The sequence below is a fragment of the Thalassobacterium sedimentorum genome, assembly GCF_031127905.1.
GTDB classification, from domain to species: Bacteria; Verrucomicrobiota; Verrucomicrobiia; order Opitutales; family Coraliomargaritaceae; genus Thalassobacterium; species Thalassobacterium sedimentorum.
The window spans coordinates 1-57,671 of sequence record NZ_JARXIC010000022.1; the positions used below are offsets into that span (position 1 = coordinate 1).

Consider the following 57,671-nt stretch of genomic DNA (forward strand, 5'->3'; position numbering starts at 1 on the left):
ATTATCACATCAATGTCTCGGGGCAGGGGCACTTCCTGGAGGTCGGCAGCGGTAATACCGACATTCGGGTGTCGAACAGGTCCGGAATGGATGAGGTTCGTTCAGGATTGGAATAAATGGGCGTCGTTTCTGAGGAGAAACGAGTTTTAGGGCCCGTCACGAAATAACTGTAACAACTGACTGGTTCTTTTGCCCGCCGGCAGCGTTGCTCCTCTGCCACAGATCTCGATCTGCTCTATCGTCGCGCCTTGCCTGCAAACAAAATTCCGGCGTCATCTTGCCATATTTATTTCTTTCCGAGCCCTTAGATTTAATTTTCATGCCGGGGCCGAGTCTTGGAATCGCTTCAGGATGAACTTCTCTCTTTGCAGCAGCCGCAGTTGGAGGCGGCACTGAAAGCAATGCGATGCTGTAACTACAGGCGCAGGGCTATTTAGGGTGAAAAAACATGGGTCAAAACTTGGGCTTGAGTCCGACAAATTTCACCTTGTTTCAGAATGTTTCACAGTTGTGGGATGGCGGAATGAAATTTCCCCAAAGGCCGTCAACCCGCATAAAAAAGCCCCTCAGAGTGAACTGAGAGGCTTTTAAATTGGGTGCAGGGCTAGGATTTGAACCTAGGACCTTCAGGTTATGAGCCTGACGAGCTACCGGGCTGCTCCACCCTGCAATAAAATGTTAAATTCGTGTTTCGGAGCAGTTGAACCACGAAGGAAAGGCGGGACTAAATGTCGAAGCTCGGTGCTTGTAAAGAGTTTTCTTATCTTTTATTGAAGTATTTTTTTTAATCCTCTGAGTTACGGTTTGCCATCGCTTCGCTGGGCTTTTACTGAATGCGTTCTATGGTGGATAGAAAGCAGTTGAGCACTTACGAAAAAGCATTGGCAATTAATCTGGATTTGCAGCGATATGGGGTTTTCGCCGAAATCGGTGCGGGGCAGGAAACGGCAAATTGGTTTTTTCGTGTCTCCGGTAGCGCGGGCACGGTGGCTAAAACAATATCGGCGTATGATATGACGATGAGCGATGCCCTTTACGGGAAGGCTTCTCGTTACGTTTCTCAGTCGCGTCTACACTCTATGCTTACTTATGAGTATGATCTGCTGGAAAAACGGCTGGGGCCTGAGCGTGGGAAAGATACTACCTTTTTCTCTTTCTGTAATACTGTGCGAGCGCGTGGCTATCAGGATAAGGGAGAGTGTCATGGTTGGTTGGGAGTGCGCTTTCAACTGAAGCCGGAGACGGAGCCTTGTGAGATTGTGATTCACGTCCGATTGCTGGATGAAACGAATTCGGATCAAATGGACGCGTTGGGGAAGGTGGGCGTGAATCTGGTGCACGCGGCGTTTTATCATCGGGATAGCTTGAGCGAGTTTGTGGAGTCGCTGGCGGATGGTGTGTCGAAGGATAGTGTCGAGGTCGACATGTTGCGCTTCTCGGGAGAGGGCTTTCGCTATGTGGATAATCGTCTGTGTGCCCTGCAGTTGGTGCAGAGTGGTTTGACCGATGCGGCGATGTTTAATGAGAAGGGCGAAATTTTGCAGGCTGCGGACGCGCTTTATAAGCGACCGATTTTATTGCTGCGTGGTAGTTTCAGTCCGGTACTTAAGTTGCACTTAGACATGATTACGCAGTCGCGTAAGGCGTTTTCGACGGTGATGAGCGAGGAGGAGAAATCGCGTGCTTTGGAGATTTGCGAAATCAGTATGAATAATCTGTTGCGCGATGGTGGTTCGGTGGACCATGAGGATTTTATTGATCGTGCGGATGCATTACAGGCACTGGGGAAGACTGTATTGATCAGTCGTAGTGCAGAGTTTCACAGGATCGCAACGTATTTGAGTCGCTACACTGCGGAGCCGATTGCGATTATTTTGAGCATTGGTCTATTGAATGAGCTCTTTAAGGAAAAATGGTCGGCAAATCTCGCAGGTGGAGTGCTGGAGTCTTTTGGCCGCCTGTTTAAAAATCGAGTGCAACTTTTTGTGTACCCCTGGCACAATACACATAGTATGGAGTTGGTCACGGCGGAGAATTTTAAAGCGCCTAAGAACTGGCAGTATTTTTACCGGCATCTGATGCAAAACGATCGTATCGTTCCAATCGGAGTCGGTGATCCTAGTCTATTGGCGAACACTGGTCGCAAAATAATGAAAAAGATTGAATTGAATGATGCGACTTGGCGTGACTGGGTGCCAGAGGAGGCGCATGCGATGGTGGAACGTAAGTTGAAGCGTTAATCGTCTTAGAATTCGTTAACTGAAGTTTCGCTAGGATTAATATGGCAGTTATTTGGCAACAAACGATTGATTCGAATCACTATGAAGTACGTACTGCGGGAGCCTCGATTCGTCTCTATCGTAATGGAGTGAATCATTCGCAGTGGAATCCGAAGCGTCCGCTTTCCGGCTCTATTTGGGATTTGATTGCGTTGCCGACGCTGCATCGTCCGGTGGGGAGTCTTCAGGATGTATTGGTGCTTGGTTTTGGGGCAGGTGCAGTGGGGCGGCAAATTCGTGAGTTAGTGGCTCCGCGGCGTATTGTGGGTGTTGAACTCGACCCGATTCACCTCTCGATCGCGGATGGTTTTTTTGAATGTTCTGAGGGCTGTGAGTTGATTGCCGGTGATGCAGTGGAATGGGTGCATGACGGGGGCGGCGAAGCCAGCTTCGATGTGATCATTGACGATCTTTATGCGGAGGAAGATGGGATTCCAGTTCGCTGTGTGCCGATGGATGTCGAGTGGTGTGAAGCTCTTTGCGATTTATTGCAACCGGGAGGGATGTTGATTTTTAACATGATTGAGCCTGAGAAGGTTCAGCATTTGCCAATGTTTAAATCGCTGACATTGAAGCAACGCTACTCAGAGACAATTATGTATCGTATTGATGGATACGAGAATCGGATTGTAGCGTTTAGTGATCAGGCTTTTGATTTACCATGTCTGGAAGCACAATTGAAGCGAGTGTATTCGAAGTTTCCAGCCTGCCGTCAGGGGCGTAGTCGCTATATTCGAGAATCGGTGTCGCAGTGATTAATTTGCGGGGGTGTATTCCGGTACGTGCTTTTTTATGGTTAGTTTGATTTGCTTGGCATCATAGCTTTGCATGACGGCCTCTAGTTCTTGTACTAGCTGATTAATATCAAATGTAGTATTTTGGGGGGCCACGAAGCGCATGACGCGTGGATGTGAGGTGGCTAGCAGCTCTTCGCTGAGGTGCTGTACTTCTTCGAATAGTTTCTCTCCGGGTTGTAGGCCGATGAACTCAATATCGATGTCAATTTTCTCACGTAATCCACTGAGTGCGATCATTTGACGCGCGACATCTAGAATTTTTACTGATTGTCCCATGTCTAGCACAAAGATTTCGCCACCGACTCCTAGGGTGGCAGATTGTAGCACTAAACCGACGGCTTCTTTAACTGTCATGAAGAAGCGGGTCACTTCCGGATGCGTGACAGTGATGGGGCCGCCTGCTGCGATTTGCTTGCGAAAGATGGGGATGACACTGCCGGAGGAGCCAAGTACGTTGCCAAATCGCACGGCCATGAATTTTGTTTGATTATCTGCTGCGCGTTGTTGTGAGGCCAGTGCGAGTTCTGCCAGACGTTTGGTTGCGCCCATTACGCTGGTGGGATTGATTGCTTTGTCGGTAGATATTAGTATAAAGCGTTCTGCGGAGTGGGTGCTGGCAATTTTGGCTAATTGTTTGGTGGCTATGAAGTTGTTACGTAATGCTTCGACGGGTTGGTCTTCCATTAAATTGACATGCTTGTGCGCGGCTGCGTGGAAAATGACCTGGGGGCGATGTTGAATAAAAAGATTCTGAAGTTGCGGTTCGTTTAAAATGTCGAGCACCCGTGTCGTTACTTTGATTGTGTTATTTGGCAGGGGCTTGAGAACATTCTGCTGTAGATTGAAGATCGCGATTTCGGTTTGATCGATACAGAGTAGTTCAGCAGGTACATAGTCTAAAATTTGTGCAACCAGTTCGCTACCAATACTACCACCCGCTCCGGTGATCAACACGCGTTTGTTTGTGAGCATGTTACGGATGTCTTCAGAGTTGAGGTCGACTGTTTCGCGGCCGAGAAGATCCTCGAGTTGTATTGGGCGTAGTTGTGATAGCTCGGCTCGTCCACTCACTAGGTCGGTGAGGGCGGGGACTGTATCTACGGCAAGGCCTGCATGGCGGGCTAGATCCGCAACTTGGCGCATGCGTTTGACAGAGGCCGAGGGGAATGCGATGACGGCTTTGCTGGCACTATAGCGCTTTGCGACGGCACTGAGTTCTTCGACTTCGTTGGCTACTAGAATACCGTGTACATAGCGGCCGATTTTCTTTGGATCATCATCAAGAAAGGCTACGGGGCGCATGCCGAGACGTGTTTTGTTCATTAGGTCTGAGCAGAGTCCGGCACCGACCTCACCGGCACCAATGATGATGACATTTTCAGCCGTATCCATGCTGAGCCAATCTTCTAGTCCGCGACTGGATTTGATTCGCATCAGCACTCGGAAGGAGGCAATCAGTAGGAAACTGATTAAGACATAGACAAGTATGACAGAGCGTGGTGGGACGTTGTTGCCCTGATATAGATACCACATCGAGAGTAGAATCAGGGCATTGAAGAAGAGGCCGCCGAAGAGCCGGAATACATCGGGTAAGCGGAAGTAAGACAGTATCGAGTCAAATTGCCCGGTCGCCAGCAGCAGCATCAATTGTAGACATAGCACCCAGCTAACGGTGTTGATGCGATCCAGGGCGTGGTGATCCGAAACATGAAAATCGAAGCGAAGTTCGTAGGCGGTCCAGTAACTTGCAAATGAAATGGCGGCGTATAACAAGAACAGTGCGAGCGTTCTTAGGTTCAAGTATCGAACTATTAAATTGCTACTCATTATTTGTGAGCGCTTTTAGCCCATGCGGAGTGGATCGTGTCGATGATAAACTGTCGTTCGCTGAGACTCATGCTGGACCCGCTGGGCAGGCAGAGTCCACGTTCAAAAAGTCGGGTGGCGAATGCGCCGCCATAACAGGTCGTATCTTTGAAGATGGGCTGTTGGTGCAGTGGTTTCCATAGGGGCCGTGCTTCGATGTCGGCTGCGCTTAAAGCGGATAGTAGTTGATCACGGGAACAGCCGCTGGTTTCAGGGTCAATGGTCAGGCAGGTGAGCCAATAATTTGGTGCCTCAGGTTCTACAATCGGCATAAACTCTAGTCCTGGTAAAGAGGCCAGGGCCTGCTGATAGGCATTGAAATGAGCGCGGCGAGTCTGAATACGACGATCCAGATCGGCAAGTTGGCTGTTGCCGAGGCCAGCGAGCACATTACTCATCCGGTAGTTAAAGCCGATAGACTTGTGTTCGTAATGTGCGACTGGTTCGCGGGCTTGAGTGGCTAGGTAACGCGCGTGTTGGATTGCAGCATTGTCGTCGGCTAGGAGCATGCCGCCACCAGAGGTTGTAATGATTTTGTTACCGTTGAATGAGAAGAATGAGAATGCGCCCATGGAACCCGCAGGGCGTCCGCGGTAGTGTGCTCCCAGGGCTTCGGCGGCATCTTCGATTAGCGGCACTTCAAATCGGCTGCAGATTTCGAGAATACGATGCATTTCGGCACATTGGCCATATAAGTGAACGACAATGACTGCTTTGATGTCTTGACGGCACTGCAGTGCTTCCTCGAGTAAGTCCGGATCCATGTTCCAAGTGTGTGCTTCACTATCGACGAAGACTGGCTCCGCGCCTAGGTAGCAGATCGGATTGGCACTGGCAGCAAAGGTTAGGGTGGGGCAAACGACGGCATCTCCAGCGGAGATGCCAAGGATCTGGAGCGCCAAGTGCAGGGCTGCTGTACCGGAATTAAGTGCGACGGCGTGGGTACGGTTGACGCGTTTAGCGACGGCGGTTTCAAAAGCATCCAGGGCTGGTCCAACTGGAGCGACCCAGTTGGACGTCAACACCGCATCTACACTTGCGTGGTCGTTTGGGCTTATATCAGGTGGAGATAGATAGATGCGAGGCATGGAGAGGCGTAGACTCAACGAATAGGCAGAGTTTTTCCAACTTTAATTAATGTCCTGACGAGTTATAAGCGTGAAATGAGCATTTCGCGTTGAAAGATCATTTCCTTGGGTAAGTGCTCATGTAATTTTAGAAAGAGTTCTTCATGAGTCAGAGTTTGCATACGTAAGCGCTCGCGGTCGATATGCATGAGTTGTTCAAACTCTTCTTCGCTCATGTCGAGTCCACGCCAGTCGATGTCGCTATAGCGCGGCATCCAACCGATGGGGGTTTCTTTGGCGCCGGCACGGCCTGTGGCGCGTTCAACGATCCAGCGCAGTGGGCGCATGTTGTCGCTAAAGCCAGGCCAGAGGAATTTACCTTCGTTGTCTTTTCGAAACCAGTTGACGTTAAAGATGCGTGGAGTCTCAGCTAGGTTGCGCTGCATCTTGATCCAGTGGCGGAAGTAATCGCCCATGTGGTAACCGCAGAAAGGGAGCATCGCCATTGGGTCGCGTCGAACCTTGCCCAAGGTGCCTTCGGCGGCAGCAGTCATTTCTGAGCCAGTGGTGGCTCCGAGATAGACGCCATGTCCCCAGTTAAAAGCCTGAGTGACGAGCGGCACATCGCTCATGCGGCGCCCTCCAAATACCATGGCATGCACGCGAACGCCTTCGGGCTTTTCCCAATCGGGATCGATGACTGGGCAGTTCGCGGCAGGCGCAGTAAAGCGGCTGTTGGGGTGCGCCGCGGGTGTTTCACTTTCTGGGGTCCAATCGTTGCCTTTCCAATCAATTAAATGTACAGGCGTTTCCTTGGTCATCCCCTCCCACCAGACATCGCCGTCGTCGGTGAGGGCGACATTGGTAAAGATTGTATCTTTTGCACAGGAAGACATCGCGCTCGGATTTGTGTCGAAAGAAGTGCCGGGGGCGACGCCAAAGAAACCAGCCTCGGGGTTGATTGCATAGAGGCAACCGTCGGGCCCGGGCTTAATCCAAGCGATGTCGTCGCCGACACAGGTGACTTTATAGCCCTCCATTTCCTTGGGCGGGATGACCATGGCAAAATTCGTTTTACCACAGGCGCTGGGGAAGGCGGCGGTGACATAGGTTTTAGTGCCATCGGGCTCTTCGACGCCTAGGATGAGCATGTGCTCAGCCATCCAACCTTCGTCTCGTGCCAGAGTCGATGCGATACGCAGTGCCAGGCATTTTTTACCGAGTAAGGCATTGCCACCATAGCCAGATCCATAGGAGACGATGGTTCGCTCTTCTGGAAAGTGGACAATGTGGGTGTCTTCTGGATTACAGGGCCATGGGATGTCCTGCTGTCCTTCTTCAAGGGGGCAGCCCACCGAGTGCAGGCAAGGCACAAAGAAGCCGTCTGTGCCAAGCACATCGAGTACGGGGGTGCCGATGCGTGTCATAATACGCATATTGACAACAACATAGGGGGAGTCGGTAATTTCGACGCCGATTTTAGAGATCGGGCCGCCGACAGGGCCCATGCTAAATGGGATTACATAAAGAGTGCGTCCATGCATGCAGCCTTTAAATAGACGCTTGAGTTTACGTCGCATTTCACGCGGATCTTCCCAGTTATTGGTGGGGCCAGCCCCGTCTTTGTTTTGGGAACAAATATATGTTTTGGATTCGACACGTGCCACATCTCTGGGATCGGAGCGGAATAGATAGCTATTGGGACGTGTCGCTTGGTTGAGTTTGATGCACAAATTATTTTTGACCATCATCGAAAAGAGGGCGTCTGCTTCCTCTTGTGAGCCGTCGCACCAATGGACAGACTCGGGCTCGCACAGGTCGACCATCTTTTCGACCCATTTTAGGAGTGCTTTGTGCGAGGTATAGCTAGCTGTTGTGTTGGACATGCATAGTAAGCTAGCAGTCAACGAACTAATGGTAAGGAAAAAAAACAGCGTAGAAGAAAAAATACTATGTCTTTAAAGTCTGGTTTTCGGCTTGTTTAGCCTTGTGCCAGCGAATTGTGAACGCAGTGAGCGGGGAAATTCACCTTCATATTGTGCCACTGCAAGAAATCTACTTGAACCCTGCTTCTGAAAACATCTCACTCTGCTAATATGCCTCGTAAAAAGACGCCACAGAACGACGACTTCGAACTCGAATTCGACCAGCCATCCGCAGAAATAGAAGCTGCGCCGATGACTGACGAAGAGCTGTATGCAATCAAGGCGAATTCCGGACACGTTGATGACATGTTTAGCGACTGGTTTCTCGACTATGCCAGCTATGTCATCTTAGAGCGTGCGGTGCCGCATGCAAACGATGGGTTGAAGCCTGTTCAGCGTCGTATCTTACACTCTATGCGTGAGCTGGAAGATGGGCGCTATAATAAAGTGGCCAATGTCATCGGTAATACAATGAAGTACCACCCACATGGCGATGCATCCATTGGTGATGCCATGGTGCAATTGGGGCAGAAAGAGCTTTTAATTGATATGCAGGGCAATTGGGGCAATACGCTGACGGGCGATTCTGCCGCGGCCGCTCGCTATATTGAAGCGCGCTTGTCGAAATTTGCACTTGATGTGGTGTTTAATCCGAAGACTACGAAATGGTTGTCCTCCTATGACGGACGCAATAAAGAGCCTGATACGTTGCCCGTGAAATTCCCACTGCTGCTAGCGCAAGGTGCTGAAGGTATTGCGGTGGGACTTTCCTGTAAAATTCTCCCGCATAATTTCAACGAATTACTCGATGGCTGTATTGCTTTGTTGCGCAAGGAGACGCCTGAGCTGGCACCTGACTTTCCGACTGGTGGTATTGCGGATGTGTCGGAGTATAATAATGGTAAGCGCGGCGGACGAGTGAAAGTGCGGGCACGCATTGAGGCGCGTAAAAAGAATCTGCTCGCGATTACCGAACTGCCCTTTGGTAAGACCACCACTAGCCTCATTGATTCGATCATCTCGGCTAACGAGAAAGGCAAAATTAAGATTCAGCGAGTGGAGGACAACACTGCCGATGTTGTTGAAATCTTAGTCTATTTGCCAGCTGGTTCAGATCCTTTTGTTGTGGAGCAAGCGCTTTATGCCTTTACCGATTGTGAGCTCTCGGTTTCGACTAATATCTGTGTGATCGAAAATGAGAAACCGCATTTCTTTTCTGCGGCTGATCTATTGTACCTGGCTACAGAAAAGACTCGTAATCTACTTCAACTCGAATTGGAGATTCAATTGGGAGAGCTTGAAGAGAAGTGGCATTTCAGCTCGTTGGAGAAGATTTTTATAGAGAAGCGTATTTACCGCCGCATCGAAGAAGAGGAAACTTGGGAGGCTGTGATCGCTACTGTGGATGTCGGTCTGGAACCCTATAAAAAACTGTTTAAGCGTGAGATTACACAAGATGATATCTTACGTTTGCTTGAGATTAAGATTAAGCGTATTTCTAAATTCGATTCCTTCCGTGCGAATGAGTTGATCAAGGGGTTGGAGGAAGATATTGAGACCACGCAAAAGAATCTTAAGTATTTGACGAAATACGCGATCAAATGGTTTACTGATTTGAAGAAAAAATACGGTGCCGGTCGTGAGCGTAAGACTGAGCTCGCATCTTTTCAAAAGGTGGTGGCACAGGATGTCGTAATCGCTAACGAGACGCTTTATGTGGATAAAAAGGAGGGGTTCGCAGGCATCAGTATGAAGAAAGACGAGGCTGTCTGCAAATGCTCTAATTTGGATGATGTTATTGCGATTAATCAAGAAGGGAAGTTGATCGTGAGTAAGGTCAGCGATAAGGCTTTCTTCGGGAAAAATATTCTACACATCGATATTTTTAATCGTAGCGAACCCAATGCCTTAACTTATTGTATGGTGTACCGTGACGGGAAGTCGGGGCCTGTACTGGCGAAGCATTTCACCACTGGAGGGGTTACACGTGATAAGGAGTATGATTTGACTAAGGGGAAGCCGGGCTCACGTGTGCTTTATATTTCCTGCTATCCGACAGAGGGGGGCGAGGCAGACGCGGTGAAGATCAACTTGAAGCCAGCACCAAGATTGCGTAAGACCGAAGAAGAAGTTTTCTTCAAGGATCTTGCCGTGCGCGGTCGCAGTGCTGGGGGGAATATTATAACTAAGAACCCCGTACGTAATGTCGTTCGTATGACCAAGGCAGCTCGCGAGGAGGCTGCTCAGGCTGAATCAACGTGAGTGTTGTTTTTTTGAGGGGGAGAAATCTGAAGGATGAGCTCTAAGCTGAAAATTTTCACCGGTGTTGCGATTGCAGCCCTCTTCATCGCGATTTATTTCTACACCCAAGTGGATTGGGAGGTGCGTACGATCCGAAAAAACTTCAGCGAACTTGTCGAGTTAGTTGAAAAAGACGGACCTGTTTCCAGTTTTGAGGCGATTGCCCGCAGTCGCCAGTTGACTGCTGTGTTCACTAAAGATGCCAGGGTTGAGTATCTGGCCGGGCGTTCTTTGCCCCGGGGGAGGGATGAGATGGGGCGTGCCTTTTTGGCAGTATGGGCTAAGGTGGATACTGTAAAGATATCAGTGTTGCGCCATGATGTTGAGTTGAGTGATAGCGCCCTTGAAGCAAGCTCGCGGGTAAGTGTGAATTGCACGGTTGTTATCGAGGGCAATGATCGTATGCGCGATGCTGTCGAATATCGAATCTATTGGCAAAAAGTCGGGGGGGATTGGTTGATCGGTGAGATTGTTGCAGTCAATCGCATGTAATATGCTCCTAGAGCCCTGATTCAGATTCGTCAGTGTTGAGTCCCATCGTTTTTGCGCGATTTTTCCAGCGCTTGCGCGCGAGTGCACGCATGTCGATCACATCATCGGTTTCGTCAATAATTTCCATACCGATCAGTGTTTCAACCAAGTCTTCCAGGGTGACTAATCCTTTACTGCCCCCGTATTCGTCGAGTACGATTGCAATGTGGGCGCGTTCGTTTAGGAAAATATCAAAGAGTTCTGTTAGTAGAATAGAATCCTGGACCTTTAAGACATCGCGCCGAATTTCGGCGAGAGTCGTCTCGCCTTGACCGCGTGCGTTAGCCATCAATACATCGTCTCGAAGTACGAAACCACTAATGTGGTCTTTATCTTCTTGATAGATTGGGATACGCGAGAAGGGACGTTCACTTACGGTGCTAAGAGCCTTGGCGAGCGTTTCTGTTTCCGGCATTGATGCGATTACCATGCGTGGTGTCATGATGTCTTGAGCGGTCAGCGTGTTGAGGCGGAAGAGGTTTTTTAAGATACGGGATTCATTTTTGGGCATGTTGCCAGAGGCTTCGCCAATACGTGTCATGGAAATTAATTCATCGCGGCTGAACACATGAGCTTTTTTGCCTCCCGAGACCCATTGAGTCAGATGTTCAGAAAGCCAAACCATTGGGTAGAGCAGCCAGATTAGCGTTTCTACAAACAGTGCAGTGGGCCTGACGAGTTGTTTCCAGTAAACGGCTCCCAGGGTTTTGGGGACAATCTCTGACAAGAAGAGGATCATTAAAGTCATGATCGCCGAGAACAAGCCAAACCAAGCACTGCCGAAGACGATCGTAGCCTTGGCTCCAGACAGAATGGCGCCGACTGTGTGTGCGATGGTGTTGAGTGTTAGTATCGCAGCCAAGGAGCGGTCGACGTTCTCGAGTTTTAGTTTTCGCAGACGCTGGGCACGCCGCGGTTGTTGATTGCGTAAGCTTTCGATGTATGATGGCGTTACGCTCAGCAGGACGGCCTCGGCGATCGAACATAGAAAAGAAAATCCTAAAGCGAGTAGAATTGATCCGATCAATATGATTACATCCCACTTGGTCGCTACATTAGATGTATCGGAGGGAGTGATTGTGATGCCTAAGTGGATGAACTCAGTGAGGGGCATTTTAGAATGCGAGGCGATATTGACTCAATTGGCAAGTGTTGAAGTCAATTAATCGAGTATTTTAATTTACAGACTCAGTGTGCAACATCTCAGGCGGGTGGCTCCACCCATTTTCCATGCTCCTTGATCAAATCAATTAAGCGATCCAAGGCATCGGCAGCGGGGACATTATACTGTACACATTCCTTACTGACGTAGAGGTTGATTTTACCAGGAGCGCCGCCGACGTAGCCAAAGTCTGCATCGGCCATTTCTCCGGGGCCGTTGACGATACAACCCATGATGGCAATCGTTACGCCTTTTAAGTGATCTGTTCGAGAGCGGATTTTTTGAGTCACACTCTGTAAATCGAAAAGAGTACGGCCACAGCTCGGGCAGGCTACAAATTCAGTTTTGCTGATGCGAGCGCGGGCACCTTGTAATATGTTATAAGCCAGTGTTGTGCCTTTTTCGAGTAGGGGTTCCGTCTCGATGCTGATGAGGTCGCCGATGCCGTCGCAGAGTAGAGCTCCACTGAGAATACTGCTCTCTAACAAGCGATCTGAGAAGTAGTCATTTGCTGCAAGTGTGTTAAAGAGCGTGTTGCGAATCCAAATGGGAGCATCAGGCACACATCCTTCCGCTGCCTCGACAAGTGCGCGGTAGTTGCCGAGTGGATGCAGACCTGTGGTGGGAGCGCTGCTGGTGAGTATCAGAGCTTCACTGCCCATTGGTTTGAGTTGGGCGGCAATTTCTTCACGCAGTGCTTCGGCCGACGTATCGAGTGCGCATATCAAACCTTGCTCACGGCAGAACTGGAGCAGGTTGGCAGCATAGAAGGCATCTTCACGACTTATCTTTTGCAGTAGGATGGTTGCTGACAGCCCTTGGGGCCATTGAAAGTCCTGTAAGTGCTCGATATCGATTGTGTCTGAAAGCTCAAGCACGAAAGCTTGCACGACGCTGTGGACTGCTTCGTGTAAGGCTGCGAAATGTCGGAGATCCTCGGGCGCCTCTATCCCCACTTGCAGGCATTCGAGTTTGCTGTCCTTGAGAGTGGTCTGCGTGTGGCAAACGTCTTGCACGATTTTGCTAACTTCGCGGATCGCATGCTGTGTTTTGACTATTACGGCAGGCACTGACTCGCCACCCAAGCTGCATTTTTCACTGAGTGTCAGCGGGCGTGTGCTGCGTTTATGAAAGTCGAAAGGATCGATACGATCTTTAGTTAATTCAGGCAGTGCGTAGTTACTTTGCTGTTCCCACAGAGCCATCGCTTTGTTCGCCAAATCCCGTGCCACTGGCACTTCATAGATTGGGTCTTCAGTGAGTGATACCCGTATGGTGTCGCCAAGGCCGTCATTTAGCAGTGTGCCGATGCCGATTGCGCTTTTGACTCGTGCATCTTCGCCATCCCCCGCCTCTGTCACACCTAAGTGAAGTGGGTAGTTCATTCCTTCCTGATTCATGCGGGCCACCGCGAGGCGATAAGCTTCGATCATCACCTTAGGATTGCTTGCCTTCATCGATAGGCAGATGTCGTAGTAGTTATGGCTTTCGGCGATACGAATAAACTCGAGGGCGCTTTCCACCATACCAAGAGGCGAGTCGCCGTAGCGATTCATTAGACGATCCGACAGAGAGCCATGATTGGTGCCGATGCGCATGGCGCGGCCGAGTTCTTTGCATCGCAGCACGATGGGGCTAAAAGAGTCGTGTAGACGTTCCAGTTCTTCCTGGTAATCGGCGTCCGTGTATTCGAGCACGGCGAATTTCTTTTTATCGGCATAGTTGCCTGGGTTGATGCGCACTTTTTCAACATGCTTGGCAGCTTCCATCGCAGCTGCTGGTAAAAAGTGAATGTCGGCAACCAAGGGTACGTTGCATTTGGCAGCCCGCAGTTTCTTGGATATTTCTCCTAATGCTGCGGCTGCCTGCTTGTTGGGGGCGGTGATGCGGACGATCTCGCAACCAGCCTCTGCCAATGCCAGTGTCTGCGCAACGGTGGCATCCACATCTTGGGTGTGGGTCGTTGTCATCGATTGCACTCGAATTGGCTGGTTACCGCCGATTTGAATGCCGCCAACATTGATTACACGTGAGACGCGACGCTTGGCCTGATAGCGGGAGTCGCAATAAAGAAGTTTGGATGTGTCGAGTGTGCTCATTGGCGAAAATGGGAGAGGAGGACTGTGAGTATATTAGCGTATCGGGCTATCGAATCATTCTATACTTTAGAGTCACAAGCTAGGCTCTATTATGCGAGTGATCCTGTGGCCCAGAAGAGTGTGACTTGTAGGCAGCCGATGATAAATCCCAGCACCGCGCCTAGGCGCTCAATCGTCTTGAACTCTCTTTTTGCGACTTGGTTGACTATACTTTCCAGGCGATCGAGATCAAAGGCTGCGATATTGTCTTCAATCATTTGCTTGAGATTTACCGAAGCTTCAAATTGTGTGGCGACTTTTTCCATGAGAGGGCCTGCTTCTTCTTTCATCGAGGCTGCGGCAATGACTTCAAATTTGGCTAGTGTGCTATCATTGATAAAGCTACCTAGCAGTGGAATTGCTCTAAGTTGAGGGCCGATGCGGTCCCAGACTACTTTATGGGCAGCTTCTTCCAGGTAAGGCCCTAACTCAATTTTTCGGATTTCGTGCAAAATCATGTGCTGCTGTAGGATTTCACGCTCAATGATTTCAGCGGATTCTATTGCTAATTGCTGCTGGCGACGTGGAATTAAGCCCTGCCACTTCCAAAAAAAGACACGCATGGGCACCCGCGGGTGAAAGAGCATCTGGATCGCGACCCAGTTGGTTAGCCAGCCGATGCCAGCCGTAATGAATGGTGTGAGTATGAGTAAAATCGTTGTATTCATGATAAATCAGGCACTTGCCGCCTAGTTTTAAGTGGTGGATAGATTCTGGCTTTGTATTTAATAGGTCAACATCAAGTCCCATTTTTAGCCCTCAGAAACTGCTTTAAAAAAAATGAATAGAGGGCTTGACGAGTGCAGGATGATTTCTACTCTCCCGGTCTTCATTAGGCTCATGGTGTAATGGTAGCACAACGGTTTTTGGTACCGTTTGTCGGGGTTCAAATCCCTGTGAGCCTGCCACTTTATTACGCTCCGTTTCGCGGAGCGCTTTTTTTTGATTTGCGCTACTTGTTCACAGGTATTGTTCTTCACTTAGTATATTTTTCATTAGGCTCATGGTGTAATGGTAGCACAACGGTTTTTGGTACCGTTTGTCGGGGTTCAAATCCCTGTGAGCCTGCCATTTTTTAAGCGCTCCGAATTTCGGAGCGCTTTTTTTGATTCCGGGTTCAGTGTTGAGATCGTGGTTCTTTTTTTCTAAAACGCTTGGCGAATCTCACATAGGCCCTTTAATCCGCTGCTTCACTTTCTATTTTCTAATCAACTCGTCATATTATGCAAAAAAACGCACTCCTCTCCGTCAGCGATAAATCAGGCCTTGTGCCCTTCGCTAAAGCTCTGGTTGAGCAACACGGCTACCGCCTGCTTTCCACTGGTGGCACCGCAAAGTTGCTTGAGCAAGAGGGCATCCCTGTCACCGAGGTCAGTGACTACACTGGCTTCCCGGAAATGATGGAAGGGCGTGTCAAGACACTGCACCCTAAGATCCACGGTGGACTATTGGCGCGCCGCGACAAAGAGGACCACATGGCCGCAGCTGCAGAGCACGGCATTGAAATGATCGATCTCGTAGTGGTGAATCTTTACCCCTTCGAAGAGACTGTTGCCAAGCCCGACGTCACTTTCGAGCTCGCAATCGAGAACATCGATATCGGTGGTCCCTCCATGCTGCGTTCCGCGGCTAAGAACCACGCCTCCGTCTCTGTGGTGGTCGATGCCGCTGATTACGATCGCGTGCTCGCAGCTATGGGCGACGAAGCCGCGCTGCTCAAACTACGCCGCGAGCTAGCGCTCAAGGTCTTCCAACGCACATCGTCTTACGATGGTGCCATTGCCGCCTATCTCGAAGCGCAGGTCGCGGAAGCCCCCGATCTCGGTGAAATTTCCGGCATCCCTGCCAAGTTGGATTTGCAACTACCACAGGTGCAAAGCCTACGCTACGGTGAAAACCCACACCAAAAGGCTGCACTTTACGGCAACTTCTTTGATTGCTTTGAGCAGCTACAAGGCAAGGAGCTCAGCTTTAACAATATCATCGATATCACCGCCGCCACATACCTGATCGGCGAATTCCAAAAGCCTACCGTTGCCATCCTCAAGCACACGAATCCATGTGGTGTCGCTTCGGCCGAAACACTTGTGGAAGCCTGGGAGCAAGCCTTTGTGACCGACCAACAAGCTCCTTTCGGTGGCATCATCGTAGTTAATCAGACCATGGATGCCGACCTCGCTGCGATCATTAGTAAGATCTTCTGTGAAGTCATCATCGCGCCTGACTTTACGCCAGCCGCACGCGAAATCTTTGCTAAGAAGAAGAATCTGCGCCTGATGACTGTAAAGGGCAGCCTGCCGGCAGATTCCCTGCAAGAGATGCGCTCGGTGGTCGGTGGTGTTCTGATGCAAGACCGCGACACCATGCCCGATCGTCCCAGCGACTGGAAGATCGTTTCCAAACGTCAGCCTAGCGACGAAGAGATGCGAGCCATGATCTTCGGTTGGAACGTCGTCAAGCACGTCAAGTCCAACGCCATCGTTTACGCAGGTTGCGAACGCACCCTAGGCGTCGGCGCGGGGCAAATGTCGCGTGTCGATAGCTCTAAGATCGCCGTTTGGAAAGCGGGCGAAGCCGGGCTACCACTTGAAGGTTCCATCGTGGCCTCCGACGCCTTCTTCCCCTTTGCCGACGGCCTAATCGCCGCAGCCGAAGCCGGTGCCGTGGCTGCGATTCAGCCCGGTGGCTCCGTGCGCGACGACGAAGTGATTGCTGCCGCTGACGAGCGTAATATGGTGATGGTCTTCACCGGCAAGCGTCACTTTAAGCATTAATCATATTGCAGCCGCGTTTTGGCAGGCTTCGACTAGAAGTTTTCGAACGACCGAGTGGTGACGCTCGGTCGTTTTGCGTACAATGTGGAGGACGCGTGATGAGAGTCAGCTCAACTTTTTTACGAATTGATAATAGTTCATGATGTTACTGTACGCATGTTGATGGCTATCGTATTTAATGTGATCAAATATCTTGCAGTTCGGATTGTTTTGCTTATTCTGTTACGTTTTTAATTAAGTAATTCTAATGCTTTATTTTTACAATCACATAGGTAGATCGCTCACATGATTACACAGCGAAAAGTGGCTCACGGCTAGTCCGTGTTGTTTGCAACCACAATTGCTGATTCGCATGTGTTTATACATTAGCATTCTACCTACCAACGTGATAATCTGAAGTAATCGCGAAGTAGCCATGGACCCCAAAACAATTGAAGCCTACGATACACATGCCGCCGTATTTGCAGCGCGTTATCGATCAGGAGAACGCGTGCCCGTCGAGCGCCTTAAATTAGCCTTCGGTCATCGATGGCAGATTCTGGACATTGGAGTCGGCAGTGGAGTCGACATGTCGCGGTTTTTGGATGCAGGGTATGACGTACGCGGTGTGGAGCCTTCGCTGATGTTAATGCAGACGGCGCTTAAGCACTTTCCTCGTTTGCAGGGGCGGATTTGGCAGGGATCCTTACCTATGGCTGATACAGAACTGTTTGAGAGTTGGCAGTCACATTATATGGGCATCTTTTGTAGTGCCGTTTTGATGCATATTGCCTATGATCAGCAGCCCTTGGCCTTAGAGCAAATGTATGCAATGTTGAAACCTGAGGGACGACTTCTGCTGACGGTTTCTTCTGGTCGTACCGGTTTGAATGCGCAAGGGCGCGACGAATATAATCGTTTTTACGCGGAACTCTCAGAAGACCGCGTGTTAGAACTCGCTCAGCATGCAGGTTTTATTCAGCAACAAACGTGGCATGACGCCGATAAGTGGCATCGTGAAGGATTGGTTTGGGCCAGTTATCTATTTGAGAAACCAAAAGCCTAGGGGGAGCATAGGGGAGCGAAGGGGAGACTTATGCTCACTATCACTAGGAAAACAGGTGGATCGTTTTTGTAATATTCTAGCTAAACGTTAGTTTTGAACGCTCTTTGAACTGGACTCGTATGAGGTGTTTCGGCTAGGTGGGGTGAATAAGTTTTATTTATTAAATAAATAAGACTCCTTACTTTTAGACCAGCTAGGCCGTCTCGGCGTTCCTAGTTCTTTGCTATGAACGATTTAGTTATGTGCCGACTACGTCTCCTTCCTTTTCTTTGCCTTCTTTTTTCCATATCTGCACCGGGGGTGTTCGGGCAGATCCAAAACACTTATACTTATGGGACCATCGAACGGGTGGAGTTGAGTGCGGACACTGTGCTCTACGCATCGCGTTCCTATGACGATACGATCGAGGTCGAGGTGGACGTTTCTTTTAGCCGCCGGAGTGGTTTTGTCTTGGGCACCAATGTGTTTACGATGCGTTTGCAGTTGCTGGACGACGAGGGGGCCGTGCTCCAGTCACAGGATGAGTCGATCGGCGAACGCACGACGGCGACAGTGACGCCGGTGACCTTTAGTTATAGCATCGAGCCGGAAGCGCAGTTGGATGTGAATAAGCGTTATTACATACGAGCACAGTTGTATCGAATGGGGACTGGGGCGTTCCCGCGCTTACAGGCTGTGAACTCGCCTATGGACAGTTCGTCTTCGCAGTTTTTTCATTTCGTGAATACGCAGAGCTCGGATGCTGCTTTAAATGTCTTGTTCGACTACGATGAGGTTGAATGGCAGCGTCTATTCGCGATTCGCACCAGCGAGACGCAGCAGACTTTTCAAGTGGATGTCATCGGAAATATCTATCGCTACGATGGCTATTCTGCATCGAATGGCTCAGACGATGTTGAGTTTGTGTTGAGTTATGAGCTCGTCAATGGAGTGACCGATGAGGTGGTGGCGACGGCATCTAATGAGAGTCGTCAGACAGTTTCGATGCTGCGCTACACCGTGCACTATGCCAGTGGGATTTTATATCCCAGTTATTTGTATAATCATGCCTTCACGATTGATATCGAACCGCTGGAGCAACTGGATTCTGTGAACGATCATTTTTACGTGCGGGTTACGGCGGCGCATATTGAAGAGGCGGGTGAAGATCCTGTGATTGCGGGGCAGAAACAGAGTATGTCGCATCGTTTGCTGCATTTTAGTGGCGATCTGGAATTTAATGGTCTGGCGACCACCTTTACGGAGGTGTCGAATACGCCCACCGCTTCCGTTGGTGGGATTAATTACGTCAATACCTGGCTGCAAGTGACCAATAACTCGGGCAGTGTCAGTTCTTGGGACATTTACCAGTTCGGTAACGATGAACAGCTGAGCGAGGTCCGTTTGATGTCGGATGGGCGTGCCTCTGTGCAAGTGGGAGAGGTGGCGCTGGGCACAGTTGCAGATGTCGAATTTGACGATGTGATTAAAGCAGCGGGCGATATTAAGTTTGGCTATCAAAGTCTAAAATTGACGCCTTCGGGGCCGGTTTCCGGTGAGCAGTTGGATGGTTCGCCGACTACGGCGATCACGTTATTTTTGCCGACAGGGCTGGGCTATACTAAAGATGATATCTTGCTCAATCAAAAGCGCTTGTTGGATTTGATCCCCATGCCTGGGCCGGTGGCGCTGGATAATTTATTTAATCCCATGGAGTCATTTCAGGCTACGCCCAGTGGTCGAACCTGGTTACACCAAGAGGGGCGGCCTTATGGGATCGAATTTGATCAAATCTCCTTCGACCCGGCCTTGGGAGAAATTAGTGTGAATCCGGTGGATGTGGTCTACAATCAAGCGGATGCCTTGGACGCATTGGAAGCGCACTCGGGAGATTTGGAAGCGGTCTCTATGGCGGTGAAGCCGTCCAATGAGCAGTATTATCGTTATGCGACTTCAGTGGTGGGGAAGGTGCAGATTCGTGCTGATTTCAACGGATTGGCCTTGGTGAGTAGTCAGCTGAGTTTGAGTGCGGGGGAGTTTTCGCCGCACTTTCCGATGTCGGGGCTCTTACGCTGGACGGGCACGGGCGATATTTTCCAAGTCGATAGTTTGATCGATCCATCCCAGAGTCTGCTGCGTGGGGTGCAAGCCGTGCGTATGGACTACCATCAGAGTTGCCCGGATGCGTTTTGTGGCTTGGGCCAGCCACCTAGCGAGTTGTTGACTTGGATCGCTGATGGCAGTCAGTTGTCGTTCACTCCCGATGGTGGCTTGTCAGGCTCCGGGGACTTACTCAAAGAAGGCCTGGACTGGGGCTATTTGGAAACGAAGGGGAACGGCGAGGAACTCTATGCGCATCGCACGGGTGCTTTTGACCGCGGCCAGTTTTTGATCGCCGGGCACGCACTTATGGGCCTGTCTGATGTGTGGAATTCGTCTCCGGCGACTTCGAAATACGATTTTGATCACAGCCCCAGCGTGCTTTTGTTGGCGGGGTATGACCGTGACCTTATGCAGCATGAGCGTTTCGGAACGAACGAGTATTTGCTAGGTGTGGGGGATTATCCCGGCCTGAATTTCCGTGTTTCGGATTTTTCTGATTTGGAGGGCTACAGTCGTATTGGCCGGCCGGATGCGTCGATCCCTGATTTTGCTTTTACCCCTGATGTAAATGCCAAATATTATGTGCGTCCTGCAGGGGTGAGTGGGGTGCATGAAGCGCAAGATGATAGCTTTGATTCTAGTCTCACGATTTATGGCTATCCATTTAAACTCGATAACTACGGGTTGTCTTTTCTGGATAGTGAAAACCACGAGAGCCAGACCAATGGTAGCTTGTCGGTGCCGGAACCTGCGAATTTCAGCCAATCGTTCTTAGAGCTTTCATTATCCTGTGTGGGGGAACTAGAGGAGGCCGAGTTGGACCCTAGAGATCTTGGTGAGAAAACACTGGAGTATTGGAATGGTGCCTTTGAGCCGAAAACCATGCGCTTTTTAGCACCAGTGGGGGATGATGTTTGCCTGCGCACCGGTGATCCGATTCTTGCGATGGGGCTGACGACCGAGGTTGCCCATGTGGATGCTGTATTATTTGGCGAGATGGGTTTCTTCCCCGATGGCGAAATCGCCGCTGCTGCGGACGGCTATCCAGTGGACTCGCGCTTCTTGTTGCCCGCTCAATTGGAACTGGATGGGCCGAGCGGTGAGGCGAGCTACACCATGACACCGGTGAGCGCGCTTTATTTTAATGATCACGCCGAAGGTCCGGCCGAGCGGGGCTTTGCGACCTTTGCGGCGACTCAAGACGTGCCTTTCTTTGTCGATGTCTTGGTGCAAGTCATGACCAGTGCAGATGCGGATAGCAGCGTGCAATACGATGTGGTGGGAGGCTGGCCCACCCAGGGGTGGACTGAGGCGGGAGCCTCCTATTTTACGCATGCTGAGTTTGACGGTGGTAACATCGGCTGGCCGACTGCTTCCGCCGCAGACTTGAGCAGTTACGATGACTACCGCCGTCCTTCTTCAGCCGATCCGAGTGCCTACACACCGCTGGCCTTACAGAGCTTCTTTGGCGTATTGGATTTTGAATACCCGTTGAAGTGGAACACTTCCTCGCGTTACTACCGCTCGTATAGCCCGCAGAATGACAATTTGATGGTGCTCAATATCGAGCACTCGGTGGACTACTTAAGTGCGGAGCACATCGAGGTATCCTTTGGTGTGCAATATGACGGGCTGCCGCAGTTGAATCTATCGAACATGCTGTTCTCTGTGGCCGAGGATCAACTCGGTGCGGGCCAAGCCTTCATCGAAGGCGCGCAGGAGGAGATCGTGAACTCGATCGCAGGGGGCATCGATGGCGTGGCTGAGATGTTAAACGATCGCATCGATACCTTTTATGCGGAGTTGTTTGATCGGATCGATGATCTAGTGCTGGACCCCTTGTATGATGAATTGGGGGCCGAATTTGAAGCGGCTCTAGCGATTGCGCAGAATAATGGGCCAGATTTGTTTAGTGATTATCGGACGACTTACGCCGACCCCTTACTGGATCAGTATGTCTATGATCCCGACAATCCGGATAGTGGCATATTATTCGCGCAGTTAGATTTACTTCGTGGAAAATTGGACGCTCCCTTTGGTATTGTGCAGGAAATCGATAAGCGCCTCGCCAAATTGGAGCAAACACTGGTTGCCATTACGGGGCAGCTGTATGTGACACAAAACGGTATCGAAATCGATCTGCCGGAGGTTGACATCGAGCGTATCGTGCCGGGCATCTTAAGTAAGAACGGTGACGGGAAGCGCGATGTGGTGGTCAATATTGTGACCGCCCTGATCGGTGAACTGGTTGAGGACCCACTGGGAGCGGCGATTGCCGAGCAATTGACCGAAGGCGAGACTGCGATCCAACAACAATTGGATGAGCTTTTAGCCGAAGCCGAACCGACCTTGGCTGAAATCGAAAAAATCGTGAATGACCTGCGTGAAGAAGTCACCATGATCCGAGGGAAACTCGCAGAGGCGGGGGAGATTCACGATGCGTTGACCGCGATTCTGGATGAAGCCGAAATGGAAATCAAGGGAGTGGCGATGGAAGTTCGCGCGACGGCAGACGAATTCCTCGACGAGTTGGAAGCAGAGTATGCGCGGCTCTACCCGACAGAGCAACTGGAGCAGATTCCGAACCCCTTCGAGGAGTATCCTCGCGAAGAGGTGACAGCTTTATTGCGGCAAAAGCTAGTCGATGAGGTCGGTGCAGCGCCCTTCGTGAAAAAGATTCAGTATACGCTGAAGCAGTATCTATACGATCTCAATGGCACGGTCGAAAACACCATCGACAATGTATTTGCCGAGGTGAATGTGATCATCCGTGAGTTAATTTCGGAGACGGTCGTCGAGTTGGAGAAGGAAATAAATCCGATGCTGAGCGATTTGAGCGATACCGTGGGCTCGGGGCAAATCGATGGCTTGGCTCACTTCCGTGGCGACGCACTCACACGTTTGCGCTTGGACGGTAGCTTTGAGTGGCAAGTGCCGGAGCCCTTGCAGTTTCGTGGATATATGGAGTATTTACAGCTCGATAGCGATGCGCCCGGCAGTTGTGGCGGCGATTCTGGTGATAAGTTGACCGAAGTCTCGATGGGAGCTTTGGATATTCCACTGGAATGGATTTCGCCGGGCATGCGGGCTGATGTGGGGGCCAAGTTTAGTATGATCTACGCTGCTGGAGCGGATCTGCCGGTCTATCCGGCGGGGCTCGCTGGGTCTTTTCAAATGACCGGCGGCGAGCTTGGCTTTGAGGCCTTTACTATATTCGATCTGAAAGCAGCGGTCGCCTTTGGCCTGCATGAAAATTACATCGCTGCAGGGGCCGGCATGATTATCAGTAGTTATGAGGCCTCCGGAGGGATCTTCCTCGGGAAGTCGTGCAGCGCGGACCCCATCTTACTGATTGATCCGCTCGCAGGTGAGGTGCTCGGCGATGGGGAATTCCTCGGCGCGTATGCCTATGGGGAGGCATGGATTCCGATCAGTGAGGCTGCGTTGGGCATTCCGGCCAGTTGTATGTTCCGCGTGTCGGCAGGCATCGGAGCCGGCGTCTTTTACTTCGTCGATGGACCTGTCTTTGGTGGACGAATGCTAGTCGGAGCGAGTGGTGAAGCACTCTGTGCGGTCTCGATTCGGGGAGATGTCAGTCTGGTGGGCGTGAAGGATGGCGGTGAGTTCCGCTTCAATGGCCGCGGGCGCCTGCAGGGCAAAGCGGGGCCGTGTCCGCTCTGTCTCAAGTTCTCGAAGACTGCCAAGGTCAAATACGATAGCAAGTGGAGCGTCGATCTGTAGCTCACATCCGAATTTTTAATTTTAAAATCAAATTTCTTATGTTCGCAATTATACTACGCCGCTTAGTTTGTTCTCTGCTACTGGCTACTGTGTCTGCCTGGCCGCTGGCTTCCTTTGCCCAAGATCTGGAGCAGCTGACCTTCACACTCGGAACGACTGGCCGTGATGCCAACGGGGCTGACTTTGGCTATATGGTCTTGCAGTCTCAAGAAGCTGAAGCGGTGATTGGCCGCCCGTATGCAATTTATGAAAAAGCGGCGGATTTCGCGACCGCTGCGCCGTTTCAACTGCGTGCGGTGATCCAACTGCAGACCGACCCTAGAACCATTCGTTCAATTTTGAAGGCATCTGAAAAGGTGGATGAGGATTTCGCGATGCTGGAACAGCGGGTGGATGGCTATTTCGAAGATGTCGACATCTCGACTTTAGGGGCGACTGGCGGCGAGCCCGACCTGGCGGAAAAGGTATCGATTGCGGTGCGGAGTGCACAGGCCAATCCATCGCTATTTGAAGGCCTATACTTTCTCGGACGCTTACACCCTGGCATCAATTGCGTGTTGGGTCTCGCTTACTTCGGTGAATTGAACCAGCCGCTAGTCACATGGGAGCTGCGCGAGTGGAACCCAAGCTCGCGTGAGCCGGAGGATGTGGTGGGCCGTGTCTTAATGGACTTGAGCGCCGCGAGTCCGAGCTTGGGCTATCCGCCGCTACCTGCGCCTGGCAAGCCGGTGGATGTGCCTTTTCCTATTTCAGAAACGACTTACGAGAACGATCCACGCGGACACTTAAATGTGCGATTGCGTTGGCATACACCTGAGGACTTGCGTCAGCAGTCACTGTTGGCGATTGGATATAATGTGTATCGCCTCGCTAAGGCGGATGCGATTGGTCTTGGCTGGGTGAGTGAGGGGGACCCTGTATGCCCGGCCCCGTCGGTCGCGGATGCGCGCATGCTGCTGGAGGCGGGTATGCTAGTGCAAACAAATGTGTATCCAATCATGCCGGTGACGGATTTAAGCGAGGCCGAGTCTGAAGATCTCAGCGATAGCGAGACCTTCTTCACCGCTGATGACGATGACCGCTTCGAGCCCGGCGCTGAAGATACCTTCGGCGATGGGGACGAGTTCTATTATTTTGCCGGAGCGCAAGATCTCTTGCGTCGTCCCGGTGAGTTGTCTGACGGGCACTATGTTAAAATTTGTGATCAAAAACCACCGCTGCCAATTGATGAAGTTAAAGTGCGCAATCATTTCGTGGCTTCGACCAATCCTGCCGAAATTCAAGCCTACGGAGGAGAGCAACAGCTTGAAGTGCAGTGGCGCCAGCTCGAGTTCGACGGTGAGGAGCCTCTCGACAATTATAAATATTACATCTACCGCTGGGACAGCCCACAGGAGATACTGGAAAAGTCAGCCAACCCACTGGCCAACTTAGTGGCGGGCCCGATCGATCACGATACCAGCAAAGAGTGGAGGAGCTGGATCGATACTTCATCGCCACTAAATCCGGACGCACCGAACATGGCTGATGATGCGGGGCGCACCTATTTCTACACCGTGCGGGTGGAAGATAACAGTGCTTGTGGTGGTAACATGAGCGCCAATAGCGCTTCAGCTTACGGTGTCTTGCGGGACCGTCGTCCTTTGGAAGATCCGAGTGGCAGCATCACCACGCGTTGCTTAAGCTTAGAGATAGAAGGAAAGGGCACAGAGTTATTTCAGCGAAATCCGGATGACCTGAGTGCCAAGCCCATCATTCGCATCGCGGTCACTCGTTCGAATCCGGACATTGAATGGGCGAGTGTAAATATCAATTTCGGCAAGAATACCGAGTTAGACCCCATCGATCTTGAGAGACGTTATTTCGCCGAAGGTGAGAATCTCGTGATTTTCGATTATCAACCCGCAGCAGTGCGCAACGAGGTGCGAGTCAACGTTCACGGTGGGGACCGCTTTGGCAATATTAGCAATACAGCCTTGTTAACCCTCGGCGATGTGAACCCCAACAGTGCCTACTATGGCGTGGAGTATCTGTATGAGCTGAGTCATATCGAAATTTTGACCGATGACCGGAATTGTGGCCCACACATCGTGGTAGACACTAGCGCGCCCGGAGGGCTACTGGCCAAGCCAACGCTCGAATTATTCATGCCAGAGCGGGCGCGTGAGTATAAGTTGTATCGTCGCATCAATAACGGGGACCTGTCTTTGATACAACAAGGGCAGACCGAGGACTTGTTTACTGATTTGGCTGATTTCGAATATGCCGACTATGCCTTGCCCAATGCGCCGATGTATACGATCTGCTATTTCCTGCAGGTCTTTGACGAACATGGCAACGCCAGTGCTTTAGTGCCGGTGGATGAGTGTATCGAATTTATTCGCGAATATCCCGCGCCGCTGCTAGCGCAACCAGAGCTCTATTCCGGATCGAACGGGCAATCGATGGCACGGCTGACCTGGTATTGCCCACCAGAAGCCGTGGATAAATTTGAATTGTGGATTGCGAGTGACGATGCCGTCAGTCCCGGTGATGTGGGGGATGCGCTCAGTGAGCTGACCGAGTTCGGGGCACGTCATATTCAAAATGATGCCCGCACATATTATATTTACCAAACACGTCGTTTGGCGACTGTGTTTGGGCAGACTGCGCCAGAGTTTAGCGTCGATTTGGAATTGGATCCAAACAAGGTTTACAGCTTTCTGGTGCGTGCCGTTTCCGCCGAGGGCTTGGATTCACGCTTAACCGGACCTTTCAGTAATCTGCAGTCGATCGCATGGACGCAGGGCGGCTCGGACAATGGGCCCAATGTTGCCTGGCCCGATCGGGATCTGCCCGGACTGCTGGAGGAGAATTTGGAAGCCATGTTTACCAGCGAATTTGGAATGGAAATCCTACGAGACGACGTGAACGGGCCAATGCCGGCACTGCGGATCGGAGCGTATCGCCTGGTGGATGAAGAACTGGATGAAGTGATTCAATACGATAAACAGGCCAATTTAGACGCGGATTTTCCGACATTTCTGACACCGCCCGGAGATCCGGTGGCTTACACCGCGCATCGGATCATTGAGCGCAGGGCTGGTCAGAGCGATGTGACAAAGTCGATTTTCCCCTTTGCATTGTATCGCTATCGAGTCGATGCGCCTCTCGTGCGGGAGCCGAGCAAAAATGTAGAGCAAGTGTCACCAATGATGCGTGAGATCGCCTACGAAGGCGGCGTCATTTATGATATCGGAAAGACTGGGGGCGATGTGATCGAAGTCTCACGAATTCGGGACCCCTATGTATTTGCTGAACTCGTCGATACGTATAGTGGCAACGGCCCGACGCATCATCTCTACATGCGTGATTTTACACCGGTGCAATTTGGAGGGACTTACCAATACCTGATGGTCTTTTTCACTGAGCGTGGCGAGATCGAAACAGTGCTACCACTCAATACCATTACGATTCAATAGAGTCATTTTAAGATAAGGAATATTGTTATGTTTAAACGTGTTTTAGCGCTCACAAGTTTGGCCTGGATCTCTGCGACAACATTGATGGGGCAGGGCTTGGTGCCCTTAGTCTATGAGACGAAGGACGAATGGTTGGTCGACCTACCCGCAGGGGATTTTGGCTATAGCGCTCAAATGATGATTGTCGATAAAGCCACCGGATTGGTGCGCTCTTACGAGTCTTATGATTCTACCAGTGACGGCTTTATCAGCGAACCGTATTGGCAGACCGGAGAGCGCATGGATGCACCTGTCTCCACACTCTCCTTGTTGTTGGAATCGTATTCCACCCAGTTGATGCTACCCAAAGCGCTCAGCAATCGAATCAAAACTTACTATAGCGGCGGTTATGAGGGGGAGTTTAATTTCAAAATTGTGGGCGTCGGTCCCGAGGCAGCATTGAGCTTCCCTGCGGCACCGGATCAGGAGCAATACGAGCCGATGGTGCTGGTTCAATCCGGGCTCAATAGCCCGCCGAATGCTATTCAGCATGAGCTGTTGGTAACTGGAATGGAGACCGCCTATGAAGTCTCGCTTCCGATTGCTATGCCTGCCTTTGAGCGTTCGCTCACCTTTCCAATCGATCCGAACCAAGTCTTTGATGGAAGCAATGCGCTGGTCGCTATGATCTCCGAGGGGCAAGTCTCCTTACGAGAGCCGATTAAAAATGGGCTAAAACTCCTGAACTCAGAAAATTTCCCAACAGCCGGGCAATTGATCTATGGGGACTTTTTACAAGACGGGTATGCCAATCAACTGCTCTGTTATGCTCTCAATGATACCAATTTATACCTCTACGTGATCAAGGAAGTGGCAGGGGAATGGCAACTAACGCCACCACTGGCTTATGATCTAGGATCGCCGATACAAATGGCGACACGCCTCGTGTTGGATGGACAGCTGCTGGTGGCTGTGCAATATGTGGGCAGCAATCAAATCGATCTGCTGGACTTAGCTGATGAGAGCATTGTCGATCAATTGACCATGAGCAACCTCAGTGGTGCGCTCACCGGAGTCGTCTCTATGGGGGGCGATCGCTTGCTGATTTTCAGCGGAAAGGGCGGGGTGACCGATCAATATGAACTCTTCGGCTCCGATGGCAGCGGCGGCCTCAAATCGCTCTTTACCGGTCAAGTGCCCATGGATGGCTTCAGCGTTGATGCGAGCAAGCAGAAGCGCCCAAATCTATTTTTCTTTGATGCGTCTCCACTCGGTTCTTCAAACGCACGTTTGCTCGGGTGGCTCTCTGCTTGGGGAGATATTGCCTGGGCCTCAGAGCCCATCTTATATCCGGGAAGTGTGACCTATGACACTTGGGCCGATTGGGGCGCGGAGAACGGCTTACAGAAAAGTTATCAATCCAGTTCCTATGCAGGCGATGAAACCAACAGTGTTTTAACCAATCAAATCAACTCCAGTGCCAGCGTATATGCGCTCAATCTCAGCGGAGAAGAATTTTCAGCCTTGTTCGCGAGCTGGAGTCCCAAGCCCGGCACTTACGATCAGTTGGCACTCATTGAGGCCAGCTTCCCGGAAAATACAGAATTGTATTATCGCGGCAGTGAGGACGAAGCCTGGCAGAGCTATAGCAGTCCCTTCTACCCGAGCGGGGAACAAGTCAGTCTCTCCTATTACATTCAGACTGCGAGTGGAGATAAAAGCCCGATTAAAACGGTCAACTACAATTTCACGCTCTCCGCATTCAACCGGGATAGCAATGGCGATGGCATCCCCGATTATGTGCAAATGGCATTGGGAGGCGATCCATTTGGCACCGGAGATTCCGATGGCGATGCTGCCAGCGATTTGGATGAACTACTGGCCAAGACTTCGATAACAGATCCCACCGAAATGCCCGCCGAGGATTCTGAACTCAATCGGGGCTATTACGAAACTTTGCAAGTGGTCAGTCGCAACCTAGCCAAGGAGCCTTGGTTTACCGGATCGACCGGCTATGTCGATCGCTTGACGGGGGCGCGCCTCGGCCAGGCATCCGTTGCGGAAGGCAGCCGCTTTGCCGTCTTTGATCAAGTGCCGCTGGTATATCCTGAAGGCGTCATCGCAGTCTCCACAGAAGCACGCTATTTAATTCTCTCCGAGGGAGTGGCCGAGCCCAGCGGCTTTGAGCAGCTGAAGCTTTTGCCACTGGATCGTAGCGAGCTATTTGAGATCGATGCCAGCTATACTGGCGGATCACTCTCCGACGCGGCCAGCGATTGGCTGGATGAACTGGGCGATTACACTGCAGGTGAGCAGACGATCCGCGAACTCAGCTTGCAGGTCGATGATACCGCCTTTGCAATCGCGATGGAGTATGCATTCGAGCAATACTTTAAGTCGCAGGCCTATCTACCATCCGATGCGCAGTTGACACTCTTTCCCAATCGCACTGGCGATGACCGTTGGACCTCACTGTCCGAGATCGCCACTTTGATGGACGAAAGCAATGGCGAGCCCGAGTTCTCAGTGGATGAACTCTGGGACGGTCTACAGATTGAAGCCAGCTACAGCGCTGCGGCAGCTGTCGCGATTAACTGGGTGGAGTGGACTTATTTCTGCCGCGAAGTCTATCAGAGCTATACTGATGCACAAGTGGCCCACATCACCGGGCAGGGCCCCGTAGACCTACTGCGCGCAGTCTTACGCGAGCAAGCAGTCTCCTCCGAACTGTTAGACACACTCAGCCTCCAGTTGGACGCGATCGGCCCCGCGCTAGCCGAAGGGCAAGGCCTCGCAGCGAGCTTTGTTTACGACGACGTGCAGCTCTACGAGTTAACCGTCGAAGAGGCCAACGCCGACGGCTGCTTCCTTGCTCGCAACGCATTTGCGCAGCAATATGCACTCTTCGATGCCTACGGGGAACGCTACATCTCCAGTAAAAGTATCGATCTATTACCAGAGACCCAGATTCGCGTATACGGCGTGCTCCGCGACGACTTTACAGCTTGCGCAGGCACTGCCTTGGAAGTGCGGAGCTTTCAAATCGTCGAAATGCCCGAACTCGTCGCCAACGATAGCGACGGGAACCTCTTGGATGATAACTGGGAGCTCTTCTGGCTCGGCGAGGGCGGACACGATCCCTTTGCAAGTGTCGATGGCAGCGGCTACAGTCTTTTGCAGAAATTCCTCGGTGGCCACAATCCCACCGACTCCAGTGATCTGCCTGCCGCGGCAATCGAAGACCTCAGCGCGCCAGACATCCGCATCCACATGAGCGCTACGAACGAAGTGACACTTACATGGGAATGGCCCGGCGCGTATAGCGACTCCATTCAGTTCAAGCTCATACAGTCTGACGAGCTCGGCAACCTCAGGTCCGTCACGCCCACATCGGTGAACTACAACCGCGTCGGTGACGCCCACACACTGGTGCTAGGCGTGCCCGCCGGCGATGCCCGCTTCTTTAAATTAGTGATGTCATTGTAGTCAGACGCTGCCCGCAAGCGCAGGGCAGCGTCCGCTGCGTGGGCGAGGGCTGTGATTATGGACAAGCCGCCGCATGATTCGCATTGCGGCGCCAAATCAGTGCACACAAATTTTCAGCGGTAAGTTAACTTTAATTACTGGCTGCGATCTTACTGTAGTGTCGACTAACCTGTTTGGAGAAAGTAAGTTGCTTTGACTGGCTTGAAAGTGATACCTGTCTACCTTTGCTTCTATTTTTGGCGAGCTTCCAGGCGGTAAAAGGCCTTACCTGCCGGTGGGGGTCGGATCGGTAATTGTGACTAAATTTGAGGTATCTGCTGATGTTGCGATAGATAATCGTGTTTTTGAAGTGAACATCGCCGCGATTTATGAGGACGGTTGCGCTCTGGCGCCGCCGCGTTACCGGAAAAGGTGCAATTGATGATGTCGGCCCGTCCTAGCGCGATGATTAAAGCTGAACCACGATGCTCGGATCGATTGCCTGTAAATAGGCAGTTTCTTAAACTCGCTGTAGCGGTGAGGCTGCTGGATAGTTGATCTGCTGCGACTCTGGTATTGCTGGAGTCATTCGTATGTCCACGAAAGACAGTGTCCGATACCGCGAGCGACTCACCATTGAAATTTAGGCCAAACGCAAGGTTTTTGCTAAAAATACAGCGCTCAATGATCGAGCTGTCGGCATTTATGTTCACTGAGACCCCGGAGGTGCCGGTAAATTCTGAGTCGCGGATAGTCGCTTTCTGAGGGGCGTTTATAAATCGTGAATGCTTGTGGTCAAGTGGAGCGGTTTGCATTTGAGTTATGCGACCCTGATTATTTGAGGAATAGATTGCTGGTTGAAGCGTCTAAAGTAGCACTGACATATTATGAAGAAGCTCTTAACACTGACAATAACCGCCCTGTGCAGCCTTTGGTTGCTGGGCTGCAATGAAACTATGGATACGGCGTCCAGCCATGAGGTCAGAGGGAACCCGGGGCGTGAGCTGGTGATGGACTCGATCCGGGCGCACGGTGGTACGGAGCGCTGGTATAACAACGGTCTGCTACAATTTCGCTGGACTTACCACATGAGCGATCGGGGCCCACAAGCAATTGTAGATACCGTGCAAACGGTGGACCCTACTAATTTGAATGTGATGCATGAGGTGCCGGGGAAGGATATTCGCTTCGGTATGTATGAAGGCCAATACTGGATCGCTCCCAAGGGCAGTCAGTTTGCGCCGCCTGTTCAGTTTTGGTCGCTGACGCCTTATTACTTCATCGGTATTCCTTTTGTTTTTAACGATGAGAATGCGATATTTGAGCGACTTTCTGAAAGCATGGCCTTTGAGGGGAAGGACTATACTCAAGTGAAAATCACTTACACGCAAGAAGCGGGCGACTCACCGGACGATTATTATGTGTTATTGATCGATCCAGAAACAAAGCTCACGAAGGGAGGGTATTACATCGTGACGAACCCCTTGGTGGCACCGAATGGCCCGGGGCCAGAAAAGTTCCTGAGTTTGGATAATTTGATCGATGTCGATGGTGTGCTCTTAGCATCCGGGCATCGAACTTTTGCGATGCAGGACGGTCAGATTGGTGAGCAAATGCGCTTCACTGAAGTAAGTGGTGTGAAATTTGTGCCTAGTGAGAGCGTCGATCTCAGCATTCCCAGTCCCGAGCTGATTCTCGAGTAATCGACTTCATTTAAAGACGTATTTTTGTTCATCATTACAGCTAATGTGGGACGTTATTGGGAATACGCACAGCTATTTTTTCTGGCTGATGGTCGTTTCCCTGTTCTGTGCTTTGGCTGAGCGCGTGCGCCCCTGGCTTGAACACATTTATCAGCATGGATATTATGTCTCACAGGCGCGCAAGGGGTCTTTGTTACGCCACCTAATTAAGACCGGTATGATAGAGCGTGTGTTGATCTTTGTGTCATCGCGTACAAAGGCCGACAATCTTATGTTCAAACTACGGTAGAATCAGATTAACGCTTGGCCGATACATTCCAAGATGGGGCAGCAGACACGACTCGATACTTTGGAAGGTTTTTAAGCAGGGGCAGTTTCCAGTATTGACCGCTACCGACTTATTGGCGCGCGGTATCAACATTGATTGCCTCTCACTGGTGATCAAATATGAGCTACCGCGTTCGCCCAAGGGCTATTTGCACCGTATTGGTCGCACCGGTCGAGTCGAAGCCAGCGGTGAGGCAATTACATTGATTACTCCGGAAAAGGAACACCACTTTCAGGTGATTCAAAAGAAAATGGGACAGCGTGTTCCCATGATCACTAGCGATGAGATTGACTTGAGTGGTTGCTGATCGGATTTGGGGCCTGGCCTTGAGCTTCGAGTCGTTGGGCGCTATGGATCAGTCTTGGGGCGAGTGATTCGAATTTGGTTTGGCAGGCTTCGACTGTAAGACAGTAGAAAATTGCGCATAGCTGTTCACCGTTGTGGAAGGATTTCGCTATACGACACACGCCTGGACGCTCCTGGGAGCGGTCAATCAGCAATTCATTTTCCTGACGCATCTCACGGAGGATCCTTTCGAAGTCATAGTCAGCTGGAAAGCGACTGGTCGTACTGTGTAGGCATTGTTGGCGCTTTGACGCTGGTAATGCCGAGAGAATGGCCACCGCTGCGGCGTGATCGGCTTCGTAATGCAGCAGATCCCCGACTTGAAGTACTTGGATACCATTGTGCACTGAGCGGGAGGCGATGGTCGTCAGGATCTCCTGGTCCAGTTGCACTACCGCTGCCGATTCGCGTCCATGTTCGACCAGCTGTTCGACTGCTTCTCTGGACAGTGTGGCAAAGTCTGGAGTTTGATTGCTCAAATAGGGGCTCCATGCGCGGACTTGGCAGCTAATATTGTAGCCGAGGTCTGCATCTCGTTCGATGTAGCCGTAATTCTCGAGTGCCTTTAAAATCCGGGATAAGGTGGAATCCTGTATGCCGGGGAAGGAGGCCTTTAATTCATTGTAGCGGAGAGGGGCGTCGCTACGAATTAATTGATCGAGAATGTGCAGGCCGCGGTCGAGCGCAGGGAGACTGATTTTATTGGATGATTGAATGGGCATCAGGCAGGGGCGATCCGTGGCATACGAATCACTTCTTTAGTCATTTCCGCCTGAATGAATCGTTGGAGCAACCTCATTTTAATTGCGGCATAGGCCGGATCGTTAAAATGATTCTCAAATTCATCGGGATCGTTTTTCAAATCGTAGAGTTCGCCGTCATCGAAAGTACGAAAGACGGTGAGCTTGTAGTCTTGTTCAATATATGTCTTGTGCTCGCAGACTCCGGGTTCGTGATTGTTTTCGACGATGCACCAGTCCCGTAGCTTGGTTTGTTTTCCGGTCCAGACTGCGGTTTGATCAAGTCCGGTCATTTGCTGGGGCTTTTCAATGCCTGCGGCAGCAAGAAAGCTAACCGGCAGGTCAACGAGACTTTGCAGGGCATCGCTGCGAACGCCTTCCTGGATTTGTTGGGGCCAGGCTGCGATCATTGGCACCCGGACGCCATCTTCATAGTGGAAGGGACCCTTCGCGATTAAGTTGTGCTGCCCGAAATAGTGTCCGTGGTCGCTGGTAAATACGACCAGAGTGTTGTCGGTGAGCCCCAGTGTATCGAGTTTGTCGAGGGTTTTACCGATATAATGATCCATGCAGGAGATCATTCCATAGTAGATTGCCATATCCTTGCGCTTTTCGGATTCGGAGCGCAAATGGCTGTCGACCCCGTGCATCCATTTACCTTTATCCAGACCGTAGTCAGAAAGCTTAGGATGCTCCATCTGGGTGATCTTGTGGAAAATCGTGTTTGTTTCGTGTTCGCCTTCGCGCCCCTGCGGCAGTGTTAATGCATCTGGGTCATACATGCTCGCCCAAGGCTCTGGCACGATGTAGGGCGGGTGGGGGTCGAAGTAGCTCGACCAGATAAAGAAAGGCTGGTTCTTGGCGGCATAATCCTCGATGACAGCATTGGTTCGCTCGCTGATCCAAGTGTTGTAGTGGAAGGCTTCCGGTATATTCCATGCACCGTATTGAGCCTCAGATGTGCCGGTGGGCTGCTGGTAGCATTTGCGCCAGTTTTTAAACCCCTTTGACTCCATCCAGATGGCGTAGTGCTGCCCGACATGTGCTTCATCGGTATGGTTGCGCGCGAGTTCAAAATGATCAAATCCATAGAAGGGGCCATCGTAGCTTTTCCAAAAGTCGAGATCCTGCAGGAGAGGGTAGGACTCGAGGGAGGGATAAGCGTCGGTTGAGGCGAGCGGTTGAAAGTGGGCCTTACCAATAAGGGCGCTTTTGTAACCAGCTTTTTGCCAATCATCATTCATAGTTGGCACCGTTTCATCGAGCTTCGTGCCCAGTGTATGGGCGCCGTGCTGACTCGGATACATGCCAGTTAAAATACTCGCTCGTGTCGGTGTGCAGGTGGGATTTGGGCAGTAGGCTCGGTCAAAGATCATTCCGCGCGCGGCTAGACGATCCAAGTTGGGGGTCTTTATCTCGGCATTGTTGTAGCCCATACACATCCAGTGATGCTGATCACTGGTAATGAGAAGTATGTTGGGGGCAGCTGTAGTATTCATTTTTTCTATTTCGATAGTAAATGTCGTAAATGCAAGTAATTAGTCTTTGCATAAAAAAGCCGCTCGATTGAGCGGCTTGGAAAATGGTATGAAAGAGTGTGGTTACTTTGGTGCTTGAATGGCGTCTTGCAGTGGTTTCAAATGGCCATCTTTGAGGCTATAGATCCAAGCGTGGATATCGATTTTTTGACCACGCCGCCAAGCGTCTTGCACGACTGAGGTGCGTCTCACATTTTCAGCTTGAGCGCACACATTAAGCTCACATAGGCGATCCAAATAAGCTTCGCCTTGAAGGGGAGCCAGTTCATTGGTATATAGTGTTTCTACATCCTGAATGTGACGGAGCCAGTTATCAATCAGTCCAAAGGGCTTTTTCTCCGAGGCAGCTTTGACACCACCGCAACCGTAGTGGCCGACCACCATGATGTGTTCGACCTGCAGCACGTCGACTGCGTATTGCAGGACGGACAATAGGTTGAGGTCCGTGTGAACCACGACATTGGCGATATTGCGGTGTACGAAAACTTCGCCAGGCATCAGCCCGGTGATTTGATTGGCCGGCACGCGGCTGTCGGAGCAGCCAATCCAGAGGTAGTCTGGATTCTGCTGGGTGGACAACTTGTCAAAAAAGGTAGGATCTTCCTTCATTGTGTCCTGAACCCACTGTCGGTTGTTATCGATGAGTTGTTTGAGTGTAGGCATTGTTTGGTAGTCAGTTTGAATTGGTCGTATAAGATCAATAAGTTGTTCCGCTGGAAGCGCAACGCGGATCAGAAGATAGATTCTACTTTAGAATACCAGCATGTATTTCAAGCTCTTAAACCTGGCGCGCTGCTGCCTGGTTCCCATTCTCCCTGGACGAGGATGAGTTCTGGAATTTTAGGGAGTCCATAGTGATTCAAGTAGAGCTCACGGGCCAATGTATTGATCGCCGCGCGTCCGACATCGTAGGTGCGCAGATTGACTCCGGCCAGTTGGTCGGTGCTCTTTTTCGCGAGGTAAACAAATCCAGACTGCTTTCCACCAGGGAGTTCTTTCAGCCACTCGGGAACCATGGGATCCAGCGACAGTATCAGGTCAGGCTGATACGTTTGATACCATTTTGTAAATAGCTCCCGTGTGATAAATTCTGCCTTGGATGGGATTAAAGGAATTTGGCAACTCTTGGACATCGTCTGCTGCCAAACGAAGAACCGTCCTGACATTGCGTAGCGGATCGATGGGTCTAAAAAAGCAGTCATCGCAAGTCCCGGACGGCGGTATCCCAGTGCTTCTATTTGTGCCAGGGCAGTGTCCATTGCCTGGGCATGGTCGGAGGCGATACGGTGGACTTGTGTTCGCTTTGAGTGAAATGCGGCTGCAACTGTGCAGAAGTGCTGCCATTCCAGATTTGGGAAATCGCGTTCCATGCCACCACCTGGTAAGAGGATGATGGCGCGAATCCCCCGTGCTTTGAGGATACGTGTCAATTCCTCTCCCTTGGCTTGGCGCTTGAAATAAACTGGAAATTCTTCGAGGCGGAAGCCCAACTCTTTGGCGCGTTCATCAAGCCCGCGCCAGAGGTCTTTATAGAAAATGTCCAAGTTTTTTGTTTTTTGTACCGGAGTGTCGAATTTTGTTAAAACAGCAATCACATCCGAGTCGGTTTGTTGACTCTGCCTCCGATTCGTCATGAGTGCCGAGACCATGGGGTTCGGATGATAGCCCAAATCCTTTGCGATTTTTTGTATTCGGTCGCGGGTTTGGGGAGAGAGTTTCGGGCTATTTCGCAGCGCGAGCGATACGGTCATTATACTGCAGTCGGCGACTTCTGCGATTTCTTTCATTCTGGGACGGGAACGCTGCTCCATTGTTTTACGATTAAAACAACGCTTCTCTTGTGGCAAGTGATATTTTCAGCAGGCATTATGTGATGAAACTAAACCCTAAATACCTCCGTCTTATCGCTCTCACTGCAATTTCAACGCTGACTGCCCAGGTGGCGCATGCCGAAACGAATCTGCTCAACGAAGATTTTAGTGATGGAGACCGCACTACTCAGAATTTGCCAGATTCTTCTACCTGGTATCTACGCGGCAACGCGACTTCGTTTGATGTCTCTGGCAATGACCTTGTGCTCACTTCGTCAGAGCAAACCTTGAACCTTGTGACATACTTTACGGATGTTGGGGCGCCCTATGCACTTCAAGTTGGAGAGACTTTATCTGTGAATATGAGCGTTCAATTGAGTGAGGTGAATGATACTGGAATCCGTTTTGGTGTATTCAATTCGAACAATTCTCAGATTACCGGAAGCGCTTCTAATTTTCAGAGTAGTTCATTCAATGGCTATGATGGATACAGTGCATGGTTTAATCCATCGGCATCGAGTGATTCGTATGATTTGTATGAGCGTATAGGGACGAGTGACGCCATCTTTGCGAGTAGTTCATCCGTTAATGAGCAGCTTGGAGCGAGTAATGCGTCAACAATCGGTATGTTCGCGGATACATCCGCCAATCTGATGTTGAGCATCGAGCGAACTGTGAGCGGACTCACGATTGTTTCATCCGTAAATGGTTACGAGCTTACTCGCTCGGATGCAGATCCGGATACATTCAGCTTTGATACGATTGCAATTCAATTGTCGTCTTCCAGCCTATCGAATGGGGAAACCTTCTCGATCGAAAATGTAAGTGTTTCAGTGATCCCAGAGCCGTCGTCATTCAGCTTTATCATGGGCGCTTCAGTGCTATGTTTGTTTCTCCGCCGCGGTGTGCGCCGATAACAAACGGGTAGAGAAAAGAGGCACTTCTATTTAAATAAACTACGTAGCTCACTTTATTGGTGGTTGCGCACGCAATACCTATGTCAAATTCCAAGCATATTTTACTATTTAGTGGCTGGCAGACCTGTAATATTGGAGATGTTGGCCACACGCCAGGAACGCTGCGTTTTTTGGAGCAGTATGTTCCAGCAGCTGGTGTGACGGTTTATTTAATCAATGCGAATGAAGCTGTGCTGAGTATGCTTCAAGGGCGTTTTCGGAATGTTGAGTTTATCGTCGCAGAGAGCCAGGAGCATTGCGATGAGAACGGTTTGTTCACGCATCCTCGTTTGACTTCGGCTTTTGAGGAATGCGATTTAGTGATTCAAAATTCTGGCATGCACTACAACCAGTTTTATGGACTTAAACCCTGGTTGCTGCGTGCTTGTATGCGTGCGAATAAGCCTTTTGGAATCTATGGCCAGTCATTTGATGGATTTGCGGAAGAAGGTCGCGATGAACTGGTTGACTGGTTATCGCAATCGGCGTTCATATTTTGCCGCGATCGTTTATCTTTGAATTACTTAAAAGAGTGCGGTGTGCATGCCCCTGTTATGGATTTCGGACCTGATGGTTGCTTTGGCATCGATGTGATGAACCGCAGTCAGGGGCAGGCATACCTATCGGAGAATCATTTGGAGGCTGGAACGTTTCTTTCGGTGACTTTACGCAGTAATTCACCGAATTTACATGCAGGAGCAGCATCTGTTCTAAATCCAAAAGTCATCAGTGAATCGGATCGTCTCGAGAATGAGCGCTGGAGCGCGGCATTACGGCAAGTGATTATTGATTGGGTGGAGACCACCGGAAAACCCGTCTTGCTGGCTCCTGAGGTTGATAAAGAAATCGGCAATGCCCATACGATGCTTTTGGAGCGCCTGCCTGATGCGATACGTGAACATGTGGTATGGAGAGACTCTTTTTGGACAGTTGAAGAGGCTGCCGCGGTTTATTCCCAAGCTGCAGCACTGGTCTCGATGGAGCCGCATTCTTGTATCATCGCCTTAGCGAATAAGGTGCCCGCCATTCATTACTATAGCCGTAAGCATGGAGTCAAAGCGACGATGTTTGCCGATATAGGACTCAAGCCTTGGTTACACGATATTGATGCTGTGGAACCGAACGTAGTGAGTGCCTGCCTTCAGCAGATTATACACGATCCAGCGCTCGCTTGTGCGCAGGTTGAAGGCGCATTGGCTCAAGTCGAAACAGCCGCTGCGCGGACGGGGGATACGATCCGAGATGTACTCGATTTGCCGCTCAATCATGCTCAGGAAACAGTTTTAACATGAAACTACCCGCTATGATTCATAAAAGATATATCTCAGTCATCTGTGTTTGGGCCATTGCAGTGAGTGAAGTGATGGCCGCTGATTTGGGGTTGGAACCGTCGGTTCAAACTCGATCCGATTTTGATGCGCCGGATGCGGCGAATGCGACCATCACACTAACAGAGGAAACGAAGAGCCAGAGCATTCAGTCAAATGAAACACAAGTCGTGTTCGATTGGCAGACTGTATTGAAAGAGATACCGCCTTATGTTTATTCGATGAATAGCCCGGCTATGTTGTTTGAAGAGCGTGTTTCGCGTCCGGATTGGGCGCCCTTAATGAAGTATCTTCAGCCTCGTCTGTTGCGCGTGCATAGCTCCGCGCAGATTCAGAAGTCCTGGATGCGAACAGGCGAAGAAACCTGGGACTATGATAAAATAAAAGGCTCTCTCTTGGCCGCAAAGTTACCTCCCGAAACGGAACTATTAATAAATATATATCGCTGGCCTAATAGTTTTGATGCGGATGAAGATGGCCGCCTCGATTTGGATCGTATCGATGATTTCGCTGATTTGTGTGCCGATTTGGTTCGCTATGTAAATATCGAGCTCGGGCTGAATGTTAAGTATTGGGAGATTACTAACGAACGTGATTTTGCCTATTGGAGAATTCCTAAAAAAGGCAATCAACCGGATCCGGTTGCGTTAGCCGAATTGTATAATCGTGCTGCGGTGGCAATGCGTGCCGTGGATGATTCGATTATTCTGGGAGGCCCTGCTGCTTGTAGTCCAGTGCCGATCGAGCCGCTCTTGGAATTCGCACGCCATGCTAATGAAAATTTGGATTTTATCTCTTTCCATTCCTACGCATCAGGAGACAATTCCGAAACGGATACAGTGATTTATGATAAAGTTTCTGTAATGGCGTCGGATGCAAATGAGTTGATTCAGCGATTACGTGAGGCCCTCGGTCGGGAAGATTTTGGCGTTCATTTGAACGAATATAATATCAATTATAATTGGCGGTCCGAGGAACCCAGAATGTTGACCCATAAGGGAGCTGTATTTGATGCACTGCTGTTGGTGGCTCTAGTGGAAACGCCCGGTTTGACTGCTGCCAATGCCTGGAATGATACGGAGCGTGTGTATGGCAAGAGTGATGGTAAGGGAAATCTACGACCTGCTGCGCATGTGTTTCATTATATGAATGAATACTTTCAAGGGAATCGGGTCGCATCGGAATCTTCACAGCCTCATGCGGTCGTGCCCTTCGCTGTAGCTAGTGCAAATGGAAAACTGAGTTTTGCACTGATCAACCGAAGCGGAGTTGGGCAGAATGTATCACTTCAATCGATGACTGAATTGGATGCAGCATGGTATTCCGCAAGGATCGATGAGACAGGCTTACATCACACCGGACCTGTCTTCCCCTTTAGAGATGAAATCAAAATGTCTGCGGATAGTGTGTTCTTCTTCTGGCAGGACTAGGCTTAATTTCGACTATTCCTAGCTTTAGTTATGAAAACACCGAACACTTCACTTCGCGCTGCATTATCCTGTCATAGTTGTCCACTGATTGAACTCTTAAGTTTCATTGCGATTACTGCTGTGCTCTTCGGAATCTTGATAGCTGTGGTTGGCCAGATGTGACAAGTGGGGGAACTGTACCAGAAGGATTTTCGTTTTAATTTGTAAGGAAACGGTATGCGTATTGAGTTTAAAGCTACATCTTTTCCCTCGCTGAGCGGGGTGGATATGAAAGTTCCTGTTTGGTGCATGACGCCACATAGGGGCGCTTGTTTGCATCGGTTTTTTGATACCTGCCCGATCAGTCCATCGGGGCGCTATCTGGCCTTATTTGGAATGCCCTTTGAAAACAGGTTGAATGCTCCGGGAGATTTGGGGCATGTGGTCCTGATTGATTTGCAAACCGGCGAAGAGCGAGTGGTGGCACAAACCGCAGGCTGGGAGCCTCAGTTGGGCGCAAATTTGAATTGGGGGATCGATGACCATCATTTGTATTTTAACGATGTGGACTGTCAGACCTGGGAGCCGCAACTTGTCCAATTAGATCCCTTGCGTGGCACTTCTGAACGAACGAAAGGGGGCGTGTATCATGTGTCTCCGGATGGTCGTTTTGCTGCCGCCGCATCACTTGAAAAAATGATTCGCACCCAGATCGGGTATGGAGTTCTGATTCCACGCGAGAAAATTGGGCAGAATATCGGCGCACCCGAAGATGATGGTTTGTATGTCACGAATCTCAATACAGGCGAACGGCGCCTTGTGTTGTCACTGGCAGAAGCAGCGCGCTATATTCCAGAACTCGACGGTGGAGATTTAGACGATTGGGAGCTCTACGGCTTCCATGCAAAATGGAGCCCGCAGTCGGATCGACTGATCTTTACCATACGCCGCTTTCCGAGGCATGGAGCCATGCGCTTTAATCTGCTCTCATCGGATGATCCCAAGCAGCAGATACGTTATGATGTATTGACCTTGCGGCCAGATGGAACCGAGGTTTGTAACGCCGTTCCAGCCAGGCATTGGGAGCCGGGCGGGCATCATATCAACTGGTTTCCCCATGGAAAAAAACTATCCATGAATTTGGGTGGTTTTGCCAATGAGCTGCGCTTTGTTCAGGTTGCCGCCCATGGGGACGATCTGAAGCTGATGCATGCGGATGCCATTGGCTCCGGACACCCGACAGTTTATCCGGGAGAGCGAAACGTTTTGACTGATGCTTACGCTGGGGAGCCGGTGGCTTTTGAAGATGATACTGTGCCATTGAGATGGGTGGATCTTCAAAGCGGTCGCGAGCGGTGCCTCGCCCGCATCGGAGTTCGCACGGAGCCACAGCCAAACAATGCACTGCGAGTGGATCCACATCCGGCATGGGACCGATCATGGCGCTATGTTGTCTTTAATGGTGTCGCTCCGGGGGAAAATACACGGCGTGTCTTTCTTGCGGATCTCGAATCAGTTGTGAACTCGAGCGATCAATAATCACATCATTTCAAATGGTTTTTAGCAGAAATAAACAGAGTGGTTCACCTTCCAGAATCCCAGATGCGGATCGCATTCCATTGCCGCAGAAGGCTGCCTTTAGTTTTGGTTACGGAGTCGACTATTTGGCGGCAGGCTTGACGACCAGCATCCTGTGGATGCCATTTTTCAACATCGGCTTAGGTATTTCGCCTATGCTACTGGGAGTGATGCTGATGGTGCTGCGCGCTTGGGATGCACTGACGGACCCAATCATGGGGAATATCTCCGACAATACGCGCACCCGATTTGGCCGCCGCCGACCCTATATTCTAATTGGAGCTCTGTTGACTGCGGCGCTTTATTTATGTCTTTGGCGCATCCCCGAAGGCTTGGGGGCGGTGAAACAATTCACGACTCTCTGTATCGTTGGCATTCTCTTCTTCACATGTTTCACCATGTGGTCGATCCCATTCTACAGCTTACAAATGGAGCTGACGCCAAACTACGATGAGCGGACGCGTCTTTCGGCTTGGGTCGCTATTTCGGGGAAATTTATATATTTATGCGGGGGCTGGGTGATGGCCTTGGCTACATGCAAATTATTCGCCGATCCAGAAACCGGAGAGGCAGATATCGTGGCCGGTATGCAGGCGACCAGTTGGTTGATTGCAATAGTCATTGTTATCATGGGGCTGGTGACAGCGATCTTTGTCAAAGAGCGCTATTACGAGACTGCGACTGTTAATCGGAAATCAAGCGGGTTGATCGATAGTATTAAAGAATCACTCCATTGTGCCCCGCTTTGGTATTTAATCGGCATCTCATTTTTCCTCATAGCAGGTTCATCAATCAGTAATACACTGGGGCAATATGTGAGTATTTACATCCTATTCGACGGAGATCTCAGTGCCGCCTCTGTTTTGAATGGATGGCGTTCAACCGGAGTGATGGTTATTGGCATCATCAGTATCCCGGTTTGGACTTGGTTGAGCGAGTATTTGGATAAGAAGATAATCGTTTCTTGTATGCTCGCGGGGACTTTTCTTGGGCATACTTTGAATGTTATATTTATAAATCCTGATATGCCTTATTTGTGGCTCATTTCTTCAGTCTTTGAATCGGGGGCGATTGGAGCAGTTTGGCTGTTTTTACCCTCCATGAAGGCGGATGTCGCTGATTATGATGAGCTGGATACAGATCAACGTCGTGAAGGCTCGCTGAACGCTTTTTATTCATGGTTTGTTAAGGTCGCCTTCACCGTTGGTGCGGGGATGGGGGGATTTATCCTTCAGTCGACTGGATTTGATGCGAACCTCGATGCGCAAAGCGCGGAGGCTCTTTTTCGAATGAAGTGGGTATATATACTTCTGCCATTAGTCTTATGGTCCTTGTCACTTTACTTCATTATTCGTTATCCGCTTAAACGCGATCGGATGGGAGAAATTCGTTCCGAATTAGAGATGCGCCGTGGGCAAGTCTAGTGCCTTGCTAAATAGCAACCGGAGCCTATTGCTGCCGGGAAATATAAAATAAGTAGAATCGAATGTTATTTCCTCAAACGAACCAATGCCGTGAAATCGTCAATCTCGACGGACTCTTTCAATTCGCTCCTAATGTAGAGGGCGATGCTGAGTTGAATGATTGGACGCAAGCACTGCCCAAAGACGCTGTCGAAATTGCCGTTCCCGGTAGTTGGAATGAGCAGTTAAGAGAGTTGCATGAGTTTCATGGCGAAGGCTGGTATCAACGCGATTTTTGGGCACCCGCTGGCTGGAAGGGGCAACGCATTCGATTGAGAATCGGTGGAACTGCTGGTAATGCGAAGGTCTGGGTTGACGGTAAAGCTGTCGGCGGACACACGGGGCCGCATCTTCCATTTGAGTTCGATTTATCTGAATTTGTAGAGCCTGGCGCCTCACATCGCTTGACCATCGCAGTGGATAATACTTTGAGATACCAATCGCTGCCACCGGGGCAGGCCCGTCGTGAGGAAGACCGGGCCGGATTTGGATTAGGGTATCCGGATGTTCCATACGATTTTTTCCCGTATGGGGGCATTCACCGATCAGTGCTGCTGTATGCTACGGCGATGGATTCAATTGAGAACATCGCTGTCGAGACGGACTACCAGGAGACGACTGGTGTCGTGAAAGTTAAGCTTCGATTGAATGGTAAATCGGATGGATTGTCTGTTAAAATGAACGTCGATGACCAAGCGGTTACATTGCCAGTTGAGTCGAATGAAGTCATCGGGGAATTGACGATTGGGAATGTTCAGCTCTGGTCGAATCGTAATCCATTTCTCTATACCCTTAAGTGTGAGCTATTGTCACCGGACGGGGCTTTGCTGGATGTATATACACTCGATATTGGCGTGCGCCGGGTTGAAGTGCAGGGCGATCAATTGTTGCTGAACGGGGAGCCCATCTTCCTTAAAGGGTTTGGCAAACACGAAGATTTTCCAATTTTGGGAAAGGCGTGGGCACCTGCAGTTGCCGTGCGTGATTATGATTTAATGAGCTGGCTGGGGGCCAATTCGTTTCGAACGTCACATTATCCATATGCCGAGGAGATGCTGAGTATGGCGGATCGCTTAGGCTTCTTAGTGATCAGCGAAACTCCATTTGTGTCACTTTCAGAGCGTGTCTATACAGATGATTTTCGAGTGCAGGCCTGCCATGTGATTCGTGAGCTGATTCAGCGTGATTGCAATCATCCCAGCGTCATCCTGTGGTCACTGGCAAATGAGCCCTATATCGAGAGTGATGCGGGGGAACGTTTCTTCCGTGAAATGGCTGAGACCGCGCGCGCTTGTGATTCGACTCGCCCAATTATGTATGTGGCCCATGAGTGGCCGGAGCAAAACCGAGGTGCGCAGCATTATGATTTGTTGGGAGTGAACAAATATTACGGCTGGTATCATGAAACGGGGGATATACAGGGGTCCCTGGGCAAGCTTGTTGAAAATTTGGAAGCCTTTCATCAACAAGTTAAAGGTCCGATCATGCTCGCCGAGTTTGGGGCAGACGCAGTCGCTGGCTTGCATAGTGATCCGCCGGTGCTCTTTTCCGAGGAATATCAATCAGATACGATCGAAGCCCAGTATTTGAAAGTTCGGGAATTGCCTTGGGTCATTGGGGCGCATGTTTGGAATTTTGCAGACTTTAAAACCGCACAAACCATCAATCGAGTGGGGGGGAATAAAAAAGGAGTCTTTACCCGGGATCGTCAGCCTAAATTGGCTGCCCGCACCTTAAAGAGATTGTGGAATGATACAGATAGTGATTCGTTTTCTCGCTGATCCTTTGAAAAAATTAGATGCAGACTCAAATCAAAGTTTTTAAGGACATTCCTTTCCTCGGAATTGATCGTGAGGAGAAGATGGATGCCTATTTACCTGAAAACGCGACTTCAGGTCTGTATCCAGCCGTATTGCTGATTCATGGCGGCGGGTGGCGACTGCTTGATAAAGCTTCTGAGCGTGAAGTTAGTATTGCCCACGATTTAGCTAAGGCTGGCTTTGTAGTTTTTTCGATCAACTACTTGCTGAATGTCGGTGATACACAGGAAGACGGAAGCTTCCAACTGACGAAGTTGGCATGGCCGACGAACTTGTATGACTGTAAAACTGGGCTGAGGTTTATACGCAAATTTTCGAGTCAGTATAATGTGGATCCAAATAGGATTGCAGTGATGGGGGCCTCCGCGGGGGCGCATTTGGCGATGATGCTCGGCAGCACCGTTTCAAACGAGGAGCTGAACCAAAGCGGTCTCTATACGGACGAATCGAATGCGGTCTCCTGCGTCGTCAACTTATATGGAGATTATGATATCCGCGGGCGCAAGGTATCACCTTTCGAAGGGGCGACCCCAGAAGAAACGAAAGCCAACGAGCGCGAGGCTTCTCCGGTGACTTGGATTGATTCCAATATGCCGCCCATGCTGATTGCGCACGGAGCGCGGGATGAAATTATTCCAGTAGAGCGATCCCGATTGCTGGTGCAGCATCTGAAAAAGTTGAATTTGAATTATCTTTATTTGGAGCTCTCTAAAGATGGACATAGTTTTGATTTTCATCCTCAGACTCTGGACCTTGCTACGATCGTCATTCAGTTTTTGAATCAATATCTTAAGGTAGATTGAAAGCTGTTTGCTGAAGATTGCAGGGATTTGGTTTAAGGCTTGTAGTTTTGCTTATCATTACGTTAGAAAAGTAAATATTTAGTCAATAATCCTATCCGCTGTATGAATGTACTACTCCTTGAAGATGAACCAGAGCTCTCCGCAGTCGCTTGCGAGCAAATTGAAAGCCGTGGGCACAAGGTCTTTGCAGCTCTCGATATTGCACATGCTAGATCCATTTTGGAGGATGACAGTGTGCATGTTGACATCCTAGTGGCTGATCAAAAGGTGCCGGACGGCAATGGCTCACTGTTTGCCATCGAAACAAAGGCTATGCCGCGTGGTATTAAGGTCGTTGTGGTCTCCGGTATGTTGGCTACGCCTGACATCGAACAGCTCAAGAAGCACAATGTGGATTACTACCACAAGCCCTTGCTTTATTCCGAGATCGTTGAAAATTTGATACAAAAGCACTTCCCGGATAGTCATTGAAGAGACAGCTGGGTTTTTTCTTAGATCCAGCAGTTTTCTTAGTAAAGTGCTTCCGGTGTGGCCTCTGTTATGACTTAAGCCAGAAGCTTCGGTGATTGTATGCTGGGTATGATGATTCGCTTTGGCGTTTATCACGTATTTTAATTTTCGTGGTGTAACTACTTTCTTTATTGGTTCTGAGGTTTGGATAGAGTTATTCTGTTTCTCTGAGAGAATTATTATGAATATCGAGTCCTACATCCGCACCATTCCAGACTTTCCCCAGCCTGGCGTGACTTTTCGCGATTTTACGCCTTTGCTGGCACATGGGCCGGCTTTTAAGGCTTTGGTTGATCAGTTGAGTGCGCGTTATGCTGAGAAGTCAATTGATGTCGTAGTTGGGATAGAGGCACGTGGTTTCGTTCTCGCATCTGCGTTGGCCTACGCCTTGGGCGCAGGCACGGTTTTGATTCGTAAAGCGGGTAAGTTGCCACACCAGACACATGCGCAGGAGTATGAGTTGGAGTATGGTTCCAGTGTCTTGGAGATCAGTTGCGATGCCTTGCAGGCGGGGCAACGGGTGTTGGTGGTGGATGATGTGCTGGCCACCGGCGGCACTGTGGGGGCGGCCATCAAATTGTTACAAGAGCACTTTTCGCTCGCACTCGAAGAGCTGGTTTTTCTGATTGAACTCGATGATTTAAAGGGCCGCGAAAAGTTGTCGGGGTTATCGGTTCATTCGGTATTTCATTATTAATTGAAGAGGCATGGCGCCTGCTTTGAAACTGTGTTTACTATGAAAATGAAAATTTGGTGTAATCTTTCTCTCGGCGATGCGGAACGACAGTTGTTGTGTGATGGGCTCCAAGGGCATGAGTTGATCGAGTCTCAGGTCGGGGCTTCGTCGGTGTTGGCCGCAGCTGATCACGATGAAAGTCTCTATCAGGCAGATATTGCGTTGGGGCAACCAACGACTGAGGATGTTTTAACTGCACCGAAGTTGAAATTTTTGCAGATCACCAGCGCCGGATATACCCGTTATGATACGCCTGCTTTTCGGGCGGGCGTGCGGGAGCGAAATATTATCGTCGCGAACAGCTCGTCTGTATATGATTTACCCTGTGCCGAGCATTTGATGTCTTTCATGTTAGCGCAAAGTCGTAACTTGCCGGCAGCGCTTGCCGAGAATACATGTGGGAATGGCACTCTGGAATGGAATACACTGCGTGCGGGGTGTCGACCTTTAGCCGGGCAGTCGCTACTCATCTTGGGATACGGTGCCATTGGCGAAATGTTTGTAAAGTTGCTAGCTCCCTTTGATATGGAAGTGGTTGCTGTGCGTCGATCGCCGACTGGGCATGAGTTGGTACGTACGGTCGCTTTGGACGCTTTGCCTGAGCTTTTGGGTCGGGTGGATCATGTGGTCAATATTCTGCCAGATAGCGCGGAGACCTTGAATTTCGTCGACGCGAAATTCCTGAGTCTGATGAAAGCGGGAGCCACCTTTTATAATATTGGCCGGGGCACCACGGTAAACCAGATCGATTTGGCAGATGCCTTGCGCTCAAATCATCTCCATTCAGCCTGGTTGGATGTGACTGATCCGGAACCTCTACCACAATCGCATCCTTTGCGTCAATTATCCAATTGCTACATGACACCGCATACAGCGGGGGGGCATGCCGGCGAGTCTATCAGTGTGATTCGACATTTTCTGAAGAATCTAGCAGCCTTCGAGTCGGGGCAAGCATTACGCAATCAAATTATGTAAGTTCTTCAGCGTGAGTTTTGTAAGGCGTTGATTACATCTTCCGGTTCCGCGCGGCTCCGATAGTCGACGTCGATTGATCGCCAGATGACACGACCACTGCGATCGACTATAAAAATCGCAGGTATCGGTAGTCGGCTGCCATTGCCCTGGTTGATTTCGACTAGGTCGAGTCCACGGTCCTTGCGCATATGATCTAAAAATAAGCTGGGCACGTCCCAAGCGACTCCATACTGCATCGCAACATCGCAATCCTGATCGGAGAGCACTGTGAATTCTAGTTTGTCTCTTTCGATTTGAGATAAGGAGTTGTCGGGTTTTTGTGGGCTGATGGCTACTAGTTGAGCACCTAAATCTTGAATCTCCTGGATGCGTGATTGTAGGGCATGTATCTGTAAGTTGCAGTAGGGACACCAACTGCCACGATAAAATACGAGCACGACAGCACCTGATCGTACAAGTGAGTTCAATGCTACTGGATGATTATGTGCGTCCTGCAAATTGAATTCAGGCGCTGGTTGACCAATCGCAATTGCCTGAGCACCTACGCCTGTTTCGCGAGCTGCTACGATGAGTTTATCGACTTCTAGCATAAACTCTGGTTTTATCTGACGTGTTTTTGCCACTTGAGCGGCTAGTTGATCTTTTAAATTTGGCATATTCATATGAATGTATCGTTTTCACGAATTTGCCAGTCGAGGGGTGATTTATTGTGCGAGATCGGTATCGGCACTGATCGCAATATGTATGTTAGGATTTTTGCAGGCTGGTCAATTTAGCGGGAGACAGAATTAGTCTGGAGTTTAGGGGCGTGACAATGCCTGTGCTGGCACTATCAGTTCCTGTATGTTGAGTGCTGATATTAAGGTTATATTTCAAGATATAGATGGATGTCTAAACCCTGAGGACGGGGAGGCGTTTGGAGTGGCCACGGACTGGGAACCGACCATGAATCAAATTCGTATGTTGCGCTCAATCGATGACGCTGTAGAGGCTTCGACACTTGATTTTTTTGTGATGAATACGGGACGCCCCTGGTCTTTGGTGCGCAACATCGTTCAGCATTTTAAGAGCTCAAAGCTGCGCTATTGTCTATTGGAGCATGCATGCGTTCTGTATGATCGTGAAACTGATCGCACGATTGATTGCGCGGCGTTGGCCAAGCGCTATGGCTTTGTTGCACTGGCGGACCGTTATGAGAATATTCGAATAATTGAAAAGTTGATTGCCTGGTATCGTGCGCGTGGACAGGCCCAATTGGAGGCACATTATGGTGTGGATCTCTCGCCGATTGAGAAGTTTGGCAATTTGTCTTTTGTCATTCCCGTAGAGGCTGATGGTGGCGAGGTGCTGCAGAGAATTGAATCGCTGGCACGTGCGGACTTGGATCCACTGCAGATCGATCAATTAGACTTTGTACGTTCCGATCGTTATATAGATGTGTTGCCGGGTATTCACAAATTGGACGGTATTCACTTGCTAACCAAGCATCTAGGTGTCGCCCTGAATGAGGCAATGGCGGTAGGTGACTATCTGAATGATTTGACGGTTTTTGAATGCTTCGATCAAGTGATGTGTCCAGCGAATGCGCATCCGGATATCCAAGCATTGGCCCGTTCCAAAGGCAGTGGGGGTTTTGTGAGCCGCTTGTCATATGGGGCGGCATTACTACAGTTGCTTTCAGACTAAGTCGCAGCGCTTGCTAGCTAGAGTGAGAAGGGCGCTTAAGTTTGTCGTGCACATGTGAGAAATACTTGTCTCAGCTCATCCCAATTGGGGTCGTCTTCTACGTTTAACTGAATCGGCAGCTTGGGGACAGAAGCGAGCGCTTGATTGATGCGAATGCCCACCTCGTTTACATCAGACAAATAGAAGTGCCACTCGCGGGTGCCACGGGTGGTATAAACAAAGGCAAGTATGGCTGCGAGATCGGGGTCGAGTGCTTCCAGTAGTCGATCTTCGAAAACTTTCATGTCAGCGCTTTGGGTATCGCTTGGCATGCCACTGCTGTCGGTAACTTCAAATGTCCATACGATCGTGAGTCGTCTAGGGTAGTTCGCATCTGCTAAAAAGTGCTGCAAACTGGGGCGAAAGCGTAGCACGCTAGGATTATTCGGATCCTTTCCCTTTGCGATGCTCCAAGCGTCAGAGTTGGCGGCGACTATTTTCATATTGGAACGTGGCGATTTTTAGGGCTTATTTGGTGAAGTATGCCCAAACATTGTGGCGTCCATACGGTTTGATGTGGGCCACGTATTCTTGTTTCTTTATTTCCAGAGGCAAGTTCGGCACGGCGCGGTCGACGTAGACCCGGTCGCCGGGGCAGGCGCTACATAGGCGGCTCGCAATATTGATGGGGCGGCCTATGTAATCATTACCAATTTCAAGATGGCTGGCCAAGCCGAAGCAGATGCCGGCGCCAATTTCCTGTGGGGCTCCATGGGTGAAGTGAGGGCTATCCTTGACCATGGACCAGGTGTGGCGAAGGTTGAGTGCCGCGTTGAGAGCTTCGCGCACCGCGATTTCGCGATCAGTCGGGCTGGTTTCCCAAATCGCTAAGACTCCATCGCCGAGGAATTTGGTCATTTCAGGGGGGAAGCGTTGCAGGGCTCGGTTGACCATATGGTAGAAGGCGGACATCAGACCACATGTGTAGGGGGATTCAATTTCGGGCTTTTCACAAAAAAGGCTAAATCCGCGAATATCGATGACGAGTGCCAGCACTTCGCAGGGCTTTCCAAATTCGACTTCTGGTTCATTATTCTCGATGAAGGGGTAGTTGGTGTAGATTTCCTCTTCAAATTGATAATAATTCGATTTTGTTACAGAGTCGCTGTAAAAGCTAAGTCCTTGTAAGTAGCGATCATAGGCAACTGGACGGTATTGGAGTTCAGATACGCCATATCCGTCGCTGTGTTGAGTGCGACTGGTATAGAAGCGCGCTGAGTATTTGCGCACGCGTTCTTCTTTGCCCTTCAGCTTATGAAGTACCTTAGACACTTCCGGTTCGTCCAGCACGATGAAGCACTCAAAGCCGTCGACGGTAAAATAGACATATTTGTATTCAGGATGTACGGTTTGGAAGCGACTGCAGATGTCCCAGAAATCTCGAAATTCCAGACCTGATATAGGATATTGTCTTTGTATGATGGTTTGCGCCATATGTCCTTAGTGTCTGAATCCGTGCGGCTAGGCTTTGGGAAGGAAGAAACCGCGTTGCTTGTCATTGATCTCGAGTTCACATTTCTCCATGACCAGTAACATGTCTTCCCAGGCCATGCGTTTCGTTTTGAGTGTGCCGTTGCGCAAAAGATAGGATGGGTGAAAAGTGATCATAACAGGGATATTCTCGAAAGTGGCCCAAGTGCCGCGCACGGAGCCTAATTTACGCTCCGGATTGGGGCCGAGTAGGCCAGTGACAGCTGCGTTGCCGAGTGCTACGATGACCTTAGGCTTAATGATTTGAACCTGTGCCTGTAGGTAGGGGAGGCAGAATTGCATTTCTTCTATCGTGGGCGGGCGATTGCCGTAGGGCTTGTCGTGTTCAGGACGCCATTTTAATATGTTGGTGATGTATACCTCTTCGCGGGAGAGTCCCATGGCACTGATGATTTTGGACAGCAATTGTCCTGCTTTACCGACGGCAGGTTCGCCTGTGCGTTCCTCTTCCGTGCCTGGTGCTTCGCCGCAGAAAAAGATGTCGGCTTGATGAGAGCCAGCTCCGAAGACGACCTGACCTTGCGCGCTGAGGTGCTTTCGGCAAACCTCACAGTTTTCGACACGTTCTTGTAACCACTGCAGTTGAGTGACAGAATCGCCCGCTGGGAGTGAAATTTCCGGAGGCGCTGGTAAGCGCGGAGCAGCAGGGGCTGGCTCGACCAGCTGTGCGGGAGCGCGGTCCTTGCTTGTTGTGGAGGGCTTGATCAGATCATGTAGGTCCGCGTGCACAGCCGAGGTTACGCGTCTGTCATGCGCAGTGTTGCCTGTCGTGGCTTTCGCCGCCAATTTTGAAGCTTTAGACGCGATTAGATCCAAGGTGTCATCTTTCACAAAGACACGGTTCACACCATCACGTTGTAAACGTCTTAACTCATTTGCAATTGCTTCCAGACCTGAGGACATGTTGTGAGCGTTGCGGATGGGGTGCGGCGCGTCGAGTCACTTTTCGTTGTGGCTACGAATAAAGCGATACGGGTGCTAGGGGAGGTCTCCCAAACGTGCGCCACAGCTGCGCAGCTATGCGACTCGACTGAGCCAAAGCCCCCAGATGGCAATACGATACTGAAAAAGTTGACTCTGATGGAGTGATGACTGCATGAGTGTCGTAGTTTATGTTATTTAATGGGCTTATCTTATATAGTATTGGCACGTGTTTTTTCTTTGTTGTAAACTTTAGAGGTGGGTGTTGTGTGTCCGTATTATGGGGTTAGTTGCTTATCCTGTGGTATTACTTAACCTTATTTATTGTATAAAAATTGCGTTCAGATAGAATTTTAGCATTAAGAAAGTGTAAAAAGTCTAGCTTCACTATATTGTGACTTTACGGGATGCTGGTAACGGGCCCATATTGGCCCCGTACCAATCCTGTATCAGCAGTGACCCCAGCTCCAAATTATGTCTGAGAAAGCAACATTACTCACTTCTATTCCACCGGTCGAAAAATCGGATTCAAATGATAGTCGTCCAGCACTTTTGTCGCCAACTCCCGTTGAAACTAAAAAAATCCAGCCGATCCAGCCAGTTCAGCCAGAGTCTAAGGCGCAGTCATTAACTTCGGTTCCGGCTAAAGCGAAAGCTGAATTAAAAGTAGAACCGAAAATTCAGGCTAAAGTCGAGCAGAAGAGTTCTGAAAAAGTGTCTTTACTTTCACAAACGAGAGAGGCGCCCCCAGTGGCTAAGGCACCGGTGCTTTCGGAGTTTGAAAGACCTCAGAATACTGAACCTGTTCGCCCAGTTGAGCCGGCAGTGGTCAAGCCTGTTGCGCTGTTGGAAACGGTAGATATTGAAGCAGTTGCGGAGGAACCCAGTTCGTTGACAATGTTGCAGGTGGCAACGTACGCGTCCTTTGTTTTGAATTTTGTCCTAGCGGGGGCGGTGGCGGTTGTTCTGTTTAAGAAGGCGTTGCAGCTTGCTGAAGAGCGCTATGTTGTTAGCGCAAAGGCGATGGCAATTGCTGGCATCTTGATTATGTTGCATGGCTTCTTTGCGACTTATCTTTATGCTTCGCACTTGAATCAAACCGTCAGTTCTGCCCCCTTATTTATAACCATGGCAGTTTGGGTATTTGTGGGGCCTGCAGTTGGGTTTATTACGCGTAATTTGCTTTCGCGTGGTCATAAGCCCAGCATGAAGCATTCGTTGATGGATGCTGGAATTTACGGTGTCATCTTTTTTCTGACTGCCTGTGGAGTTAGCTCAGGTATTAAGACTAATGCGGCGCTCTTGGCCTCGATTATGGCAGGTTTTTTAATGATCGTGCCGATTGCCCGCTCTATGACGGCGTTTGGTGTCGCTAAGGCGCGTCATCGTGAGTTGAACGAACCCTGTGAGAAAATCCTGATTTACGGCCTACTGATACTGCCTGCTTTATTGCCAGCCTTAGCATTTGCCCATGTTTGTGGGCTTAGCGATTCGTTGACTCTATTTTTGATTAATTTTATCACATTTGATTTCTTGTTGGTGGTGAGTTTGTCACTGATTGCGTCGGCGGAGCAGTTTATTCCTGAACCTGCGGAGGCAACTCCGTCTGTTCAAGAGAAGCCGAAGTCGATACCAGCTGTGGCATCGACAGGGGCCAAATCCGTTAAAAAGTCGGTGAAGTCAACGCCCGCTCCACAGCCCGAGAAGGTGATGACCGGTAATCCTGATGATCCGATTATTCAGTTTCTGAATGGAGAAACCGGGGATGATGAGGTGGCTCCAGTCGTCGAGAAAATTGCTTCGACCTCCAAGCCGGCGGCACGTAGTTTACCGCCGCGGAAGCCAGGTCTGCCGGGCATTAAGCCTCCTAAGAAACCTGGCTCGAGTCATGCTGCAAAGACTCCCAGTGCGCCCAATGCGCCTAAGGCACCCAATGCCCCGTCACGAGTCCGGGCGCCTGCTAAGCCTAAGAAACGCTTCTAAATTCACTTATTGTCAAAATAACTTAACTTCAAAATATTTACCCCAATGATTATGGATATTTCTGGTATGGGATTCACTGATGAGCTTTGCTCGCTTCAACCGGGCATGAGCCTCGGTAACTTGCACATAGTCAGTTTTATTGGTAAAGGAGCCATCGGTGAGGTGTATTTGGCACAGCATGAGATGCTGGGAAAGGAATTCGCGGTAAAAGTGATTCCCAAGGGATTTAATGGAGAAGACGGTGCGACTGTTTTTAAGCAGGCTGCCCGAATTCAGACGAAGCTCGATCATCCGAATATTTTGCGTATCGACGATTTGGGGGAAGAGGATATGTTCTATTGGTTGCGAATGGAGCACGTGGAGGGGGAAGTCACTGCAGATAAGGTGAGAATACGCACTCTGGATGACTTGATGCGTAATAACAAAGGCCCGTTGAGTGAAGAGGAAGTACATTACTATCTGTATTATCTCTTACTCGGCTTGGATCATGCTCACAACGAAGGTATTATTCATGCTGACCTGAAGCCTGCGAATGTGTTGATCACTGAGGATGGTGTGAAAATTTCGGAGCTGGGAGTCACTGATTTAATTGGACATGCATGGGATGATTTCCACTTACTGCGTAACGATGTGCGTTTGGAACCGACGCCTTTTGATCCATTGCCAGGTTTTAGTCGCGCACTCCCTTCATTGCTCAATGCATTTGAGTATTACAGTCCAGAGCAGCGCGCTGGTAAGCAGCCCGATATTGCCAGTAATCTGTATACGGTAGGTTTGATGACGTATCGTATGCTAACTGGGCGGCATTGCCTGTCGTTGGATTTACCGACTAAAGCGGTCAATGGAATCAATCCGCGGTGGGATGCATGGATGAAACAAGCGTTGGCTTATGATCCAGAGGATCGCTTCCAATCTGCCTCCGATATGCTACATGCGATTCCTGGACTCGATGCCGGTGAAGAAGCCGAGGATTCTGCATCTTCGGAGCAGGCAGCTAGTTAAGATTTCACTTTCTAATTACAACAGATCATCACAAACTCTAAATAAAATCATGTCCATGCAACGTAAATTCAAGGTAACGACCACCATCACACAGTATATGTGGGCTTCCTCCCGTAGCGATGCGGAAAAGTTCCAGGAAGAGCTGATTAAAAAGGGAAAGCTGGATGTCATACGTCACGGTGAGACAGATGTAAAATACTGCTTCACGGGGGGGAAAGATTTCGTAGAGGCACCGGAGGATATTTCTCAAACACGTAATCCGATTCAAGAGCCGCGTCGTGGTGACTGGCTGGAGATTGAGCATGGTGATGTGAAGGCCTGCGCTTTGGTACGCCGTCTCACGCGTCGTAAAGTGTACTACTATGAGGCACTTTCCAAGACTGAGCGCTCTGTAGATCGCGATCGTTGGATTCAGTGGGCATCTCAGCATCATATTCATCCTTCGTACGATGGCATCGTGCCACCTTTCATCGTGGACGAGGCCGTTGTCGCGCATGAAGAACGTGGTATGCTCGATGGCTTTAATGCCACACCTGATTCCTCTCTCATCCTTGAGATTCTGGATAAGTATGGTTATGTACCAGATGACTATGAAGTGGAGAACGGCTACTGGGCGGAAATTTACATTGATAATGCTATTTCTGAGAAAATTCTTTCCAGCCAACAAGAGCCTGCGCTTCGCACAGGCACAGACGGCGATCAGGAGTTCGGTGATTTTTCAGTGGGCTTCTCTGAAGAGTTACCCACAATGGACGAATTCGACTCAAAATTCTAAGTGATCGATTCTTTGATACAGATCACGATATTCAATACACCGAGAGGTTAAAATTATGGCACGTAAGCTCGCATTTATTAACTACAAAGGTGGGGTGGGAAAAACCTCACTCATCGTCAACGTAGCCGCATGTCTTGCGCAACGTGGCAAACGCGTATTACTCTGTGATCTCGACACCCAGTCGAATTCCAGTATCTGGCTCCTACGCATTGAGCGTTGGAACCGCATTAATATGGAGAAACGTGGTTCGGTTTATTCGATCTTCGATCCAGGTGATGAACGTATTAAAGACATCATTGTTAAAGACGTGGTCCGAGATAACCAGGGCAATGCACAGTTGCCGGGGTTGGATTTATTGCCGACGACCTTCAATTTAATCGATATTGAGAATGAATATAAGATCGATCCGCAGAATCCACATTATCTGATCTTTAATGAGCAGATTCGTGAGGTTGAAGATGATTACGATTTTATTCTCTACGATTGCCCGCCAAATATTCTGAATGCCTCACAATTGGGTATCTTCAGTGCTGATGAGCTTTATGTGCCAGCAAATCCGGATGCACTTTCGCTGATTGGTTTTACGCTGATGATTGAGAAGCTACTCTTGTTTTATCGTCGTTCCGCTGGATTCCGTGTGCCGGAAATGGGGAATTTTGCTCGTGTATCCGGTGTGATCTTTAATTCGATTAAGGCAAATGTGGATATTGGAGTGCCCAAAATGCGCATGCAACTCCGCTTGAATCAATTTAAGAAGCAGCGCTTGGTTTCCAATGAAGCGAAGATTTACGAGGCCTGTGTGCGTGATGCTACCATTGTTCGTCGTGCAGTGACACTGGGCTTGCCTGTGTGTTTGGTCGAGAGTCGTGAAGTCGCGGAGGGAGTTGGTAAGGACTACAATGACTTGGCCGAGGAAATTCTCGCACATAATGTTAATGCAATCGCCAAAGCGAATAGTAGTGCCGGGACGAGCATGGCAAGCGCGTCATAGAGACAACAGTTCTTGGTGCGACGATAGTTATTAGCGATTGAATGAGCGAAGATAAGACAAAGCAAGGGCATGGTTTGAATGTCGTCGAAGAGCTGGCAGCACGCTGGGATAAGGCTTCCTATCGGGC

Annotated in this window: 42 protein-coding genes and 3 tRNA genes (1 of these 45 running past the window's edge); 29 read left to right on the plus strand and 16 right to left on the minus strand. The window is 50.0% G+C overall.

The features are described 5' to 3' along the window. Positions 1-593: 593 nt before the first annotated feature. A tRNA-Met gene (locus QEH59_RS12775) sits at positions 594-670 on the minus strand. 172 nt (positions 671-842) lie between these two features. Here QEH59_RS12775 and QEH59_RS12780 point away from each other — a divergent pair. Both QEH59_RS12780 and QEH59_RS12785 read left to right on the plus strand, forming a co-directional pair. Beyond that, positions 843-2,240 (plus strand): TonB-dependent receptor, encoded by a 1,398-nt coding sequence (locus QEH59_RS12780; protein ID WP_308985768.1) that lies wholly within the window; start codon positions 843-845, stop codon positions 2,238-2,240. A gap of 41 nt (positions 2,241-2,281) precedes the next feature. Then, positions 2,282-3,034, plus strand: a complete 753-nt coding sequence (locus QEH59_RS12785; RefSeq protein ID WP_308985769.1) for a polyamine aminopropyltransferase — start codon at positions 2,282-2,284, stop codon at positions 3,032-3,034. Here QEH59_RS12785 and QEH59_RS12790 read toward each other — a convergent pair whose 3' ends face one another. The 3 genes from QEH59_RS12790 to QEH59_RS12800 form a co-directional block, all read right to left on the minus strand. Next, complete coding sequence (locus QEH59_RS12790) at positions 3,035-4,903, minus strand: polysaccharide biosynthesis protein (RefSeq protein WP_308985770.1); 1,869 nt, start codon at positions 4,901-4,903, stop codon at positions 3,035-3,037. After that, positions 4,903-6,030 (minus strand): DegT/DnrJ/EryC1/StrS family aminotransferase, encoded by a 1,128-nt coding sequence (locus QEH59_RS12795; protein WP_308985771.1) that lies wholly within the window; start codon positions 6,028-6,030, stop codon positions 4,903-4,905. Before QEH59_RS12795 ends, QEH59_RS12790 begins: the two co-directional genes overlap by 1 nt. 62 nt (positions 6,031-6,092) lie before the next feature. Then, positions 6,093-7,895, minus strand: a complete 1,803-nt coding sequence (locus QEH59_RS12800) for a phosphoenolpyruvate carboxykinase (GTP) (RefSeq protein WP_308985772.1) — start codon at positions 7,893-7,895, stop codon at positions 6,093-6,095. A 291-nt stretch (positions 7,896-8,186) separates the two neighbouring features. On the opposite strand from QEH59_RS12800, the gene QEH59_RS12805 reads away from it, so the two are divergent. Further along, a complete protein-coding gene (locus tag QEH59_RS12805) occupies positions 8,187-10,196 on the plus strand; it encodes a DNA gyrase/topoisomerase IV subunit A (RefSeq protein WP_425609245.1) in 2,010 nt (669 codons plus the stop codon). A gap of 33 nt (positions 10,197-10,229) precedes the next feature. Beyond that, the gene (locus tag QEH59_RS12810) at positions 10,230-10,727 is read left to right on the plus strand and encodes a hypothetical protein (protein WP_308985774.1); all 498 of its coding nucleotides are present in this window, start codon (positions 10,230-10,232) and stop codon (positions 10,725-10,727) included. 7 nt (positions 10,728-10,734) lie between these two features. Here QEH59_RS12810 and QEH59_RS12815 read toward each other — a convergent pair whose 3' ends face one another. The 3 genes from QEH59_RS12815 to QEH59_RS12825 all read right to left on the minus strand — a co-directional run bounded on the left by QEH59_RS12815 (position 10,735) and on the right by QEH59_RS12825 (position 14,734). Then, positions 10,735-11,880 carry a hemolysin family protein gene (locus QEH59_RS12815; RefSeq protein ID WP_308985775.1) on the minus strand — a complete coding sequence of 382 codons (1,146 nt, stop codon included), beginning with the start codon at positions 11,878-11,880 and terminating at the stop codon, positions 10,735-10,737. A gap of 89 nt (positions 11,881-11,969) precedes the next feature. Beyond that, positions 11,970-14,027, minus strand: coding sequence for a (E)-4-hydroxy-3-methylbut-2-enyl-diphosphate synthase (gene ispG, locus QEH59_RS12820; protein ID WP_308985776.1), 2,058 nt, complete (start codon positions 14,025-14,027; stop codon positions 11,970-11,972). Positions 14,028-14,116: 89 nt separating this feature from the next. Beyond that, entirely contained in the window at positions 14,117-14,734 is a 618-nt protein-coding gene (locus tag QEH59_RS12825) for a DUF445 domain-containing protein (protein ID WP_308985777.1), read from the minus strand. A gap of 166 nt (positions 14,735-14,900) precedes the next feature. Between QEH59_RS12825 and QEH59_RS12830 the strand changes: the two genes are divergently transcribed. The 7 genes from QEH59_RS12830 to QEH59_RS12860 all read left to right on the plus strand — a co-directional run bounded on the left by QEH59_RS12830 (position 14,901) and on the right by QEH59_RS12860 (position 30,634). Further along, positions 14,901-14,974 (plus strand) — tRNA-Gln (locus QEH59_RS12830). Between the two features lie 89 nt (positions 14,975-15,063). Next, positions 15,064-15,137: transfer RNA gene (locus QEH59_RS12835), tRNA-Gln, on the plus strand. Positions 15,138-15,289: 152 nt separating this feature from the next. Then, entirely contained in the window at positions 15,290-16,840 is a 1,551-nt protein-coding gene (gene purH / locus QEH59_RS12840; RefSeq protein ID WP_308985778.1) for a bifunctional phosphoribosylaminoimidazolecarboxamide formyltransferase/IMP cyclohydrolase, read from the plus strand. 415 nt (positions 16,841-17,255) lie between these two features. After that, positions 17,256-17,885, plus strand: coding sequence for a class I SAM-dependent methyltransferase (locus QEH59_RS12845; protein WP_308985779.1), 630 nt, complete (start codon positions 17,256-17,258; stop codon positions 17,883-17,885). A gap of 225 nt (positions 17,886-18,110) precedes the next feature. Continuing rightward, positions 18,111-23,708, plus strand: a complete 5,598-nt coding sequence (locus QEH59_RS12850) for a hypothetical protein (RefSeq protein WP_308985780.1) — start codon at positions 18,111-18,113, stop codon at positions 23,706-23,708. A gap of 38 nt (positions 23,709-23,746) precedes the next feature. After that, entirely contained in the window at positions 23,747-27,169 is a 3,423-nt protein-coding gene (locus QEH59_RS12855) for a hypothetical protein (RefSeq protein ID WP_308985781.1), read from the plus strand. Between the two features lie 27 nt (positions 27,170-27,196). Next, on the plus strand, positions 27,197-30,634 hold the full coding sequence (locus tag QEH59_RS12860; protein WP_308985782.1) for a hypothetical protein: 3,438 nt from the start codon (positions 27,197-27,199) through the stop codon (positions 30,632-30,634). Between the two features lie 299 nt (positions 30,635-30,933). On the opposite strand, the gene QEH59_RS12865 is transcribed toward QEH59_RS12860, so the two are convergent. After that, a complete protein-coding gene (locus tag QEH59_RS12865) occupies positions 30,934-31,428 on the minus strand; it encodes a hypothetical protein (RefSeq protein ID WP_308985783.1) in 495 nt (164 codons plus the stop codon). 72 nt (positions 31,429-31,500) lie between these two features. Between QEH59_RS12865 and QEH59_RS12870 the strand changes: the two genes are divergently transcribed. Continuing rightward, positions 31,501-32,316, plus strand: a complete 816-nt coding sequence (locus QEH59_RS12870) for a hypothetical protein (RefSeq protein WP_308985784.1) — start codon at positions 31,501-31,503, stop codon at positions 32,314-32,316. A gap of 239 nt (positions 32,317-32,555) precedes the next feature. Next, positions 32,556-32,951, plus strand: a complete 396-nt coding sequence (locus tag QEH59_RS19010) for a helicase-related protein (protein WP_308985785.1) — start codon at positions 32,556-32,558, stop codon at positions 32,949-32,951. Here the strand turns inward: QEH59_RS19010 and QEH59_RS12880 are convergent. The 4 genes from QEH59_RS12880 to QEH59_RS12895 form a co-directional block, all read right to left on the minus strand. Then, complete coding sequence (locus tag QEH59_RS12880; RefSeq protein ID WP_308985786.1) at positions 32,920-33,711, minus strand: helix-turn-helix domain-containing protein; 792 nt, start codon at positions 33,709-33,711, stop codon at positions 32,920-32,922. The two genes, QEH59_RS19010 and QEH59_RS12880, sit on opposite strands and share 32 nt — an antisense overlap. Continuing rightward, positions 33,711-35,228: a sulfatase family protein gene (locus QEH59_RS12885; protein ID WP_308985787.1), complete on the minus strand. Its 1,518-nt coding sequence runs from the start codon at positions 35,226-35,228 to the stop codon at positions 33,711-33,713. The genes QEH59_RS12880 and QEH59_RS12885 overlap by 1 nt, the downstream gene beginning before the upstream one ends. Positions 35,229-35,330: 102 nt before the next feature. Further along, positions 35,331-35,930, minus strand: coding sequence for a carbonate dehydratase (can, locus tag QEH59_RS12890; RefSeq protein ID WP_308985788.1), 600 nt, complete (start codon positions 35,928-35,930; stop codon positions 35,331-35,333). 107 nt (positions 35,931-36,037) lie between these two features. Continuing rightward, positions 36,038-37,054 carry a LacI family DNA-binding transcriptional regulator gene (locus tag QEH59_RS12895; protein WP_308985789.1) on the minus strand — a complete coding sequence of 339 codons (1,017 nt, stop codon included), beginning with the start codon at positions 37,052-37,054 and terminating at the stop codon, positions 36,038-36,040. An 86-nt stretch (positions 37,055-37,140) separates the two neighbouring features. Between QEH59_RS12895 and QEH59_RS12900 the strand changes: the two genes are divergently transcribed. The 10 genes from QEH59_RS12900 (at position 37,141) to QEH59_RS12945 (ending at position 48,656) form a co-directional block, all read left to right on the plus strand. Then, on the plus strand, positions 37,141-37,995 hold the full coding sequence (locus tag QEH59_RS12900; protein WP_308985790.1) for a hypothetical protein: 855 nt from the start codon (positions 37,141-37,143) through the stop codon (positions 37,993-37,995). An 80-nt stretch (positions 37,996-38,075) separates the two neighbouring features. Beyond that, a complete protein-coding gene (locus QEH59_RS12905) occupies positions 38,076-39,326 on the plus strand; it encodes a polysaccharide pyruvyl transferase family protein (protein WP_308985791.1) in 1,251 nt (416 codons plus the stop codon). A gap of 11 nt (positions 39,327-39,337) precedes the next feature. Continuing rightward, positions 39,338-40,792 (plus strand): GH39 family glycosyl hydrolase, encoded by a 1,455-nt coding sequence (locus QEH59_RS12910; protein WP_308985792.1) that lies wholly within the window; start codon positions 39,338-39,340, stop codon positions 40,790-40,792. A 267-nt stretch (positions 40,793-41,059) separates the two neighbouring features. Beyond that, a complete protein-coding gene (locus tag QEH59_RS12915) occupies positions 41,060-42,310 on the plus strand; it encodes a hypothetical protein (RefSeq protein ID WP_308985793.1) in 1,251 nt (416 codons plus the stop codon). A 14-nt stretch (positions 42,311-42,324) separates the two neighbouring features. Next, the gene (locus QEH59_RS12920) at positions 42,325-43,773 is read left to right on the plus strand and encodes an MFS transporter (RefSeq protein WP_308985794.1); all 1,449 of its coding nucleotides are present in this window, start codon (positions 42,325-42,327) and stop codon (positions 43,771-43,773) included. A 62-nt stretch (positions 43,774-43,835) separates the two neighbouring features. After that, the gene (gene uidA / locus QEH59_RS12925) at positions 43,836-45,593 is read left to right on the plus strand and encodes a beta-glucuronidase (protein ID WP_308985795.1); all 1,758 of its coding nucleotides are present in this window, start codon (positions 43,836-43,838) and stop codon (positions 45,591-45,593) included. A gap of 17 nt (positions 45,594-45,610) precedes the next feature. After that, complete coding sequence (locus tag QEH59_RS12930) at positions 45,611-46,435, plus strand: prolyl oligopeptidase family serine peptidase (RefSeq protein ID WP_308985796.1); 825 nt, start codon at positions 45,611-45,613, stop codon at positions 46,433-46,435. A 102-nt stretch (positions 46,436-46,537) separates the two neighbouring features. Continuing rightward, positions 46,538-46,906 carry a response regulator gene (locus tag QEH59_RS12935; RefSeq protein WP_308985797.1) on the plus strand — a complete coding sequence of 123 codons (369 nt, stop codon included), beginning with the start codon at positions 46,538-46,540 and terminating at the stop codon, positions 46,904-46,906. Between the two features lie 220 nt (positions 46,907-47,126). Next, positions 47,127-47,642 carry an adenine phosphoribosyltransferase gene (locus tag QEH59_RS12940; RefSeq protein WP_308985798.1) on the plus strand — a complete coding sequence of 172 codons (516 nt, stop codon included), beginning with the start codon at positions 47,127-47,129 and terminating at the stop codon, positions 47,640-47,642. Between the two features lie 39 nt (positions 47,643-47,681). Further along, complete coding sequence (locus QEH59_RS12945; protein ID WP_308985799.1) at positions 47,682-48,656, plus strand: D-2-hydroxyacid dehydrogenase; 975 nt, start codon at positions 47,682-47,684, stop codon at positions 48,654-48,656. Positions 48,657-48,661: 5 nt separating this feature from the next. On the opposite strand, the gene QEH59_RS12950 is transcribed toward QEH59_RS12945, so the two are convergent. After that, entirely contained in the window at positions 48,662-49,312 is a 651-nt protein-coding gene (locus QEH59_RS12950) for a peroxiredoxin-like family protein (RefSeq protein WP_308985800.1), read from the minus strand. A 289-nt stretch (positions 49,313-49,601) separates the two neighbouring features. Here QEH59_RS12950 and QEH59_RS12955 point away from each other — a divergent pair, with 289 nt between their 5' ends. Next, positions 49,602-50,342, plus strand: coding sequence for an HAD hydrolase family protein (locus QEH59_RS12955; protein ID WP_308985801.1), 741 nt, complete (start codon positions 49,602-49,604; stop codon positions 50,340-50,342). Between the two features lie 35 nt (positions 50,343-50,377). Here QEH59_RS12955 and QEH59_RS12960 read toward each other — a convergent pair whose 3' ends face one another. The 3 genes from QEH59_RS12960 to QEH59_RS12970 are packed head-to-tail and all read right to left on the minus strand — an operon-like array spanning position 50,378 to position 52,775. Continuing rightward, a complete protein-coding gene (locus tag QEH59_RS12960) occupies positions 50,378-50,824 on the minus strand; it encodes a DUF695 domain-containing protein (protein WP_308985802.1) in 447 nt (148 codons plus the stop codon). A gap of 25 nt (positions 50,825-50,849) precedes the next feature. Then, a complete protein-coding gene (locus tag QEH59_RS12965; protein WP_308985803.1) occupies positions 50,850-51,815 on the minus strand; it encodes an adenylate/guanylate cyclase domain-containing protein in 966 nt (321 codons plus the stop codon). A gap of 27 nt (positions 51,816-51,842) precedes the next feature. Next, positions 51,843-52,775 (minus strand): uracil-DNA glycosylase, encoded by a 933-nt coding sequence (locus QEH59_RS12970; RefSeq protein ID WP_308985804.1) that lies wholly within the window; start codon positions 52,773-52,775, stop codon positions 51,843-51,845. A gap of 492 nt (positions 52,776-53,267) precedes the next feature. Here QEH59_RS12970 and QEH59_RS12975 point away from each other — a divergent pair, with 492 nt between their 5' ends. The 5 genes in view from QEH59_RS12975 to QEH59_RS12995 are tightly spaced (at most 55 nt apart) and all read left to right on the plus strand, a layout consistent with a single transcriptional unit that may run on beyond the window. Further along, the gene (locus QEH59_RS12975; RefSeq protein ID WP_308985805.1) at positions 53,268-54,776 is read left to right on the plus strand and encodes a hypothetical protein; all 1,509 of its coding nucleotides are present in this window, start codon (positions 53,268-53,270) and stop codon (positions 54,774-54,776) included. Between the two features lie 45 nt (positions 54,777-54,821). Beyond that, positions 54,822-55,778, plus strand: a complete 957-nt coding sequence (locus QEH59_RS12980; protein WP_308985806.1) for a serine/threonine protein kinase — start codon at positions 54,822-54,824, stop codon at positions 55,776-55,778. A 55-nt stretch (positions 55,779-55,833) separates the two neighbouring features. Next, positions 55,834-56,553, plus strand: coding sequence for a hypothetical protein (locus QEH59_RS12985; RefSeq protein WP_308985807.1), 720 nt, complete (start codon positions 55,834-55,836; stop codon positions 56,551-56,553). A 55-nt stretch (positions 56,554-56,608) separates the two neighbouring features. Next, complete coding sequence (locus QEH59_RS12990) at positions 56,609-57,544, plus strand: ParA family protein (RefSeq protein ID WP_308985808.1); 936 nt, start codon at positions 56,609-56,611, stop codon at positions 57,542-57,544. 41 nt (positions 57,545-57,585) lie between these two features. After that, positions 57,586-57,671 carry the start of a hypothetical protein gene (locus QEH59_RS12995; protein WP_308985809.1) on the plus strand. It continues 946 nt past the right edge of the window, so only the first 86 of its 1,032 coding nucleotides appear in the window; the start codon lies at positions 57,586-57,588; its stop codon lies beyond the right edge, outside the window.

Excerpts from the sequence above, each read along its gene's own strand:
- QEH59_RS12780 (WP_308985768.1), top strand. The coding sequence starts at position 843 with ATGGTGGATAGAAAGCAGTTGAGCACTTACGAAAAAGCATTGGCAATT.
- QEH59_RS12785 (WP_308985769.1), top strand. The coding sequence starts at position 2,282 with ATGGCAGTTATTTGGCAACAAACGATTGATTCGAATCACTATGAAGTA.
- QEH59_RS12790 (WP_308985770.1), bottom strand. The coding sequence starts at position 4,903 with ATGAGTAGCAATTTAATAGTTCGATACTTGAACCTAAGAACGCTCGCA.
- QEH59_RS12795 (WP_308985771.1), bottom strand. The coding sequence starts at position 6,030 with ATGCCTCGCATCTATCTATCTCCACCTGATATAAGCCCAAACGACCAC.
- QEH59_RS12800 (WP_308985772.1), bottom strand. The coding sequence starts at position 7,895 with ATGTCCAACACAACAGCTAGCTATACCTCGCACAAAGCACTCCTAAAA.
- QEH59_RS12805 (WP_425609245.1), top strand. The coding sequence starts at position 8,187 with ATGACTGACGAAGAGCTGTATGCAATCAAGGCGAATTCCGGACACGTT.
- QEH59_RS12810 (WP_308985774.1), top strand. The coding sequence starts at position 10,230 with ATGAGCTCTAAGCTGAAAATTTTCACCGGTGTTGCGATTGCAGCCCTC.
- QEH59_RS12815 (WP_308985775.1), bottom strand. The coding sequence starts at position 11,880 with ATGCCCCTCACTGAGTTCATCCACTTAGGCATCACAATCACTCCCTCC.
- ispG (WP_308985776.1), bottom strand. The coding sequence starts at position 14,027 with ATGAGCACACTCGACACATCCAAACTTCTTTATTGCGACTCCCGCTAT.
- QEH59_RS12825 (WP_308985777.1), bottom strand. The coding sequence starts at position 14,734 with ATGAATACAACGATTTTACTCATACTCACACCATTCATTACGGCTGGC.
- purH (WP_308985778.1), top strand. The coding sequence starts at position 15,290 with ATGCAAAAAAACGCACTCCTCTCCGTCAGCGATAAATCAGGCCTTGTG.
- QEH59_RS12845 (WP_308985779.1), top strand. The coding sequence starts at position 17,256 with ATGGACCCCAAAACAATTGAAGCCTACGATACACATGCCGCCGTATTT.
- QEH59_RS12850 (WP_308985780.1), top strand. The coding sequence starts at position 18,111 with ATGAACGATTTAGTTATGTGCCGACTACGTCTCCTTCCTTTTCTTTGC.
- QEH59_RS12855 (WP_308985781.1), top strand. The coding sequence starts at position 23,747 with ATGTTCGCAATTATACTACGCCGCTTAGTTTGTTCTCTGCTACTGGCT.
- QEH59_RS12860 (WP_308985782.1), top strand. The coding sequence starts at position 27,197 with ATGTTTAAACGTGTTTTAGCGCTCACAAGTTTGGCCTGGATCTCTGCG.
- QEH59_RS12865 (WP_308985783.1), bottom strand. The coding sequence starts at position 31,428 with ATGCAAACCGCTCCACTTGACCACAAGCATTCACGATTTATAAACGCC.
- QEH59_RS12870 (WP_308985784.1), top strand. The coding sequence starts at position 31,501 with ATGAAGAAGCTCTTAACACTGACAATAACCGCCCTGTGCAGCCTTTGG.
- QEH59_RS12880 (WP_308985786.1), bottom strand. The coding sequence starts at position 33,711 with ATGCCCATTCAATCATCCAATAAAATCAGTCTCCCTGCGCTCGACCGC.
- QEH59_RS12885 (WP_308985787.1), bottom strand. The coding sequence starts at position 35,228 with ATGAATACTACAGCTGCCCCCAACATACTTCTCATTACCAGTGATCAG.
- can (WP_308985788.1), bottom strand. The coding sequence starts at position 35,930 with ATGCCTACACTCAAACAACTCATCGATAACAACCGACAGTGGGTTCAG.
- QEH59_RS12895 (WP_308985789.1), bottom strand. The coding sequence starts at position 37,054 with ATGAAAGAAATCGCAGAAGTCGCCGACTGCAGTATAATGACCGTATCG.
- QEH59_RS12900 (WP_308985790.1), top strand. The coding sequence starts at position 37,141 with ATGAAACTAAACCCTAAATACCTCCGTCTTATCGCTCTCACTGCAATT.
- QEH59_RS12905 (WP_308985791.1), top strand. The coding sequence starts at position 38,076 with ATGTCAAATTCCAAGCATATTTTACTATTTAGTGGCTGGCAGACCTGT.
- QEH59_RS12910 (WP_308985792.1), top strand. The coding sequence starts at position 39,338 with ATGATTCATAAAAGATATATCTCAGTCATCTGTGTTTGGGCCATTGCA.
- QEH59_RS12915 (WP_308985793.1), top strand. The coding sequence starts at position 41,060 with ATGAAAGTTCCTGTTTGGTGCATGACGCCACATAGGGGCGCTTGTTTG.
- QEH59_RS12920 (WP_308985794.1), top strand. The coding sequence starts at position 42,325 with ATGGTTTTTAGCAGAAATAAACAGAGTGGTTCACCTTCCAGAATCCCA.
- uidA (WP_308985795.1), top strand. The coding sequence starts at position 43,836 with ATGTTATTTCCTCAAACGAACCAATGCCGTGAAATCGTCAATCTCGAC.
- QEH59_RS12930 (WP_308985796.1), top strand. The coding sequence starts at position 45,611 with ATGCAGACTCAAATCAAAGTTTTTAAGGACATTCCTTTCCTCGGAATT.
- QEH59_RS12935 (WP_308985797.1), top strand. The coding sequence starts at position 46,538 with ATGAATGTACTACTCCTTGAAGATGAACCAGAGCTCTCCGCAGTCGCT.
- QEH59_RS12940 (WP_308985798.1), top strand. The coding sequence starts at position 47,127 with ATGAATATCGAGTCCTACATCCGCACCATTCCAGACTTTCCCCAGCCT.
- QEH59_RS12945 (WP_308985799.1), top strand. The coding sequence starts at position 47,682 with ATGAAAATGAAAATTTGGTGTAATCTTTCTCTCGGCGATGCGGAACGA.
- QEH59_RS12950 (WP_308985800.1), bottom strand. The coding sequence starts at position 49,312 with ATGCCAAATTTAAAAGATCAACTAGCCGCTCAAGTGGCAAAAACACGT.
- QEH59_RS12955 (WP_308985801.1), top strand. The coding sequence starts at position 49,602 with ATGAATCAAATTCGTATGTTGCGCTCAATCGATGACGCTGTAGAGGCT.
- QEH59_RS12960 (WP_308985802.1), bottom strand. The coding sequence starts at position 50,824 with ATGAAAATAGTCGCCGCCAACTCTGACGCTTGGAGCATCGCAAAGGGA.
- QEH59_RS12965 (WP_308985803.1), bottom strand. The coding sequence starts at position 51,815 with ATGGCGCAAACCATCATACAAAGACAATATCCTATATCAGGTCTGGAA.
- QEH59_RS12970 (WP_308985804.1), bottom strand. The coding sequence starts at position 52,775 with ATGTCCTCAGGTCTGGAAGCAATTGCAAATGAGTTAAGACGTTTACAA.
- QEH59_RS12975 (WP_308985805.1), top strand. The coding sequence starts at position 53,268 with ATGTCTGAGAAAGCAACATTACTCACTTCTATTCCACCGGTCGAAAAA.
- QEH59_RS12980 (WP_308985806.1), top strand. The coding sequence starts at position 54,822 with ATGATTATGGATATTTCTGGTATGGGATTCACTGATGAGCTTTGCTCG.
- QEH59_RS12985 (WP_308985807.1), top strand. The coding sequence starts at position 55,834 with ATGCAACGTAAATTCAAGGTAACGACCACCATCACACAGTATATGTGG.
- QEH59_RS12990 (WP_308985808.1), top strand. The coding sequence starts at position 56,609 with ATGGCACGTAAGCTCGCATTTATTAACTACAAAGGTGGGGTGGGAAAA.